Annotated in this window: 38 protein-coding genes; 28 read left to right on the forward strand and 10 right to left on the reverse strand. The window is 44.7% G+C overall.

Translation table 11 applies throughout. The annotated features are described in order from the left end of the window. Window positions 1-328: 328 nt before the first annotated feature. The 3 genes from KQI32_RS08790 to KQI32_RS08800 form a co-directional block, all read right to left on the reverse strand. A complete protein-coding gene (locus KQI32_RS08790; protein WP_177689798.1) occupies window positions 329-616 on the reverse strand; it encodes a helix-turn-helix domain-containing protein in 288 nt (95 codons plus the stop codon). Continuing rightward, on the reverse strand, window positions 613-969 hold the full coding sequence (locus KQI32_RS08795; RefSeq protein WP_308167049.1) for a type II toxin-antitoxin system RelE/ParE family toxin: 357 nt from the start codon (window positions 967-969) through the stop codon (window positions 613-615). The genes KQI32_RS08790 and KQI32_RS08795 overlap by 4 nt, the downstream gene beginning before the upstream one ends. A gap of 121 nt (window positions 970-1,090) precedes the next feature. Next, complete coding sequence (locus KQI32_RS08800) at window positions 1,091-1,303, reverse strand: helix-turn-helix transcriptional regulator (RefSeq protein WP_177689799.1); 213 nt, start codon at window positions 1,301-1,303, stop codon at window positions 1,091-1,093. Window positions 1,304-1,507: 204 nt separating this feature from the next. Between KQI32_RS08800 and KQI32_RS08805 the strand changes: the two genes are divergently transcribed. Next, on the forward strand, window positions 1,508-1,819 hold the full coding sequence (locus tag KQI32_RS08805; protein WP_216424736.1) for a hypothetical protein: 312 nt from the start codon (window positions 1,508-1,510) through the stop codon (window positions 1,817-1,819). A 63-nt stretch (window positions 1,820-1,882) separates the two neighbouring features. On the opposite strand, the gene KQI32_RS08810 is transcribed toward KQI32_RS08805, so the two are convergent. Together KQI32_RS08810 and KQI32_RS08815 are read right to left on the reverse strand one after the other, a co-directional pair. Continuing rightward, on the reverse strand, window positions 1,883-3,001 hold the full coding sequence (locus KQI32_RS08810) for an AI-2E family transporter (protein WP_216424737.1): 1,119 nt from the start codon (window positions 2,999-3,001) through the stop codon (window positions 1,883-1,885). Window positions 3,002-3,374: 373 nt separating this feature from the next. Then, entirely contained in the window at window positions 3,375-3,758 is a 384-nt protein-coding gene (locus KQI32_RS08815; protein ID WP_374197069.1) for a GNAT family N-acetyltransferase, read from the reverse strand. A gap of 355 nt (window positions 3,759-4,113) precedes the next feature. Between KQI32_RS08815 and rlmN the strand changes: the two genes are divergently transcribed. From rlmN to KQI32_RS08865, 10 genes are all read left to right on the forward strand, one after another. Further along, the gene (gene rlmN / locus KQI32_RS08820; protein WP_177689803.1) at window positions 4,114-5,133 is read left to right on the forward strand and encodes a 23S rRNA (adenine(2503)-C(2))-methyltransferase RlmN; all 1,020 of its coding nucleotides are present in this window, start codon (window positions 4,114-4,116) and stop codon (window positions 5,131-5,133) included. 15 nt (window positions 5,134-5,148) lie between these two features. Then, window positions 5,149-5,862, forward strand: a complete 714-nt coding sequence (locus KQI32_RS08825) for a Stp1/IreP family PP2C-type Ser/Thr phosphatase (RefSeq protein WP_177689804.1) — start codon at window positions 5,149-5,151, stop codon at window positions 5,860-5,862. A gap of 13 nt (window positions 5,863-5,875) precedes the next feature. Then, window positions 5,876-7,927, forward strand: coding sequence for a Stk1 family PASTA domain-containing Ser/Thr kinase (pknB, locus tag KQI32_RS08830; protein WP_177689806.1), 2,052 nt, complete (start codon window positions 5,876-5,878; stop codon window positions 7,925-7,927). Window positions 7,928-7,938: 11 nt separating this feature from the next. Beyond that, complete coding sequence (rsgA, locus tag KQI32_RS08835; RefSeq protein WP_177689807.1) at window positions 7,939-8,811, forward strand: ribosome small subunit-dependent GTPase A; 873 nt, start codon at window positions 7,939-7,941, stop codon at window positions 8,809-8,811. Beyond that, complete coding sequence (gene rpe, locus KQI32_RS08840) at window positions 8,808-9,461, forward strand: ribulose-phosphate 3-epimerase (RefSeq protein WP_216424738.1); 654 nt, start codon at window positions 8,808-8,810, stop codon at window positions 9,459-9,461. The genes rsgA and rpe overlap by 4 nt, the downstream gene beginning before the upstream one ends. Beyond that, window positions 9,458-10,081: a thiamine diphosphokinase gene (locus KQI32_RS08845; RefSeq protein WP_216424739.1), complete on the forward strand. Its 624-nt coding sequence runs from the start codon at window positions 9,458-9,460 to the stop codon at window positions 10,079-10,081. Before rpe ends, KQI32_RS08845 begins: the two co-directional genes overlap by 4 nt. Window positions 10,082-10,563: 482 nt before the next feature. Further along, window positions 10,564-11,580: a Gfo/Idh/MocA family protein gene (locus KQI32_RS08850; protein ID WP_216424740.1), complete on the forward strand. Its 1,017-nt coding sequence runs from the start codon at window positions 10,564-10,566 to the stop codon at window positions 11,578-11,580. After that, entirely contained in the window at window positions 11,567-11,707 is a 141-nt protein-coding gene (locus KQI32_RS08855) for a CPC_1213 family protein (RefSeq protein WP_177689812.1), read from the forward strand. Before KQI32_RS08850 ends, KQI32_RS08855 begins: the two co-directional genes overlap by 14 nt. After that, window positions 11,704-12,321 carry an HD domain-containing protein gene (locus KQI32_RS08860; protein ID WP_216424741.1) on the forward strand — a complete coding sequence of 206 codons (618 nt, stop codon included), beginning with the start codon at window positions 11,704-11,706 and terminating at the stop codon, window positions 12,319-12,321. Before KQI32_RS08855 ends, KQI32_RS08860 begins: the two co-directional genes overlap by 4 nt. Continuing rightward, window positions 12,314-13,201 carry a ribonuclease Z gene (locus tag KQI32_RS08865; protein WP_216424742.1) on the forward strand — a complete coding sequence of 296 codons (888 nt, stop codon included), beginning with the start codon at window positions 12,314-12,316 and terminating at the stop codon, window positions 13,199-13,201. Before KQI32_RS08860 ends, KQI32_RS08865 begins: the two co-directional genes overlap by 8 nt. Window positions 13,202-13,439: 238 nt before the next feature. Here KQI32_RS08865 and spoIVA read toward each other — a convergent pair whose 3' ends face one another. Beyond that, window positions 13,440-14,918, reverse strand: coding sequence for a stage IV sporulation protein A (gene spoIVA, locus KQI32_RS08870; RefSeq protein WP_216424743.1), 1,479 nt, complete (start codon window positions 14,916-14,918; stop codon window positions 13,440-13,442). Between the two features lie 161 nt (window positions 14,919-15,079). Here spoIVA and KQI32_RS08875 point away from each other — a divergent pair, with 161 nt between their 5' ends. The 4 genes from KQI32_RS08875 to hepB all read left to right on the forward strand — a co-directional run bounded on the left by KQI32_RS08875 (window position 15,080) and on the right by hepB (window position 23,113). Further along, window positions 15,080-15,898: an AraC family transcriptional regulator gene (locus KQI32_RS08875; RefSeq protein ID WP_177689817.1), complete on the forward strand. Its 819-nt coding sequence runs from the start codon at window positions 15,080-15,082 to the stop codon at window positions 15,896-15,898. A 241-nt stretch (window positions 15,899-16,139) separates the two neighbouring features. After that, entirely contained in the window at window positions 16,140-16,289 is a 150-nt protein-coding gene (locus KQI32_RS08880; protein WP_216424744.1) for a hypothetical protein, read from the forward strand. A gap of 41 nt (window positions 16,290-16,330) precedes the next feature. Then, the gene (locus tag KQI32_RS08885; RefSeq protein WP_216424745.1) at window positions 16,331-19,270 is read left to right on the forward strand and encodes a hypothetical protein; all 2,940 of its coding nucleotides are present in this window, start codon (window positions 16,331-16,333) and stop codon (window positions 19,268-19,270) included. Between the two features lie 24 nt (window positions 19,271-19,294). After that, window positions 19,295-23,113, forward strand: a complete 3,819-nt coding sequence (gene hepB, locus KQI32_RS08890; RefSeq protein ID WP_216424746.1) for a heparin/heparin-sulfate lyase HepB — start codon at window positions 19,295-19,297, stop codon at window positions 23,111-23,113. A gap of 144 nt (window positions 23,114-23,257) precedes the next feature. On the opposite strand, the gene nagA is transcribed toward hepB, so the two are convergent. Then, window positions 23,258-24,391 carry an N-acetylglucosamine-6-phosphate deacetylase gene (gene nagA, locus KQI32_RS08895; protein WP_216424747.1) on the reverse strand — a complete coding sequence of 378 codons (1,134 nt, stop codon included), beginning with the start codon at window positions 24,389-24,391 and terminating at the stop codon, window positions 23,258-23,260. Window positions 24,392-24,788: 397 nt separating this feature from the next. Between nagA and KQI32_RS08900 the strand changes: the two genes are divergently transcribed. From KQI32_RS08900 to hcp, 7 genes are all read left to right on the forward strand, one after another. Continuing rightward, a complete protein-coding gene (locus tag KQI32_RS08900; protein ID WP_177689822.1) occupies window positions 24,789-25,481 on the forward strand; it encodes a response regulator transcription factor in 693 nt (230 codons plus the stop codon). Then, window positions 25,450-27,576, forward strand: coding sequence for a sensor histidine kinase KdpD (locus tag KQI32_RS08905; RefSeq protein WP_216424748.1), 2,127 nt, complete (start codon window positions 25,450-25,452; stop codon window positions 27,574-27,576). Before KQI32_RS08900 ends, KQI32_RS08905 begins: the two co-directional genes overlap by 32 nt. A gap of 104 nt (window positions 27,577-27,680) precedes the next feature. Continuing rightward, the gene (locus KQI32_RS08910; protein WP_177689824.1) at window positions 27,681-28,214 is read left to right on the forward strand and encodes a hypothetical protein; all 534 of its coding nucleotides are present in this window, start codon (window positions 27,681-27,683) and stop codon (window positions 28,212-28,214) included. A gap of 470 nt (window positions 28,215-28,684) precedes the next feature. After that, a complete protein-coding gene (locus tag KQI32_RS08915; protein WP_253291131.1) occupies window positions 28,685-29,047 on the forward strand; it encodes a YmaF family protein in 363 nt (120 codons plus the stop codon). Window positions 29,048-29,739: 692 nt separating this feature from the next. After that, window positions 29,740-31,962 carry an EAL domain-containing protein gene (locus tag KQI32_RS08920; RefSeq protein WP_216424749.1) on the forward strand — a complete coding sequence of 741 codons (2,223 nt, stop codon included), beginning with the start codon at window positions 29,740-29,742 and terminating at the stop codon, window positions 31,960-31,962. A gap of 476 nt (window positions 31,963-32,438) precedes the next feature. Then, a complete protein-coding gene (putP, locus tag KQI32_RS08925) occupies window positions 32,439-33,995 on the forward strand; it encodes a sodium/proline symporter PutP (RefSeq protein WP_177689826.1) in 1,557 nt (518 codons plus the stop codon). A gap of 239 nt (window positions 33,996-34,234) precedes the next feature. After that, window positions 34,235-35,809 carry a hydroxylamine reductase gene (hcp, locus tag KQI32_RS08930; protein ID WP_216424750.1) on the forward strand — a complete coding sequence of 525 codons (1,575 nt, stop codon included), beginning with the start codon at window positions 34,235-34,237 and terminating at the stop codon, window positions 35,807-35,809. Window positions 35,810-36,253: 444 nt separating this feature from the next. Here hcp and metA read toward each other — a convergent pair whose 3' ends face one another. Continuing rightward, the gene (gene metA / locus KQI32_RS08935) at window positions 36,254-37,171 is read right to left on the reverse strand and encodes a homoserine O-succinyltransferase (RefSeq protein WP_177690539.1); all 918 of its coding nucleotides are present in this window, start codon (window positions 37,169-37,171) and stop codon (window positions 36,254-36,256) included. A gap of 237 nt (window positions 37,172-37,408) precedes the next feature. On the opposite strand from metA, the gene KQI32_RS08940 reads away from it, so the two are divergent. The 4 genes from KQI32_RS08940 (at window position 37,409) to tyrS (ending at window position 41,253) form a co-directional block, all read left to right on the forward strand. Continuing rightward, window positions 37,409-38,044, forward strand: coding sequence for an ATP-dependent Clp protease proteolytic subunit (locus KQI32_RS08940; RefSeq protein WP_177690545.1), 636 nt, complete (start codon window positions 37,409-37,411; stop codon window positions 38,042-38,044). 1 nt (window position 38,045) lies between these two features. Next, complete coding sequence (locus tag KQI32_RS08945) at window positions 38,046-38,258, forward strand: YlzJ-like family protein (RefSeq protein WP_177690537.1); 213 nt, start codon at window positions 38,046-38,048, stop codon at window positions 38,256-38,258. A 100-nt stretch (window positions 38,259-38,358) separates the two neighbouring features. Then, entirely contained in the window at window positions 38,359-39,537 is a 1,179-nt protein-coding gene (locus KQI32_RS08950; RefSeq protein ID WP_253291132.1) for a S1C family serine protease, read from the forward strand. 534 nt (window positions 39,538-40,071) lie between these two features. Beyond that, complete coding sequence (gene tyrS / locus KQI32_RS08955) at window positions 40,072-41,253, forward strand: tyrosine--tRNA ligase (RefSeq protein ID WP_253291133.1); 1,182 nt, start codon at window positions 40,072-40,074, stop codon at window positions 41,251-41,253. 94 nt (window positions 41,254-41,347) lie between these two features. Here tyrS and KQI32_RS08960 read toward each other — a convergent pair whose 3' ends face one another. Both KQI32_RS08960 and KQI32_RS08965 read right to left on the reverse strand, forming a co-directional pair. Continuing rightward, window positions 41,348-42,112 carry an exodeoxyribonuclease III gene (locus tag KQI32_RS08960; RefSeq protein ID WP_216424751.1) on the reverse strand — a complete coding sequence of 255 codons (765 nt, stop codon included), beginning with the start codon at window positions 42,110-42,112 and terminating at the stop codon, window positions 41,348-41,350. Between the two features lie 109 nt (window positions 42,113-42,221). After that, complete coding sequence (locus tag KQI32_RS08965; RefSeq protein WP_216424752.1) at window positions 42,222-42,539, reverse strand: helix-turn-helix domain-containing protein; 318 nt, start codon at window positions 42,537-42,539, stop codon at window positions 42,222-42,224. 162 nt (window positions 42,540-42,701) lie between these two features. Here KQI32_RS08965 and KQI32_RS08970 point away from each other — a divergent pair, with 162 nt between their 5' ends. Both KQI32_RS08970 and KQI32_RS08975 read left to right on the forward strand, forming a co-directional pair. Next, window positions 42,702-42,899, forward strand: a complete 198-nt coding sequence (locus tag KQI32_RS08970) for a hypothetical protein (protein WP_177690531.1) — start codon at window positions 42,702-42,704, stop codon at window positions 42,897-42,899. Window positions 42,900-43,102: 203 nt separating this feature from the next. Then, window positions 43,103-44,053 carry a radical SAM protein gene (locus KQI32_RS08975; RefSeq protein WP_216424753.1) on the forward strand — a complete coding sequence of 317 codons (951 nt, stop codon included), beginning with the start codon at window positions 43,103-43,105 and terminating at the stop codon, window positions 44,051-44,053. The last annotated feature ends 105 nt before the right edge of the window (window positions 44,054-44,158 follow it).

Raw genomic sequence — 44,158 nt, forward strand, 5'->3', positions numbered from 1 at the left:
GCTGGCCATGTGGAAGTGGCGGGATGGGAACCATGGCACGCTGCATCGGATACTCATGTTTTTATTCCCAATAGACACAAAAACGCGTGGATTCGCTTGATGGAATCCATGCGTTTTTCGACAGGCTGACCTATCGAAAATATATTTTCGATAGGTTTTTTTGTTCAAAATTCCGCGTTTTGCGTGGACTGCAGAGATTGAAACTTACTAAGGAATGATTCTGTATCAAACGTGTTTTGACAGATTTCATTGTATGATCAATAAAATTTTAGTCATAGAAAAAGGGCAGCCGATCAAATCGGCTACCCTTAAGATGAATAGATGCTGTTTATTCTTTTGGATTAAGCGGAACAATTGATATTGTATATCCGAGAGGGTTTAATATTTTGAATAAGGTGTCAATTTGCGGTGTTGCTTTCATGCTTTCAAGCCGTGCAATAGCAGGCTGTTTTACCCCGCTTATTTGAGCAAGCTCTCTTTGCGACAAGCCTTTTTCTTCTCTTGCTTCAATCATTTTTCCGATAAGTTCAATTTCAAAATTTATTTTCTCTTTCTCGGCAGGGGATACTCTTGTTTCATCATTCATATACTCGGAAAAAGTTTTGACTTGTTTCATACATTATCATTCCTTTCCATAAAATCTTTAAGGTTGCTTTTTGCTTTTGCGATCTCTTTCGGCGGTGTTTTCTGCGTCTTTTTCATAAAGTGATGTAAAAGCACAAATTTATTATCTTTCCAATAAAAGAAAAATATACGGTTTCCCAAAGGCCGAAGTTCCCATATTTCGCCGTCAATATGCTTTACATACGGTTTCCCTATCCTTGTTCCGAAGCGGGCAAGTGCACCGATGTATGCAAGGATTTTTTCACGGTTTATCCTGTCTGCTTTGCTTGTTTTGGATTTTGCTTGTAATTCATCAAGAAAATCAACTATTTGTGATTTTCCGCTTTTATCATAGTAAAATTCCACCTCATACAAAGATTGCACCCTCTTTCTATTATATGATAACATATTTGTTATCGACAATCAACATGTTTATAACATGTTTTATCGTTTAAAAAATGCCGAAGCGTATCGCTCGGCATTTGTCTTATATTTGTCTTCCAGTATCTCGATAGGTAAAAATGCCATCATAGTCACAGTTGAGAGCCTCAGCCATATCACGCAATTCTTTTTCTGAAAAATTATCGCGTGATAGTTTGTTGCTTAAATTATTTCCCGTTGTCCCGATTTTTTCAGCAAGTTCTTTTATTGTCATCCCACGTTCCAAGAGAATGGTTTTTATTTTCAAAGTCATTGCCATATTGTGTCTCCTCCTATTCCGATTATCAATGTAATTTTACACGATAATAAGTAATTATACACGAAATAGTGTTATTTATCAAGTATAAAAAAAGAACAACATTTTAAAGTGATAAATAATATTTGACAAAACAAACTTAATAGTGTAAAATAACATTTGAAAGAGCATTTAATCACTATAAAATGTGAAAGAGGAGAAAATTTTATGGATTACGTTGATGAAATTTTTGCGAGGTCAGATTTACAGCAAATCAGAGAGTTTCTTTTACACGGGACAGAGTGCATTAAAATAAGTCCGTTTTCTTATAAAGAGCGGATAGAGCATACCCTAAAAAAATTAATGGTACGTTTACATGAAGAATATCCCAATGAGCAGGAGTATGAGGAAATCACAGCTCTTGTTTTTGATTATGCGAGTGCGCTGGAAGAAGTGAATATGGAAATTGGTTTGCAGGTGGGCGCAGCGCTTTGCGGGCAGATGTATCAAAATTTTAAAAACGCTCTTGCGGGGGAATGAAAAGGAAAGGGGAAGATAGATTCCATTCTGCAATGGAAAAAATTTCTTTCCGATCATTTCATTCTATTTCCTTTTTGTTTTCTCCAGCCTTTGGTTCACGGCGGTTCCGACCAGCTTATAAAGAACTGCGAAGACAGGGATGCCGATCAACACCCCCATAAATCCAAACAGTCCTCCTCCCACGGTGATGGCAAAGATGACCCAAAGCCCGGACAGACCGATGGAGTTCCCCACAATTTTGGGGGCGATCAGGTTTCCCTCTATCTGCTGCAAAATGAAGATCAGAAGAAGAAACCAAAGGGCTTTGGAGGGTTGTGCCATTAAAACAATGAAAAAAGCCGGTACAGCGCCGATAAAAGGACCAAAAATAGGGATAATGTTGGTTATGCCGATAATGGTACTGTTTAGAAGCGGATAGGGCATTCGGAAAATCCACATTCCCAGAAAGGTAAGGCAGGCAATGATTAGCGAGTCAATCAGCTGCCCGCGGACAAAGGAGCTGAATACACAGTCCGTAAGCTGTACCATACAGGTCGCCTTGTGATGTATCTTCTGCGGAAGAAGCGCGCAGGACAATTTTTTCACCTGCAATTTCAGCCGTTCCTTCTCAGAGAGCAGATAGGCGGACACAATGATACCGATCAGCACGTTAAAAACGCTTGTGGCGAATGTTTTTGTCATTCCGTACACCTGGGGAAGGGAAGAAGAAAAAGATGCGTTGAGGCTCTCTGAGAGCTTTGTACCCCATTTTTCCAGATGTGCATAGATACCGGCATTGCTTTGCAGAAAACGGTGAAGCCTTCCTGTCATGGACTGTAAGGAATCCAGGTAGGAGGGGAGATTGTTCACAAGGGTTTGCATGCTCTCCATCAACTGAGGGATGATCAGATAAACGAAAAGACCGGCCGCCAGCAAAAGGATAAAATAGGTCATAAAAAGGGCGAGCGGTTTTTGGAGTTTTGACAGAAATTTTCGCTTGCAGAAGGAGGAGAGCAGCCGCTCCCGAATTCTTGTATACAGTCCGTCCAGCAGATAAGCAAAAAGAAACCCGATAAAAAAGGGGGTTAGAACAGAAAAAAGAATCCCAAGGGCCTGAAACAGTTTTGCGATATGCAGCAGCAAAAAGAAGAGAATGATAGAATAGGTTGCCGTAAGTAAATTGTTTTTCAGAGTGGCTGGCATAACAACGCCTCCTTCCGAAATAGTATGGACGAAATCAAAAGAAATATAACCTTGTTAAGATTTAAGCAGCTGGGCTTCTTCTTTCCAGCATATGACAAATAAATATCCTCCTTGCGGCGAGGCCGCTTTTTCACAATGAAAAACTTTTTTACAACATAGAAAATTGCGCGGAATCGTGCGCAATTGCATGTTTCAAAAAACAGCGTGCGAAGCGCGTCTGTGCTTTTCGAAAAACTTTTTATTTTATGATAGATGGAACTTTTTCTGTTGAAACACGGTCTAATGATACTGAAACATTAAAATAACACACAATCACAAAAAAACAGGATTTCCGAAAAAAGGTGGAAATCCTGTTTTTTCTGAAAATAGGAAGTTATGGATGAACCATTTCGATATGTATGATGCCATCCTCCAGATACTCGCCGGAATCCTGGACAAAACCGACGCTTTCATAAAAACCCTTTGCGTATTTTTGGGCGGAGATGCGAATACGTTCCTCCCCGAGGGTCGTCTTAATGAAATGGACCGCCTTTTCCATACACAGTTTGCCGAGACCCCTTCCGCGGTATTCCCGGGCGGTTATCACCCGCCCGATGCTGATTTCCGGAAATTTTTTCTCTTTATCCAGAATCCGCAGGCAGCCCGCCAACTGTCCATTGTCCCAGAGCAGCAGATGCCATGCGTCCTGATCTTTGTTATCACAGTCCTGATAAACACAGTTCTGCTCCACACAGAACACTTCGATGCGCAGTTGGATGAGCTGGTATAATTCTTTATTGGTAAGCTAAGAAAAGGGTTTGATTTGTAAATCCATTTGTGCTACCTCTCTGTTGTGAAAGCATTGGAGAGTTAAACCCCATATGCTTAAAGATTTCTTTTCATCATTGTAGCATATAAAATGTGATTCGCCAAGTATCCGCATAGAATTGCTTTCCACAGGCAAACTTTCCGCAGTTCTGCGGCAAAATGCCATACAATTGGGTGATAATCCGTCCAGATTATCTGTGCTTTTTCCTTGCAAAAGTGTTTTTATCTTGTTATAATAGTTCTGTTACTATGGGGGATTCTATCAAAGAAGAAGGTTTATGGATGGAAGCTATTGGAGAAAATAGATGAAGAAGAATATAAAAGACTTTACCCTGGAAGAGCTGCAGCAATGTTTTTTGGAGATGGGAGAAAAAAAGTTTCGTGCTCTGCAGTGCTTTGCATGGCTGCAGCAGGGAGTGGAATCGTTCCACGAAATGACAAACCTGTCAAAAGAGCTGCGCCAAAAGCTGGAGGACACATTTTTTGTGAGTGTTCCAAAAGTGAAAAAGAAGCAAATTGCCAGGGACGGAACCATAAAGTATCTTTTTGAGAACCATGACGGGACGTTGATTGAAACGGTTATCATGGAGTATAAGCACGGGATAAGCGCCTGTATTTCCACTCAGGTGGGGTGCAATATGGGCTGCCGTTTCTGTGCCTCCACCATCGGCGGCAAGGAGAGGGATCTGACAGCGGGGGAAATTTTGGATCAGCTGATCTTTGCGTCCAAGGATATGGGCCGAAGGATTTCCAATGTGGTGCTGATGGGAATCGGTGAACCGCTGGATAATTATGAGAATGTGATTCGTTTTTTGAAAAATGTCAATCAGAAAAGTGGATTGAATATTGGTTACCGGCACATATCCCTGTCTACCTGCGGTTTGGTGGATAAGATTGAGAAACTGGCCGGGGAGCAGATGCCCATCACACTATCCATCTCCCTGCACAGCACGAATAACGCGGACAGAAGCAGTATTATGCCGGTAAACCGGAAATATCCCATAGAGGTTCTTTTAAGGACCTGCCGGGAATATACTGCAAGGACAAAAAGAAGAATTTCATTTGAATATACATTGATCCGGGGCGTCAACGATGATAAGCCGCATGCGAGGGAACTGGCAGGACTTCTTCGCGGGATGCTCTGCCATGTCAACCTGATACCGGTCAACGCGGTGAAGGAAACCGGCCTGAAAAGGCCAACCCGGGAAGCGGTGGAGATGTTTCAGCAGGAACTGCTCAAAAACGGTATCAACGCCACTGTGCGCAGGGAACTTGGGACTGATATTGACGCGGCCTGCGGACAGCTTCGGAAAAACAATCAATAAAGCGAGGTGTTTTCATTGGAATTTGGTTACAAATCCGACAGAGGAAGAAAAAGGGAGTTAAATGAGGACAGCTATCTTCTGTTCGGCAATGACGACTATGTACTCTGCGCCATCGCAGATGGTATGGGCGGGCACAATGCCGGGGAGATCGCCAGTTCTATGGCGATCCGGAAGCTAAAGGAATTTGATGAGACAGAAGGATTCTTTACGGACACGGAGAACAAGCTCCGCAAATGTATTGCCGAAATCAATACATATGTATACAAACAATCGGTCAGTGCCAGTCAGTATGCGGGGATGGGTACAACCCTGACCGTTGCCGTGGTTACAAAACAGAGATTATATTTTGCCCATGTCGGCGACTCACGCGCGTACCTGATTGACGAGGGGATCCGTCAGGTGACAAAGGATCACTCCTATGTCTCCGAGCTGGTGGCCAGCGGCAGTATCACCGAGGAGGATGCAAAGACGCACCCTGACCGAAAGGGTATCACCAAAGCCATTGGTACGGAAAAAAACGTGGAGCCGGATATCTTTGTGATGGAAAGCGATATCCCCCGAACGATTTTTCTGTGCAGTGACGGGCTGACGGACTATTTGAGCAAAGAAGAGATTTATGAGATGATAAAAAGATCCCCATCCCTTCAGCTGGCGGTTGACAAATTGGTTGACATGGCCAATGAAGACGGGGGCAGCGACAATATTACCGTTGTCGCGGTGAGAATATGATGGGGGTGAAAAAATGAGTTTGGTAGGAAAGATACTGAGTAACCGCTATGAGATCATAGAGGAGATAGGAAACGGCGGAATGGCCGTTGTATATAAAGCCAGATGCAGACTGCTGAACCGGTATGTAGCGATCAAGGTGCTGCGGGATGAATATAAGGTGGACAAGGAATTTGTCAAACGGTTCAACCGGGAATCCCAGGCCGCGGCCAGCCTCTCCAACCCGCATATCGTTTCTGTTTACGACGTGGGGAACGACAACGGCATTTATTATATTGTAATGGAGCTGGTGGAGGGCGTAACCCTGAAGGATTATATCCAAAAAAACGGTATGCTGCCCTGGCGGCTGGCATTGAAATTTTCTCTGCAGATTTGTTCCGCTTTGGATCACGCGCATAAAAACGGGATCGTCCACAGGGATATCAAGCCGCAGAATATTATTATCACCCGGGATGGAACCATAAAGGTGACGGATTTCGGGATTGCCCGGATTTCCAATTCCTCCGAGACCAGAAAGATTGACGAGGGAATTATGGGCTCAGTGCATTATATCTCTCCGGAGGATGCAAAAGGTGTGCTGACCGACGCCAGAAGCGATCTTTACTCGCTGGGCGTCACCATGTATGAGATGCTGACCGGCAAGGTGCCCTACGACGGGGAGAGCGCGGTCTCCATCGCGATTATGCATCTTCAGTCCAACTATACGCCGATAAAAGAGCTCAATATCACGGTGCCTCTGGGTTTTGTCCAGATTGTTGAAAGAGCTATGCAGAAGGATATCAATTTGAGATACCAGACCGCCGGCGAGCTTTGGAAGGATCTGATGAGCCTTTCCCAGGATCCGGAGCTGTTTGAACCGGATAATGTCAATGCGGCGATTGCCGATCTGGGAGAAACAAAGCTGATCACCAAGGATGAACGGCAGGAGATCAAGAAACAGATAGACGATATGAAACAGCCGGAAGCGCCGGCGGAAAAATCGAAGAAGAAGGACGGCAAAAAAAAGAAAAAGAAATCGAGATTCCGGGACTTGTTCAAAGCGGAGACCAAGCAGGACAAGGTTGCGGTGACAGCCGCGATTGTGACATCGGTTATCCTGTTTGTTGCTATCCTTTCTATCGGGATCGGTATTTTGTTTCCGAATTTCAGTCTCGGCAACCTCTTTAAAAGGGAAGAATTCACAGTTCCTGATATTGTCGGGCAGAAGCTGGATGACGTGAAGGAACAGTATAAAGATAAGAAAATAGAATTTGTAGTGGAAGAGGAGCTCTTTGACGAGGAGCATGAAACAGGTACGATTCTGTCACAGAATCCCGAGAAGGATATGACCATCAAACTGCCTGGCAAGATCAAGATAACCGTCAGCAAAGGCGGAAAAGAGGTCACGGTACCCCGGTTTATTGACAAGGAATACCGGCAGGCTGTATTGGAAATCAACAATTTGGGTCTGAAAGCGGATACTAACTTTGTGGTGGACGACTCGGTTCCAGAGGGCTATGTCATATCCCAGACTCCTCAGCCGGACAGCAAAACGACCCAGGGAAGCACCGTGACTTTGACCATCTCCAAGGGGGCAGAGTCTGAACTGACCGAAGTGCCGAACCTGGTGGGGATGACCACCGCCCAGGCAAAGCGCGCTATCAGCACGGCAGGACTGGTGCTGGGAAGCATCATCCGCCAGGAAAGCGATCAGCCGGTGGATACGGTGATCAGCCAAACCATTAAGGAAAAGAGCGAAGTCAACAAAAAGACAGAGATCAGTATCACGGTCAGCAGCGGAAAAACAGCCACTGAGCCGCCAAAGACCCAGGCTCCGACGCATGAACCGACAAAACCGCCTACGACACAAGCGCCCTCCGGCCAGAAGAAGCAGACGATCAACATCGATCTGCCCACCGATCGGAATTCTGTGAGGGTTCGGATCGAGCAGGACGGCAAAACCGTTTACAATCAAACGGTCAACACAAGCCAGAAGACCTTGAGTGTTACACTGACCGGTGAGGGCAAAGCGGATATTCTCATCTACTTTGACGATGTTCTGGCCAGGACAAAAGTGATCAATTTCTAGCGGGGTGAAGTATGCAAGAAGGGCTGATTGTCAAGGGAATCGGAGGATTCTATTACGTCAAATGCGGTGAAAAGATCTACTCCTGCCGTGCGAGAGGGAAATTCCGGAAGGATATCAAAACACCCTTTGTGGGGGATCGAGTCAAAATACGCCTGATTGACGGCGAGGAAGGATATGTGGAGGAGATTGAACCGCGCAAAAACTGTTTAATCCGGCCTCCGGTCTCCAACATTGACCGGCTGATGATTGTAGCGGCGCTGAAGGATCCAAAACCGGATACCAATTTTATCGATAAGCTGCTTGTGATATGCGGTTTTCACGGAATTGAACCGGTATTGTGCTTCAACAAAGTGGATTTGAACGACGATTTGACGATTCCGGAGGTTTACCGTTCCATTGGCTATCCGGTACAGATTACCAGCACAAAGAAAAATTATGGAATGGAAGCCTTTAAAAATATGGTTTCTGACGGAATTACCGCTGTGGCCGGCTTTTCCGGTGTGGGAAAATCCAGCCTGCTGAATATGGTGGACGAGAGCTTCGGCTTAAAAACCGGCGGGGTCAGCGAAAAACTGCAGCGGGGAAAGCATACCACCCGCCATGTGGAGCTCTATGAACTGGAAAGCGGGGGATATCTGGCGGATACCCCGGGCTTTTCCAATCTGGATATCGACATGGTGCGGGCGGAAGAATTGAAAGAATTTTATCCGGAATTTGCCCCTTATACGGAAAGCTGCCGTTTTGCAGACTGCAGCCATACCAAAGAAAAGGGCTGTTCGGTTCTGGCGGCGGAAGCGGAGGGCAAGATTGCTTCTTTCCGTTTGGAAAGCTACCGGATGTTTTATGAACGGTTAAAAGAAATTAAGGAATGGGAACGAAAATGAAACATACAATCAAGATAGCGCCTTCTTTACTGTCAGCGGATTTCTCCTGTCTCAGCGCGGAATTAAAGACGGTGGAAAAAGCGGAGTTTCTTCATATTGATATCATGGATGGGCATTTTGTGCCAAACATCACTTTTGGTCCTCCGCTGGTAAAAGCCATCCGCAAGGAGAGCGGTTTGTTTTTTGACTGCCATCTGATGGTGACCAATCCCCTGAAATTTATTCCCGCTTTCGCGGAGGCGGGGGCAGATATCATTACGGTGCATGTGGAGGCGGAGGATGACACCGCAAAGTGCCTGCAGGCCATCAAAGCCTGCGGGAAAAAATGCGGGATTGTTTTAAATCCGGATACTCCCGCCGAGGCGGCGGAACCCTATCTGGACGATGTGGATATGGTGCTTTTGATGTCGGTCTATCCCGGCTTTGGAGGACAGAAATATATTCCTGCCGTAACCGCTAAAATCAAGGCCTTGAAGGAAAAAATCGGCGATCGGGAGATCGATTTGGAGATTGACGGCGGCATCAATCTGGAAACCATCCGGCAGGCAGCGGAGGCGGGAGCCAATGTGATTGTAGGTGGGACAGCCGTGTTCGGAGCGGAAAACCGTCCGGCTGCGATTCAGAAACTGCGGGAAGCCGCCGTGCTATGAGGTGTGTGATATTCGGTGCGGCGCCGATCACCGATTACGGATATTACCGCGACAAAATCAGCGATAAGGACTTTGTCATCTGTGCCGACGGCGGTCTGAAGTATGCGGAGGCTATTGGGAGAAATCCTGATTTGATTCTGGGGGATTTTGATTCTTACCGGGAAAAAGTGTCACACCAGGGAGTTGTTTTTTATCCCAGTGAGAAGGATGACACCGATATGGGACTTGCCGTCAAGTATGCGCTGACGCATGGAATGAAGGAGCTCTGCATTTTCGGCGGGCTGAACGGACGTCTGGATCATACCATCGCCAATATCCATCTGCTGAAATATGCCTTGGACTGCGGCGCGCGTGCGTATCTGATGGACGAAAACATGTTTGTCACTGTCTTTGAAGGGGAGTACACCATTCGCAGAAACGAGTATAAATATATCTCCGCTCTGCCCTTTGGCGGTAGCGTGACCGGAATCACCTATGAGGGCTTGAAATATCCCCTGAAAAACGCCGTGTTCGAAACAGGAGATCCCTATGGCGTGAGCAATGAAATGATTCTGGACACGGCAAAAATGACGATTCAGAGCGGCACCATGCTCTTGATTATGACAAAGGATATTGGATAGGAGTAATGTATATGCGCTTATTGCATGTAAGCCTTATGATTTTTGAACCACCACCGTTTTTTGTAATAATTGCAATGGCAGTGGTCGCAGTCACTATTGTCATTTGGCTTATTTGCCATTGGCTCACTTAGCACTCCTATAAAAAACGGTACAAATAATGTCTACTGAACAAAATGGTTTCGCAAAACGATTTGTTCAGCAGACATTAAAATATGGAAAACGGTGCAGCGCTTCTTATCAAAATTTGAGTGATAAGAGGCGCTTTTTGCTGTTCCGGAGAAATGCAATCTCCCGCTGAATCTTTGCATAACAGGACAAAATTCCTGTGAAAAATATTTTCCATAGCCGATGGATGCCGCAGAATGTCTTTTTACCGCAGCTTAACGGGCATACACTGCCGCTCAAAATAAAATTTATTTCAGAGAGTATTTCTTTCAAAAAGGCAGATACTATTTTCAGATTCAAAAAAGGAGAGAGAAAAAATGGCGGAAAAACTGAGATTAGGCGTTATTGGCATCGGGTTTGCCTGGGATAGACTGCATTACCCCGCATTCCGGGAACTTGCGGATAAATATGAAATTAAGGCAGTGTGCAATAAGACTGTTGACAAAGCGCAGGGGTTTGCAAAAGGGATCGGGCTGGGTGACGAGAATATCTACAGCGATTACAGGGAAATGATAAAAAGGGATGATCTGGACGTGATAGATGTTCTGGTTCCTATTTCCGAGAACTTCGAGGTGGCAAGGGACGTGCTCCAGGCAGGCAAAAACTTGATTGCTGAAAAGCCTTTTGCCTCCACGCCCGAGGCGGCGAAGGAATTGATTGCACTGAAAAACAACAAGCAGTTAAAAGTGATGGTTGCGGAAAATCTGCGCTATGATGAGGGCGCCGGTATGATAAAAGACATTCTGTCAAGCGGGCAGATTGGCGAAGTGATCCAGTTTGTTTATCAAAAAGGGGCCGATTTTGAGAAAGAAAAGACGAAGGATACGTTTGCGGCCAAAGAGTGGCGGCAGCATCCTGTTTTTTATGGAGGGATTTTTCTGGATGGCGGAATTCATGATATTTCCCTGATGAGGTTTTTGTTCGGGGATGCGGAAAGTGTCTGCAGTGTGGGGCGGCCGCAGCGGGAAGAGGACTGCCCCTATCAGGCCATCAGCAGTATTCTTCAGTTTCAGAATGGAGTGATTGGCAGTTTCTCTTATCTTTCCCAGCAAGCTGAATTCACAAAGCCTCCCGTCGGGCTTCGCATCTTTGGAACATTGGGGGATATCTATCTGGAGGATATCAAAAGCGGAACCCTTCAGATTCACTACAAAGACGGAAGGAAAGAGCAGAAAAGTTTTCGGCCGGGCAGAGGATATTATCATGAACTTTCAAATTTTTATGACGGAAATATCGTCTCAACTCCTGAAAAGGAACTGGGGGATATCCAGCTTGTGTTTGATATTCTGAAATCAATAGAGGACAGGGAGGTGAAAAGATATGTCGCACAATGAGAAGAGGAGTACCAGGAACCATAAGAAAGAGGATGGAACGTTCCGTTCCAAAAAAGTGAAGCATGACCCTCAGGCGGAGAGTGCAAGGGCTGTTTTCGGATTGCATGACCAGCCGGATAAAAAATGAAACGAGATTTGTTTTTTGCAATAGAACAGCATCTGATGAGGGATGAAAACCCCTCTGAATATCTTGAGACGCTTTTAGAGAATCCCGCGCTCCAGGAGCCCCCCTTTGACATGCTGTTCCAATTAAAAAGGATCCGGCAATCCCCTAAATACCATCCGGAGGGAAATGTCTGGATTCATACCATGATGGTTACTGACTGGGCCGCCCGCGTAAAAGAGCAGTCCTCCGATAAAACGGTGTTCCTGTGGGCGGCTTTACTGCATGACATCGGCAAGGGAAGAACGACAAGAATACGCAAGGGAAAGATTACCTCTTACGATCACGATAAAGTGGGTAAGGAAATGGCAAAGAAATTCTTTTCTCACTTTGAGGTGTCACCGATTTTCGTGGAGAAGGTTGCCGCGCTGGTGAGATGGCACATGCAGATTTTATATGTGGTAAAGGACCTGCGGTTTGCGGACATCCAATCTATGGAGGAACAGACCGATATCCGTGAGGTAGCTTTGCTGGGACTCTGTGACCGCATGGGAAGGGTGGGAACAGACTTAAAGAAGGAAGAGGAAAATATCCGTATTTTTTTGCAGAAATGCGGGAGGCAGATGCGGGATGGTTGAAGTTTTTCTGCCTGGCACAGGAGGGGTAATGCCCCTGAAAAACCGCCATTTAGCATGCTGCTGGATGGAACATAACGGACGTGCACTTTTGATTGACTGCGGCGAGGGCACGCAGGTTGCATTAAATAAATGCGGCCGCAGGCTAAGCCGGCTTAAAACGATCCTTTTCACTCATTTTCACGCCGATCATATTGCGGGACTGCCGGGACTTCTCCTGTCATTAGGAAACTGCGGAAAAACAGATGAGCTCATGGTTGCCGGACCTCCCGGACTCAGAGAGACGGTGAAAAGCCTGTTGGCAATTGCTCCTCAGCTTCCGTTTCCCATCCGGCTGATGGAACTGGAAGGGGCGGAGAAATTTGAATCTTGCGGCTATCAAATCTCCAGCCTGGTTTTACAGCACGGCATTCCCTGTCTGGCGTACTGCCTTATCCTGCGAAGAAAACCGGTTTTTAATCCCGAAAAGGCTCGAAAGCGGAATGTGCCGCGGGAATTTTTCAAATTGCTTCATGAGGGGGAGTGTGTCACAAACACAGAGGGAGAGCGGATAAGCCCTGATATGGTTTTGGATGGCATGAGGCCTCCAATCAAAATTTGTTATATCACGGATACAAGGCCGGTGAAGGAGATGGATGCCTTTGCCAAAGATGCAGATTTGCTCATCAGTGAGGGGATGTATGGTGTGGTAAATCCGGAGGACAAAAAACATATGTGTATACCGGAAAGTATTCGGCTTGCGGAGAATGCGCGGGTTGGAAAGCTTTGGGTGACACATTACAGCCCTTCCTTTCAGCAGCCAGAGAAATATATCCCAGCGGATAAAAAAACACTGGTCACGGCAGGATATGACGGGATAAGCTGTATTTTAAAAGGAAAATAATTATATGATAATGAAAAGAATAGGTTCTCCGGAGCTATAAGAGACTGGTGGATTTGCCAATAATCCTCATAGAGCCTTGAAACAAAGTTGATTACGGAGGCGGGACCCGCTTCCTATCTTCAGCAGAGTTGCAGTTTTTTGCTGAAACGCTGTATAGCAGGACAAAATTTCTTGCTGAGAAAGGGTATCCGCATGTATTTATACATGCGGATACCCTTTCATGGTTAAACGTCATTTTTCAGAGAATAATACAGATCAGTCCTCCGCTTCCCTCGTTGATGATCTTTTGCAGGGTTTCCTGCAGTTTGATTTGAGCGTCCTCCGGCATTCGATAGAGTTTGTTGTGCAGTCCTTCATTCACCAGCTCATGCAATGATTTTCCGAAGATGTTGGACTGCCAAATCTGTTTTGGATCGACTTCAAATTCCTGCAGCAGATAGTGTACCAGCTCTTCCGACTGTTTTTCTGTGCCGACGATAGGAGAGACCTCGGTTTCAATATCCGCACGAATCATGTGGATAGACGGTGCGCTGGCTTTCAGGCGCACACCGAAACGGTTGCCCTGCTTTACAATCTCGGGTTCTTCTAAAGAAAGCTCGTCGATGGTAGGCGATACAATGCCGTAGCCTTTACGCTTCACTTCACTGATAGCAACAGAAATTTTGTCATATTCTTTTTTTACTTCCGCCAACTCGGTCAGCAGGGACAGAAGCTGATCATCACTGGTGATGTCAAAACCGGAGGATTCGCTGACGATCTGATAAAACAGTTCCTCCTTGGTATCCAGTTTCACTCGCATTTTGCCTTCGCCCAGACTGATGTTAGAAACGTTCACATCCTTGGTAAAATCAAATTCCCTGAGTGCGCCAATGGAATTTTTTACTTCCCGCACATTGGTGGTTGTTTTCACAATATCCTTGATTGCTCCGAACACGGAAGACTTCAGCCAATGGTCTACCGAGAGGCCTTCCAGCCATTTGGGAACATCAAAGCCGATTTCTTTCAGCGGAAATTCATAAAGCACGTTTTCAATCACGGACAGAATTTCCTGACTGCTGACCTCCTGACAGTTCAGAGGCATAACGGGAACGTTGTATTCCGCTTCCATGGAGGCTTTGATTTCCAGCGTCTCATCGGCGCTGGGATGTCTGGAATTCAGGACGACGATAAAAGGCTTTTTCAGCTCCTTCAGTTCGTGAATCACCCGTTTCTCCGCCTCCACATAGTCGTCCCTTGGGATCTCAGAAATACTGCCGTCGGTGGTCACCACAAGGCCGATGGTGGAGTGTTCGTTGATGACTTTCTTGGTTCCAATCTCCGCCGCCTGCGCGAAGGGAATGGGCTGTTCAAACCAGGGAGTGCTGACCATCCGCGGCTGATCGTTTTCAATGTGCCCCAGAGCGCTGTCTACAATATAGCCCACACAGTCAATCAGTCGTACATTGAATTTGCTGTTTTCATTCAAGCTGATTTCCACTGCTTCATTGGGAATGAATTTCGGCTCTGTTGTCATAATTGTCCGGCCCTGTGCACTTTGAGGAAGCTCATCTTTCGCACGTTCTTTTTTGAATGCGTTGGAGATGTTTGGGATCACAAGCTGATCCATAAACTTTTTGATAAAAGTACTCTTTCCGGTTCGGACAGGTCCCACAACACCTATATAGATATCTCCCTGCGTCCTTTTGGCGATATCTTCCAAAACGTCATAGTTCTGCATTTTATTTCCTCCCTTAATGGTGATTCGATGATCTCGTTTGTAACATGTATATGTCGCTTTGATGGAAATATGACAGAACTTATCCAAAAAATTTCCGCAGGCAAAGATCCTGTTGACAGATGAAGAAAAGCTGATTATACTGAAAGCAAAAAAGGAAGGGAATGAATACCGTGACACAGGATGTCAGCAACCCGCTTTTTTATAAGGATGTCAATTTTTCCATTGTCGGCGAAATGATGGTGTTCCGTTCCCATCCGAACCGGATTGAATGGTATTATAAAAACAAAAGCGACAAAAAGAATTTTATTATATACATACTGGACAATTGGCTTTTTGCCACATACAATGGAGAGAAGCACTTTGTAAAAAAGGGGGATGTCTTTATCATCCCCAAGCTGACGGAGCAAACCGTTTACGAATCCATCGGCACCGACTGTATCCCGCAGTTTTTGGTTATTGAATTTTTTATTGAAGAAAAAGTGTTTCCATTTCCATATATCTATCATAATGTTTCAAAGAAAATATTTAATCTTATGTGCGAGATAGAGAAAAAATATTTTTCCAACAGCTTCTGCAGTAAGCTGGATCTCAAGTCTATGACCTATCAGCTTGTCAGGATGCTGGCGGAGGAATACTTTACGAGAAACTATTTCTCCAAGCAATATAACCGGATTAAGGAATCTATGCATTATATGGATGAAAATTACTTCCGGCATAATTTGAGCATCGAACAGATTGCCCAGACTTCATCCCTGAGCGTCAGCCATTTCCGCAAACTGTTTAAGGAAGTGACCGGACAGACACCCATTCAGTATTTGACCCAGTTAAAGCTCAAGCAAGCATTTGCGCTGCTGGGGCAGACAAATACTCCGGTTTCGGAGATTGCAGCTATGCTTGGATTTGAAAATCAATACTATTTCTCCAATTTTTTTAAAAAACATGCAGGGCTTAGTCCTCTGTCTTATCGCAATGGAAAATAGCTCCCATAAAATAAAATCTAAAAATATATTTTAATAGAGAAATCGAAAATGTGAAAAAAATAACATAAATCAGTTGTCATCCGTTCTCTGCTCTTATGCAGAGAACTATTTTTTGAACAAAATAATAAGCGAAAATTATAAAAAATAATGGGAATTTCTATTTTTCTTTCCAGATTGAAATGATATACTAAAATTAGATTTTTAGAATATGACAGATCAAGCAGGAAAGAGGTGAAATGATATGAAATATGAGAGGCCGGTCATCGGTATAAGGCCTTTTTACAGCGAGGAACCCATTGCGGCTGGCACATTGGAGGATTATCTTGCGGAACATTCGATTCAGTCACATGCTCCGATTGCTTCCTATGAAGTGACATCATTGGCTAATTAAAAATCTGTAAAGATATATAAATCATAACAAGGAGGGTAAATATGAAACAAAAAATTTCAATGTTGCTATGTGTGGTTCTTTTGCTGGGAAGCCTTTTGGTTGTCGGGAGCGCGGAAGAGATGATTCCTTCTGCTTCTCTGACGCAGAAAAGCATTGACGGTGCTGTTTGGTATGAGATTGCGTCCAGTGAAGACTTTTATGCAATTGCAACGGTCGGTACTGACAAAAATTATGCGCTGACCTCCGATACGGTTTCTCTGAGAACAGAGGAAGGGTATACGCCAATTGCGGACTTTGCAGGAAAACTGGTTGGATGCAATAAAGCGGCTTTTGATGCCGGAATACTGCAGGAAGAAATGAGGACCATCACGCTGGAACTCAGCGGAACGGCAGACAAGCTTGGTGTTTTTGAATCTGCCGGAACGGGTTTCTCCATACGCAATCTTCATCTGAATGGTACGGTCAGCAATACACAAACATACACCGGATCTCTGTTCGGCATCATTGCATGTGCAGGGGAACTAAAAAACTGCGTCAATGACTGTAAGATTAACGGAAAAAATTATACCGGCGGGCTGGTTGGCTCCTATGCGGCCACCAGCACGGTGACAGTCAATTTTGAAAATGTTGTCAATCACGGGGACATTTCCGGCGGAACCGGTGTGGGGGGAATTATGGGAAACATGAGCAGAGGTTCCGTTTCCAATGCAGCCAACTATGGTTCGGTTACCGGAAATCAGGCGGTCGGGGGTATTTTCGGAAACTGCCGGCACACGATTACGGTTGAAAAGGCTTTCAATGCGGGAACCATTCAGGCAACCGGCACGGACAGCAGCAAAAATCCGGGAGCCGGAGGGATCATCGGAGGTTTGAAACTGGGGTGGTCAAACCATGTTGTTTTAACTCTGAAAAATGCGTTTAATACAGCTTCGGTCACCAATGGCGCGGGGACTGCATATGCCGGCGCGCTGATTGGAAATCAAGCGAATGCGGAGAATCTGACGATCACAAACACCATTTCCAATTGTTATAATGCGGCGCAGGGAACCGCACTGTTTGGAACGGCGGTTGACGGGAGCAAAACAAATATTTATTATATCAGTGATATCACGGACTTACCCTCCGGAGGGCTGACGGAGAGCGAAATGAAAAAGGCGGAGAGCTTTAACGGCTTTGATTTTGAAACGGTCTGGGAGATGAACGCGGCCGGTTCGGATTATCCTTATCCGCAGCTGAAAGAAAATACATATATTTATACCGTTAGTTGGGGCACCGAGGAACATCCCTATGAAATTGATTCGTCTCAAAAATTTCAAGAGATGATTTCTGCCCATGGTACGGAGGGGGTATATTTTAAACTGACGCAGGATATCGCGCTTCCCGATACCTACACGCCTCTTCCGTTCTCTGGAAACTTCGACGGAAACGGAAAAACAATCACAGTAGACATGACTCTTCCGGATCAGGATAATGTTGGACTGTTTTCAGAGCTTTCCGGAAAGACCGTGATTGAAAATCTTACGGTTGACGGCACCATATCAGCGCGGGGAAATGTGGGGGGCTTTGCCGGAATAACCAATACAAGCACGCTTGACTCCGCATCTGTAATCCGAAATTGCGTGAACCGTGCCAATATCACGGGGACAAAGAATTATATCGGAGGAATTATCGGCAACAGCCCGCTGACAGGCAGCTGTACCATCACGGTTTCCAACTGTGAGAATCACGGCAACATTACGGCGGCAATCTTTGCCGGCGGGATTGCGGGATTGCTGTCACGGGCGGAGAACTGCCGGAATTTCGGAAAGGTTGAGTCTGTGACCTCAGCAGCCGGAGGAATCGCAGGGAATATCAGACAGTGCGTCACAAGCTATAACAAGGGCGAAATCCGCAGCAATACCAATTCAGCGGGAGGAATTGCAGGGTATCCAAGCAGCGGATCCGGTGTATTGCTTCGGGATTGCTACAATACAGGAGATATTTATCTGAATTCTGCAGAGGATAATCGGATCGGCGGGATTGTCGGAGAAATAAAATCGCTTACGAACAGCACGATCCAAAATTGTTATACCGTGGGAAACCTTTATAAAAACAATACATTGGTTTCCAATGCTGCGTTTCCAAGCAATTATGCTGCAGAGTTGAAGACAGCCGCCAACATTTATTTTCTGTCATCTGCTGAGGGCGGCATAACCTTGGCTCAGATGAGAGCAATGACCTCTGCCGAGCTTTCCGATTCCTTTTCCGTATCAGAGGACGGCGCATATCCATTCCCGGTTCTCCGTTCGAATCCAAATCAGGGGGGAGTGACAATCCATACCGTTAACCTGTCGGCTGATACGGCAAACGGAAGAATAACTCCTTCCGGCACTCTCTATCTGAAAGACGGAGACAGGTTGAAAATAGAACTGATGCCGGATGAAAATTATATGCTGAGCCAATTCCTGATTGACGGCACCGATCTCAAGGCCTTGGTCAGCAAGGAGGGGATATATACCACTCTGGTTCAGAATGACATGGTAATCTCGGCAGAGTTTGTTTTGGATGAGAGGGAGCCGGTGGTTTCTTCTCCGCTGGAAGCGTTTTCTGCTAATATTTCTGCCGTCTCCCTGTCCGGCAAGCTGTCTGAAACAGAACTGCAGGCAGTGATCGGCAAACCGGTTCTTCTGGCTTTTGCCGCGACAAGCGGTTCCAATGCGGCATACACTTTGATTGATTACGGAATGGTCATTTCAAAAACCGATGCGATGCCTGAGATGAATAAAGCGGGCTGTGTCACAGCCAGCATAAAAGATCATTTTGATGTGTTCCGGACACAGTACGGAATTCTGTTTTATGGCGATGGATTTATCGAAGACGGAACGGTTTACTATATTCGTCCCTATGCAGTGTATCAGAAAGGGAGCGAAACAGTAGTCATTTACGGAGAAAATGTGATGACTGCGAATCCCTTTTCCATTACAGAAGGAAGTGCGGAATAGAACCCGCCTAAGGAGGAATGCATAATGTTGAAAAAAGTGCTTGGCACCATTCTTGCGTGCAGTTTTTTGTTCTCCTGCTTTCCGGCACCGCCGGCTTCGGCGGCGGACGGACCATTTTCTGACTGGACAGAGATAAAGGGTTTAGGAAATTTAAATAATTCGGATCTATACTGGGAGACCGAGGACACTGCGGAAGGACTGACGATAAACAAGGGATACTTCACCAATATGACCTACGGATCCAATATTACCCAGATGCCCACTTTCCGGTGGTGCGTCGGAGGAACGCCGGAAGGCTATCCGGACAGCGATTTTACCGCGAATCCTCAGCTTGTCGAGATAGCTGAGGAGGAAGGGGAAAAGGCAGTCCATATAGATTCCCCGGTAAACGGCTACGGCATCACGCTTCAGTTTCCGGTGCTGGAGTTTGACGGGACATACACAAAGGATCATTATTACAAGATTACATACAAGGCGAAGAAAAAGGACGGCGGCATTGTGGAGGGCGGCAACAATCGTTTCTTCACTATGGTCGACTTCAAGGACAGTGCGAATAAAAGACTTTCTACAACGCGCTCCGTCTTTGTTAATCCCTCCGATTCCTTTCAGGAATACGAGATGTATGTGGCAAATATTCCGGAGACTGCCACCAAAATGACGGTGTTTTTCGCCCTGTCAGCGGCCAGTGCGGTGCGGGATGTCTATATCGCGGATGTGAAGGTATATGTGAAAGACGGCTCAAAACCCCTTGTCTTGTATGACATGCCGGCTTTTACGCCGCCGGCAAACCAGCATCCCCGGGTATACTTTACAAAGCAGGATATTCCGAACATTCTCGCCAATTATGATCATCCGCAGAATGCAAATGCAAAGGCGCAGTTTGAGGAGGATCTGAGCAAGCCGGTGGACGGGAACCTTTCCGGTGGGATGCTGAATTCCGCAACACTGGGACTGATTCAGAGCAGGGCTTTCCACTATGCAGTCTGGGGAAATCGGGAATCCGGCGAAATGGCCGTCAAAGCCATGCGGGATTTTGTCAACACGGTGAACTATGCCGCTTCGGAATACAACAATCAGGGCTTTCTGATTTTTACCATCGGTGCGGTGTACGACTGGTGCTTTCCTCTGCTGTCGGAAGAGGATAAAACGTTTTTCCAGAACAAGGCGGAGGACGTGATGCGGGTGTGGGAGGTTGGTTACCCGGTTCCGGCGCAAAGCGTCATCAATACACACTCCGCCGAGGCAATGCTGATGAGGGACCAGCTTGCGCTGGCGATCGCCATGTATGACGAGCGGCCGGATATCTATCAGAACATTGGCGGACGGTACTTTGCCGAAATGGTGGAAGCCCGCAAGTTTATGGCGCAGGCACAGATATTCGTGCAGAGCAGCTGTTATATGGGGATGCGCTTCCAGTGGGAGATTCTGTCTTCTATCATGATGGATAAGATAGGGATGCCAAATGTGTTCGGTGAGGATCTGCACAAGGTGCTGTACGGCTTTCTGTATGCACGGCGCGCAGACGGTCAGCTTCTGCGGTGGGGGGATTCCGATCAGAACAATACAAAGCCTGGTGTTTACGATACGGATGCAACACGCGCGTTGTTTTTGGCTGGAAATTATTACAAGGACCCCTATCTGAAAGGGCAGGCTCTGCTGCAAAATCCAGGGATTCAGGTTTCTCCTACAAGCGGAAATCAGACCATGACCTCGATTGAGGTTCTGCTTTTTAACGATCCGTCGGTGGAGGGAAAAGCGGTCAGCGATCTGCCGCTTTCCGCTTATTATCCTTCCCCCAGAGGCGGCATGATCGCCCGGACCGGATGGCAGGACGGGATAGATTCCCCTGCTGTGGTAGCGGATATGAAGGTGAATGAATATTGGACGATGAACCATCAGCATCTGGACGCCGGATCGTTTCAGATTTACTATAAGGGGGCGCTTGCCAACGATACCGGCTACTATCAGGCAGGCCGGAGCGGAGATCCCAAGAAGAACGAGGGAAACACGGTATACGGAACCGTCCATTTTCACAATTATGCCCGACGGACCATTGCCCACAACTGTATGCTGGTCTATGATCCCGACGAACTGGACATGTATTTCAACGGTTATGTGAACGATGGAGGCCAGCGGCTGCCAAACAATGACTGCTATCCAATGAACATAGAGGAATATCTGGAACTGGAGAAGGAATACCGCACCGGAACCGTGCTGGGACAGGAATTCGGCCCCGATCCCTATGTACCCGATTACACCTATCTGAAGGGGGATATTGCGGCTGCCTATTCCGATAAAGTATCCGAGTATGAGAGGAGCTTCCAGTTCCTCAATCTGAAGGATGAGGAGCATCCCGCGGCCATGCTGGTGTTTGACCGGGTGGTGTCCGCCGATCCGGCTTTTAAGAAAAGCTGGCTGCTGCACGGACTGGAGGAGCCGGAGATCACTGGAAATCAGACGGTATTCCGTGATACCCGGGAGGGATACAACGGCAAGCTGACGGTGGATACCCTCCTTCCCTTGCCGGACAATACCTCTATTGAAGCGGTGGGCGGCGAAGGCAAAGAATTTTTGGTGAATGGCACCAATTACTGGGCGGAAACGCTTAAGGGAGGAGTCAACGAGGGAGGAGGATACCGGATTGAGGTATCTCCAAAAAAAGCGGCCGCAGAGGATTATTTCCTGAATGTCCTGCAGGTGGGGGATAATGAACCGGATACCCCACCTCTGGAGGTCACGAAGCTGGAAACCGAAAAATTTGTCGGGGCGAAGCTGGCTGATCGGGTTGCACTGTTCGGAAAATTCCGCGACCGGACAGCGGAAAGCGTGAACTTCTCCTTTGAGGGAGAGGGGAGATATCAAATCACAGTGGCCGATCTGCAGTGCGGAACCTGGGCGGTTCAACGAAACGGAGAGACTCTTGCCGAGGTTTTTGCAACGCAGGAGGGCGGCATTGTCTCCTTTGAAGGGGAAGCAGGGGACTACCGGCTTACCTATGCGGGAGCCTGCGGAAGCAGAGAAGAACCGTCAGGACAGCCTCCGCAGCAGGATGAGGGAATCCGTATCAGAGTGAACAACCGGCTGATTTATTCCGATGTTGCTCCCGTCACTATCAATGACCGAACGATGGTACCCATGCGGGCCGTATTTCAGAACCTTCAGGCGGAAGTGGAATGGGATGAGGCAACCATGAGCGCCACCGCTGTGAAAGAGAATACCACCATCCGGATTACCGACGGTTCGGAAACGGCTTATGTCAATGGAGAAGCTGTGACACTCGATTCGCCGGCTGTGATACGGGACGGAAGATTTCTTGTTCCGGTACGGTTTGTCTCCGAGAGTTTCGGGGCCAGGGTTGTCTGGGAGGAATTCTCAAAAACGGTGGACATCACTTATAACGCCGGCGTTTCGGAGGAAAATTATCACAATATCACGGGATGGCTCCCTGTGGCTGCTATGGAGCAGAGCGGTGACGACGGGGCAGGCAATGTGATTGAACAGACAAGAGACGGAGCGTTCTCCACATCCTGGGGTGTTCAGGGGGTGGAAGGCTCCGACAGTGCATGGGGAATTTATGATTTTGGTCAAATCCGTGAGGTCGAAAAAGTTATGATTGCCTTTATCAAGGGGACAGAACGGATATATACCTTCACTCTGCAAACCTCTGAGGACGGGAAGTCCTGGAAAACGGTTTTGGATCAGGCGAAATCCAGCGGAACTTCCAATCAGTTTGAAACATTTGCCTTTGATAAAACCAAAGCCAGATATATGAAATATATCGGATATGGAAATTCAGTGAACTTATGGAGCAATATCAGCGAAATTGTATTTATAGGGAAATAAATACAAGGGCTGCAGCAGAAAGAAAATCTGCTGCAGCCCTGTTTTTTTCTCTTTTCAATTTTTCGATTATCATTGCGTCGAAATTTGCGAACTCATGAAAAGAGCACTGCGGATAAATAGCGCAGTGCTCTTGCTTTCAAAAAATTATTTAAATTTTTTGCCTTTTATGAAGACTTTCTCTACCTCTAAATCGTCATTTAAAACGACGATGCTTGCAATCTTACCGGTTTCCAGACTTCCGTAATCCTTATCAATACCGATGGCTCTCGCCGGATTTAAGCTGGCGCATTTCACCGCCTTTTCCAGCGGGATATCGAACTCATAAGCCTTTCTGACACAGCCCATCAGATTGGTTGCGGAGCCGGCCAGTGTGCCGTCCTTCAGCGTCGCGGTGTTGCCTTTTACATAGACGGTTTGACCGCCCAGATCATATTCGCCATCCGCCATCCCGGTAGCGCGCATAGAATCACTGATCAGAACCAATCTGTCCTCGCCGACCGCGCGGAACGTGTTGCGCACGATGACCGGATTGATATGGATTCCGTCACAGATAAGTTCGGTTGTGGCGTCACTGTCAATGATGGTGCCGACGACAGAGGGATCCCTGTGGGAAAAGCCTGGCATCCCGTTATAAAGATGTGTGCAGTGGGAAGCACCGTTGTCATAAGCCATCTTTGTGGACTCGTGGGTACCGTTGGTGTGACCGACGGAAACGGTGCAGAACTTGGAAGCTTCCTTGATGAACTCTTCGGCTCCTGGGAGTTCCGGAGCCAAGTCAACCAGGCGGATATTTTCTCCGCTGGCCTTGTACAGCCGTTTGAACATTTCGATGTCGGGCTCACGGATCCATTCGCCGTTCTGCGCGCCTTTTTTTGCCATGGAGAAGAAGGGACCTTCCATATTGATTCCCTGGACGGTGGCGCCTTCGGTCTGCTCCTCTTTAAATTCCTTTACCGTAGCCATAACTTTCATCAGATCTTCCTCCAGAATGGTCATGGTTGTCGGAAGAAAAGAGGTCACGCCGTTTTCCGCTTCATAGTTTGCAACGGCCTGCAAGCCCTCTTTGGTGTTGTCACAAGCGTCAAATCCTACTGCGCCATGGGTGTGAACGTCCACGAGGCCAGGGATTACTTTTTTGAAATGGACGTCGACCACTTCCTCGCCAGGGTTTGGTTCCAGTGTTTTGGCAATTTCAGAAATCCGTTCCTCCTCAATTCGGATATCACCGGAGGCAAAGATAAATTTGCTGTTTAGATAGTTACAGTTTTTTAATAGCATTTCAGCTCACTCCTTTTGTATAAAATACTGCGGAAATAGATTGCCGCAGTACGGTATTTCTATATCTTTTGATATTATACCACAATTTATTTTAAGCAAGTAAAATCCGGCAGCAGCCGGGTTTTGTGCAACAAAACAAATTGATGATTCAATAAAGACTCAGCCGTCGGAAGAGAATCTTCCGCTCACGTCGTGTCTTTATTATACCGCAATTGTTTCCAAAAATCAATCAAAGATGTATAATTAGTATGGTATGATTCACAACAATAAATAACGGCAAAAGAAAATTTCGTTGTAAGAAATTTGTAAGAATTTTATCCGACTGTTTGTAAAGTGCGCATTTTACAATGAATGCGTCAATCAAACAGGAGGACATTTCATAAAAGGGGAGAAAACAATGAACATTTTAGTGTGTGACGATGACAGAGAAATCGTGGACGCGATTGACATTTATTTATCCAATGAAGGATATCATATCCTGAAAGCTTACGATGGCATTCAGGCATTGAAAGCAGTGGAGGAAAATGAGATCCATTTGATTATCATGGATATTATGATGCCGAATCTGGACGGCAACCGCGCCACAAAAAAGATCCGGGAGGAATACAGCATTCCCATCATCATGCTGTCTGCAAAATCCGAGGATGTGGATAAGATTCTTGGGCTAAACATTGGTGCGGATGATTATATCACCAAGCCCTTTAATCCCTTGGAGCTGATTGCAAGAGTGAAATCAGCGCTTCGCAGATATACCAGCCTGGGCAGTATGGTGCAGAAAAGCAACACCTATGTATCGGGAGGGCTTGTGCTGGATGACGACTTAAAGACAGTCACACTGGACGGGGAGGATGTCAAGCTGACGCCGCTGGAATACAAAATCCTTCGTCTGCTGCTGAAAAATGCGGGCAAAGTTTTCTCCATTGAAGAAATTTATGAAACGGTCTGGAACGAGCCTTCCTTTTCTCCTGAAAACACCGTATCCGTTCATATTAGACGGATCCGTGAAAAGATTGAAATCAATCCGAGAGAACCAAAATATTTAAAGGTGGTGTGGGGAATTGGCTACAAAATCGAAAAATATCGGACATAATCCCTGGGTGAAAGCGGCGGCTGTCTTTCTTGTCATTGTGTTTGTGACAGCATTTGGCGTATCATTGATGTATATGGCGGAGAATGAACTGATGCTGTATGCGCCGAAAGAGGAAAGTTTTTTCGACTCTTATCAGTACGAGCACATGGTGCGCGATAAGGTCAACCTTCTGGAGAAGCTGATCTATGAGTATAAGAGCAGGGACAATGTCCAAAACGGAGGAACCGTTTCCAGTGAGGATTTGGAGGATAAAATACGAACGGAATTCAACAATTCCAGATCCAGATTTTCTGAAAATTTTTCGGATTACGACAGGCTCACCGAGTATCAGAGAGAAGAACTCTATGAAAAATTCAAGGCAGACCGTTCGGAGGAGATCCGGCAATCCATGATTCAGGCCGAATTGTTTCAATTTGAAAACATATTGCGAAGACTGAACGAAAAAGAAGGGTTGTACTATTACGCACATCTGGGAGAAAGCACCTTTTCCAACACGGATGACAGCAATGCGGAAACGTTCCGCGCCATGCCGGCCAGTTTTATCCGCAGAGGCTTTGAGGAGGTGATCAATCCGCCGTTTTCCGATGAAGAAGGCGTCACTTATGAAATTCGTATTTCATCCGGACCTTACAATTATAATTCGGAGGCACAAATTTATCTTGGATTTACCGAGGAATACTTTAGTCCCTTTATCGCTGAGTGGTCGGAGGGAAAGGATTTCACCGACAACATAATACCTCTGTGGATTCTTTGTGGTGTTGGAACCCTGCTTCTGCTTATCTATCTGACAATCTTTGCAGGCCGGAGGGAAAAGAATTCTCCGATCCATATGAATTATTTTGATCGCATTTATATGGATGTGAACGCTTGTTTGACGGCCGGCATTGCAGCACTTTGTATTATGGCGGCTTACGGACTCATCTTTGAACTTACCAATGCTGTATGGAGATATCCCGCCGCTGCGGCTGTTTTGGCTGTGGGGGTGCTGTATTTTCTGATGTTCTATCAGACCGTTGTAAAACGGCTGAAGACGCACAGCGTTCTCCGACATACCCTGATTGTTCAAGTTTTGTATTGGTTTGTGAAGAAATTCTGGGACATGATGAACCGCCTGTTCACAGGAAATGCCGCTCGGCTGAAGGTTGTACTTTTGACTTTGGCAGTCTTGGTGCTTACAGCGGTATCCGTTGTCTTCTTTCCGATCACGATACTGCTGATCATCGGCATTTTATATGTCATTGTCAAGATAACGGATGAGTATTTGGACATCAAAAAAGCGACGGAAGAGATCCGAGAGGGCAATGTGGACTATGAGATTGATCTGAAAAGGAAACACCTGTTTAAGCCGTTGGCAGAGGATATCAATTCGATGAAAAACGGATTGGAAAACGCTGTGAATGATATGCTGAAAAGTGAGAAAATGAAGACAGAGCTGGTGACCAATGTGTCCCACGACATCCGCACGCCGCTCACTTCCATTCTGAATTACAGTGACCTGTTGAGGAAAGAGGGCGTGCAGAGCGGGAACGCTGAGAAATACGTTGATATTATATACGGCAAAGCCCAGCGGCTGAAAGTGCTGACAGATGATCTGTTTGAGGTTTCCAAGGCTACCAGCGGAAATCTGACGGTTCATCTTGATAAAATAGAGGTCTTTTCTCTGATTGAACAAATGCTGGGGGAACATGACGACCGCATCAAAGAACACCATTTGGATTTTATCGTCAGCAAGGATGCAGAAAAATACTATGTTCAGGCAGATGGAAGGCATTTCTCCCGCGTGTTTGAAAATATTTTTTCCAATATCTTTAAATATGCGCTGGATCACTCGAGGGTTTACATCGATCTGAAAGAGCGGGAAGGGAAGACGATGATCGAGGTAAAGAATATTTCAAAATATCCTTTAAATATTGACGCAGATACCTTAATGCAGCGTTTTACCCGGGGTGACAGTGCAAGAAGCACCGAGGGCAGCGGTCTTGGTCTTGCGATTGCCTCCTCTCTGATGAAAATCCAGAAGGGAGAATTGCGGCTCAAAATAGACGGGGATCTATTTAAGGTAATCATAGAAATCGATTCTTACCGTGAAACATAGCGAACGCCCATTATTTTTCATTTTTCAACAGCAGCTTTTCCGCCGGATGGTGCGCAAGCCGTCCGTCCGGCAAGAGAAAAGCTGTACAGCGGGAGGAATACATTTTGAAAAAAATATATATATTGTTAACCCAAACACAAACCCGGTTTTCAAAATTTTTAAGGATTATGACGCACACGGAATACACCCATGTGTCCATTGCGTTTGACAGCAAATTGGAACAGCTTTACAGCTTTGGAAGGCGGAGTATGCTGTTTCCCTTTCTTGCGGGACTGGTGAAGGAAGATCCCCGCGGGGGGATTTTTCTGAAATTTAAGGATACCAAGTGTATGTTGTTTGAAGTGGAGATAAGCAATCAAAAATATGCTCAGCTAAGAAAGCTTTTGGGGGATTTTTTGCAGGAACAGCAGACTTATAAATATAATTTCCTGGGACTGGTGTTTATGAAATTGAATATTCCGCTGAGGCGGGAACGGAAATTTGTCTGTTCACAATTTGTGGGATATCTTCTGGAAAAGAGCGGAACAGCACAGTTTGAAAAAGAGTATACCCTGCTAAGACCGGAGGATTTTTTGAAACTGGAACAAAAAAGGCTGATTTACAGCGGTCCGCTTCAGGAATATGCCAATGTGGGTTAAGCATTAGAGAGTCGAACACAATATGGTTTCCACAGGCAAATTTTCCGCAATCCCGCGTCAAAATGCTTGTCAATCCGTCAGGATTATCTGCGCTTTTTCCTTGTTTTACGAAAAAATTTGCTCTGTGGAAACTCTGCGACCCTGCACATAGGAAAATTTTCGTTTTTTGGTGTGTAAGGGTGCAGCAAGGCTGACGCCTTGCAAGACCGACAATCCGAAAAGGCGGAAATTTAACAAGTGCAGGGCATATGGGGTCCAACTCCCTAATGCTTAAGCATACTTAAGAACACCGCAGAACATTTTGTGAAGTGCTCTCAAAAAGTGAGACGATATTTCAAAGAAAAAATTTGGTCATGTCAAGCAAAAGTGGACGCAAAGTTAGATTTTTGAATAAACGTTTCGGTAATCTTTGCATAGAATATTATAGGTTTTTAACCCTATGAATATTTATTATGTGAGGAGAAACAAAAATGTTTTCAGAGCAAGAAATGTGTTGCAACCAATGCCAGTGTAATGGGTGGGATCAGACACATGTGCATGAAGTTCTTGGAAGTCTGCAAATCGCCGAAAAAGATGATCCCCATAATCACCGCTTTGCGACAGTGACGGACGAAGTGATTCGCATCAACAATCAAGATCATGTGCACAACATCAAATTCCGTACAGATTTTTATGAAAATCATTTTCATGAATTTTGCGGTCAGACACTAGGCGCTATTCCAGTGGGCGATGGCCGGCATGTCCATTTTCTGGAATCTGTTACGGAACTGAGTGACGGGCATAGACATGAATTCAGAGTGGCAACCCTGATAAATGATCCGATTGGCGAATAAATTTTTATCTTTCATCCTATATAGATGAGGGAGCCCAGTTTGCCGAAAAGACGGCGTTTCTCTGCATGAGGAATGCTGCCGTTTCGTCTTATCGCCCTCTTTCAATTTTGTAAAAGTTTAGAATGAAAAACCAAGATGTCCACCACCTGAAGAGGTGGTGGACATCTTGGTTTTTCAGTGAAGTACAATCTCCGCCTGAATTGTTGCATTCTAAGAAAAAGCCCTTATCGAAAGCCGCTTTCGACTGTTTGATTGATAAAAAATCTTCGTTTATCAAAATTTCTGTCCCTTTCAAAGAAAACTGCTCTTAAAAGGACGCTGTATATTTTACAATACAATGAATCTGTAAATCTTTTTCCGTTTGATTCCTATCTTTGTTTGCACCAATATATCATATTGATTGTTCTATTTGACTTTTTCTTTCAAATCACAGAAAAATTTGGATAGAAGAGTCGGAAAAGTGTTAAAAACATCTTGGTGAAAATTCTTAACACAGTTGATTTTAAAGGATTTTTTTGTTATAATAAAAAATAAATTTTGATCTCTTGTTTTCGTCTGCAAGATTTGTCTGATTGAAAAAACGTTCATTTTTATGCCCGAGAGAACACAGAAAATTTATATTTTTTCATTGTATTTTTGTTAATCCGTAAAATTTGTTAAAAGATTAACAATAAATGGAAGTGATGAAAATTATGAAGGTTCGAACGTATACGAGAGAAAAACCGGTATTTCTCATTATCATATCTATTTTTATGATAATAGCCTCTGTCACAACAATTATAAGTGTAATCAAACTGCAAAACGTTATTGGAAATACAACAAAGCTATATATAAATGACATAGCTTATCAAATGGGACGAGAGATTGATTCCAGGTTACAGGATGTGACAGAAAATTTAGAAATATTAGAGGATACACTTGAAGAGCATGACAGTATAGAGGATCAAATACAATATTTAAACGACAAATTGGATTTCATGGGATTTAGCGCGTTCGGCATAGCAAATCTGGAGGGGGATATTCTTTTTACGGACGGGAAAACGCAGAATATAAAGCATCTCGACGCGTATACACAGGCTATAAACGGTATGCCCGGCGTTTCATTTTTGCAGGAACAAAGTATTTTATATACCGTACCAAACAAGAATGGGGATAAAATTATCGGGGTGTTAGCCGGGGTAATCAACAAAGAGAAAATGCAGCTTTTGCTGGAAAGCCATGCTTTTGGAGGGAACGGGGTATCCTGTATCATTGACAGCGACTATCATGTTATTATTTCTCCAAGGGATCTGAAGATTTTCATGGCGTTGGACGATGTGTTTCAGGAAAAAAAGGATCCGGTTCTGGTGAGAGAGATTGAGCAGTTAATGGAAAACATAAAAAAACGTCAGGATGGAAATCTTTCCTTTACAACTGTGAGTGGAGACAATGTATTAATGTCCTATAATGCATTGACAGTGTATAATTGGACGCTATTGACAATCATTCCGGCGGATTTTATTTCCGCAGAAACAGATAGTTACATGCTGATGGCTTTTGCTATTGCATTTCTGATTATTTTGATTTTTGTCATCATCCTTATTTTTATGATGATTAACTGGAGAAAACATAATCGTGACGTGGAGCGAATAGCATATACAGATCCTGTAACCGGTGACATAAATCTGAATCGCTTTTACCAGATGAGCAAGAAGCTGATTAACAATATGCCCCCCTGCTCTTATTATATGGTTTCGCTGAATGTGAAATCGTTTAAGTTAATAAACGAAAGATTTGGGTTTGAAGAGGGAAACAATACGATCCGTTATATTTTCAGAACAATAAAGAATAATATTTTTGACGATGAGTTGGCGATACATGCAGAGGCAGATAAATTTTTGCTGTGTGTCAGGGCAGAAAAGCCGGAAGCGCTTCGCAAGAGGCTGGCTCAACTTGTCACAGAGATTAACCGTTTCAATAACGACATCCAGATTCCATATTATTTAACAATATTACGGGGGGCATATTTAATCAATGACCCAAGCATGGATATAAAAGTTATTATTGAACGAGCAAATATAGCTTGCAGATATCAGCCTGAAGAAGATTCCGCTTGCTTTTTCTACAATGAAGCACTGATACAAAAACTTCAGATGGAGCAGGATTTACTCAATCTTATGGAGCCCTCTTTAGAAAATGGGGATTTTAAAATTTACTTACAGCCCAAAGTAAGGCTGTGCGATGGGAAAATAGGCGGGGCAGAGGCATTGATACGCTGGCAGCATCCGGGACGGGGCGTGATATATCCATCTGACTTTATACCTCTTTTTGAGAAGAATGGATCCATTTGCAGGCTTGATTTATTCGTTTTTGAACAGGTTTGCAATTTTATAAAACATAGGCTGGAAAGCGGAGAAGCTGTTTTTCCGATCTCTGTGAATTTATCCAGGCAGCAATTTAAAATTATGAACTTTTTATCACAGTTTGAAGCGATTAAAAACCAGTACCATATTCCTGACGGGCTGATTGAACTGGAACTTACAGAATCTGTGATTTTTGATAGTACGGAATTTTCTTTTGTGAAAAATGTGATTCATCAAATGCACAAGATAGGGTTTCAATGTTCTTTGGATGACTTTGGATTTGGCTATTCATCTTTGAGTCTTTTGAGTGTAATTGACGTTGATACCATAAAACTGGATCGAAGCTTTTTTAAAGATGAAACGGCAAAGCGTTCGGAATGGGTCGTGGAAACAATCGTAAATTTAAGCAAAAAACTGAATATACAAACCGTGGCAGAAGGAATTGAGTTTGATTCTCAGCTTGATTTTTTACGGGGCATCAAATGTGATATGGTTCAAGGATATATCTATTCAAAGCCGCTGCCTGTTGATGAGTTTGAACAGTGGATCAAAGAGAACACTGTGTCAGATTAGGGAAATAAGAGTGGTAAGATTCATTTAGAATATTGAGTGACAATTTCTGTTTTTGTTTTACAAATATTATAAATAACAGCATGGATTTTTAAGCTTTTTGCCAAAACTTTATGAAAAGATTCCGGTGAAAAACCCGCATATCCTAGAATATGCGGGTTTTTCAAATCAAATTTCTGATTTTTTTCGGCGATGAAATCATAGACGCACTCTTCCGCCACAAATTCGCTTCCAATCTGGACAAGGAATTGTGGCAAAAGAAAGACAAAAAAGAGTTTTTTGCTTAATTCTCTATTCAATTTGTTTGCCTATGCTATATTGCTTTTTTGTTAGTATTCGACATATCGGGAGAGAAAAAATAAATAATTTTATCATATCTGCGCAACTGCATTGAAAAACTTCTTATAATATGATATGATTTATGATATATGAAAGAAAGTATGCACCGGTTGGTGACACTGAAAAAGGGGAAAAATAGAATGAATGCAAGCACAGTACAAATTCTTATCGCCATGTGTATTTATATGGCTGTGGTCATCGGTATAGGGATTGCCTTTGCCAAACGTGCGAGTCAAAGCTCGGAAAATTATTTTCTTGGCGGACGAACTTTAGGGCCTTGGGTGGCAGCCATGAGCGCCGAGGCCTCGGATATGAGCGGATGGCTTCTTATGGGGTTGCCCGGAGTCGCTTATTGGTGTGGTCTTGCCGACGCGGCATGGACCGCTATCGGATTGGGAGTCGGTACATACATCAATTGGCTTTTGGTTTCCAAACGTCTGCGCCGGTACAGTGTAAAAGCTGGAAATTCCATTACGCTTCCTGAATTTTTTTCCAATCGTTTTCATGAGAAGAAAAAAATTATTATGACAATTTCAGCGATTTTTATCCTGATTTTTTTCACTGTCTATGCCGCCAGCTGCCTGGTGACCTGCGGAAAATTATTTTCCTCCCTGTTTGGCGCACCTTATGTGCCTATGATGATTTTGGGAGCGGTATTTGTTTTAATCTATACGATTCTTGGAGGATTTCTGGCGGAGAGCGCCTCTGATTTCATGCAGGCGATTGTTATGATTATCGCCTTGGTGTGTATCGTGGCGGTTAGCACCATATCTGCGGGAGGACCTTCCGCGGTATTGGAGAATGCAAGAAGTATTCCTGGATTTTTTGAATTCTTCGGGATTGCCACTCCGGTAACAGTGGACGGGGTGCAGCAAGCTGCAAATGGGGTTCCTTTGTTCGGAGAAGCGGGCAGCTATGGATTCATCACCATTTGCTCCACATTGGCATGGGGGCTCGGCTATTTTGGAATGCCTCAGGTATTGTTGCGCTTTATGGCGATCCGCGATGAGAGAGAGCTTGCTAGTTCCCGGCGGATAGCCACAATCTGGGTTGTCATATCCCTTACGGTTGCCGTGTTTATTGGAATTGTGGGACGGGCGCTTATGCCGACTGCACTAACGACAAGTGCAGCCGCTGAGAATATATTTATCGTTTTGTCTACAAAACTCTTGCCTCCGCTGCTTGCAGGCTTTGTGATGGCGGGAATTTTGGCTGCTACGATCAGTTCCTCGGACTCTTATCTGCTGATTGCTGCCTCGTCATTTGCAAAAAATTTGTTTCAGGGTATCTTTAAGAAAAATGCCAGTGATCGGCAAGTAATGATGGTTTCCCGTATCACACTTTTGGCTATTTCGGTTATTGCCATTATCATTGCCTTGGATGAAAACAGTGTTATCTTCACGATTGTGTCCTTTGCCTGGGCTGGGTTTGGCGCTACCTTTGGTCCTTTGGTATTGTTTTCTTTGTTCTGGAAACGAATCAATCAGGCTGGTGCGGTTGCCGGAATGATCGGCGGCGGTGTCATGGTCTTTTTCTGGAAGCTAGTGATGCGGCCTTTGGGCGGTGCGTTCAATATTTATGAATTGCTGCCAGCCTTTTTATTCTCCTGCCTGTGCATTGTGGTCGTTTCTTTGCTTACACCCGTTCCGCCGAAACAGGTTCAGCAGGAATTTGATGAGGTTCGGGCTGGAAATTAAATAAAAAGTTCCGATTCATAATTTTTTTGTGTTAGTTAAGAGTGCTCATATGAGCACTCTTGTTTTTTATGCAGCAAAATATGATGTGGGAATAATTAGGATATATTAGTGGTATGGCTGTCATTTTGGGAGGCAGTTTTTCTGTAAAATAGTATAAAATCTGCTGTTTTGGGAAACCTAGATCTCATAAAAATAAAAGGATTATGAGCTCTTGAACAGGAAAAATAGGAGGTAGATTTATGCCAGATATGTTTTGCTTTCAATGCCAGCAGACAGCTGGAAACAAAGGTTGTGTCCGCACAGGCGTCTGCGGCAAACAGCCGGAAACCGCAAATCTGCAGGACGAACTGGTATGTGAACTGATTCGCCTTGCCGAGGCTGTGACAGAGAAGCAGTATCGAACCAAAGAATCGGATCGTCTTGTAATAGACGGACTGTTTACAACGCTTACCAACGTGAATTTTGACAATATGTCCATCCGTAGCTTTATCAAACGCATTGTCTCTGAAACGAAAGCTATCGGCGGCTTCAAAGAGCGGCCAGTTGTGGAATTGTTTCATGGTGAAACGGATATTGTCTCCTTGCGTTCGACGCTGCTCTTCGGGATGAAGGGAATGGCGGCTTATGCGCATCACAGCATGAATCTGGGATATGAGTACGATGAGGTAACCGCTTGGTTTTATAAAGGATTGACTGCAATAAACACGGAGCATACCATTGAGGAATGGCTTGCGCTTATCATGGAGTTTGGACAGGTCAATTTAAAATGTATGGAGATGCTGGATCGCGCAAACACAGAATCTTTTGGTATGCCGGTGCCCACAAGAGTAAACACCGATATCAAAAAGGGCCCGTTTATCGTCGTGTCAGGACATGACCTGAGGGACTTATCACTGTTGCTGGAACAGACCAAAGATAAGGGAATCAATGTTTATACCCACAGTGAAATGCTCCCCGCCCATGGCTATCCAGAACTGAAGAAGTATTCCCATCTGGCAGGCAATTTCGGGACAGCATGGCAGAGTCAGCAAAAAGAGTTTGAAAATATTCCGGCTCCTGTTTTGTTTACCACCAATTGTCTTATGCCGCAGCGTCCGAGCTATCAGGATCGCATATATACCACTTCGGTTGTGGGATACGAAGGGCTGACGCATATCACAGCCGATGAGCATGGAAATAAGGATTTTACGCCCTTAATGGAACAAGCGCTGGAACTGGGCGGCTATGAACACGATCACAGCATGAGCGGCATCAATGGCGGACATATCCTGACAACGGGTTTTGCGCATGGAACGGTACTGGCTAATGCGGATAAGGTTATCCGTGCCATAAAGGATGGAGCCGTTAAGCATATCTTCCTTGTAGGGGGGTGTGACGGCGCACATCCCGGCCGAAATTATTATACGGAATTTGTGAAACAGACACCCATGGATACGCTGGTATTGACGCTTGCCTGCGGAAAATACCGGTTTAATGATCTGGATTTGGGCGAGATTGACGGACTTCCCCGGATTTTGGATATGGGACAGTGCAATGACGCTTACAGTGCCATAAAAGTAGCCTTGGCTTTGGCGGATGCGTTCGAATGTACGGTAAACGATTTGCCGTTGACATTGGTGCTGTCATGGTATGAACAGAAAGCGGTTTGTATCCTGCTGACCCTTTTGTCCCTGGGAATTAAAAATATGTATTTGGGGCCAACGCTTCCCGCATTTCTATCCGAAAGCGTTGTAAAGGTGTTAGTAGATACCTATGGGCTGCAGCCCATTACAGCGCCGGAGCAGGATATGGATGCTATTCTAAAAAGAGGTTGATAAATGCTTTCAGTTCTTGATTCGTAGAAGAGGGTATAAATGTTCAGAAACGCTTTTTCCGAAAGCCCTGAACAATTGAAAAGAATTGAATTTGAAAGGAAAAGGCTCAAATTGTATCCGCAAGAGAAGATGCGTTAGTGACAAAAAGATAACCTTTTTATATCCTCCATTTTCATCGGAAAAGCTAATATTTTTTCGATAGTAATGAAAAGCAAGATATCTTTGGGAATATCATTTTCTGATGGATCATTCAATGACAAGGTGATCCTCCTTTATAAAAAAGTTTTCATTCCGAAAAACGCAGCCGTGCTTCGCACGCTGTTTTTTGAAACATGCAATTGCGCACGATTCCGCGCAATTTCCTATGTTATAAAAAAAGAGTTCCAGGCGATTATAAAATGCCTGGAACTCTTTGTATGTGAATCAAAACAATTTGTTTTATGATTACTTAATTTTGGTCACATCATAAGGTGTTGTCTGGTAAACATAATAATTCAGCCAATTGGAGTACAGCAGACTGGCATGCGCGCGCCAGGTGACTACCGGCTTGTTTTTGGGGTTGTCGCCGGGATAATAGTTGACAGGAACGGCAATCTTCAGTCCTTTTTGGACGTCTCTTTCATATTCCAGTGCCAGTGTATTCGCATCGTATTCCGAATGACCTGTCACAAAGATTTGCCGTCCGTCCTTGGAAGCGGCTATATAAACGCCGGCCTCCTTGGAATAAGCCAAAATTTCAAGTTTTTTTATTTTTTTGATATCTTCTGTGCGCACTTCCGAGTGACGGGAATGGGGTGCATAGAAATAATCGTTAAAGCCTCTCATCAGCTTGGAGGTAGGTTTGTTGACCTTGTGGGAGAAAATGCCGAACATCTTCTCTGGAAGCGGATACTTTGGAATACCATAATGGTAATACAGCCCTGCCTGGGCTCCCCAGCAAATATGGAAAGTGGAGTAGACATGCGTCTTGGACCATTCCATGATTTCACAGATTTCATCCCAGTAATCCACCTCTTCATATTCGAGATTTTCGACCGGTGCACCAGTGATAATCAAACCATCAAATTTTTGTTCCCTGAATGCGTCAAAGGTTTCATAAAAATTGACCAGATGTTCATGCGGGGTGTTTTTTGAGGTGTAGGACTTGGTGGTCATAAAGTGAACCTCTACCTGCAAAGGAGTATTGCCCAGAAGACGCAGAATTTGCGTTTCCGTGACGATTTTTGTCGGCATCAGGTTGAGCAGTATAATGCGAAGCGGACGGATATCCTGCTTGGCAGCTTTCTTATCCGTCATGACAAATATATTTTCGGATTCCAGCGTTTTTTTGGCCGGAAGTTCATTGGGTATCTTAATTGGCATACTTATCACTCTCTCGTTATTCTTATTTTTTTATTTTATCAAAATTCGGAGTATTAATCAATCATAATCACACAAAATAATAGTAAGTATATAAAATATTTGAATAGAACCTCGCTTTGCGAGGTTGAAACGTTTTTACAGTGGATTTTTTGCAAGGCAAAAGTGTTATCATCTTATTAAGACGGAGGGATTTTGTTGTCAGATAAAAAATCAAAAGAAAAGAAGCAGCAGGAAATCATGGAAACAGGCTCTACAGATATCACTACAAAAAAAGGAAAGGTACATTGCCTTTCGATCATTGGGCAGGTTGAAGGGCATATTATATTGCCGCCGCAAACGAAGACAACCAAGTATGAGCATGTGATTCCTCAGCTGGTTGCGATCGAGGAGGCGGAGGATATCAAAGGACTGCTTATTATTCTGAACACCGTGGGTGGTGATGTGGAGGCAGGGCTGGCTATCGCTGAGATGATCTCCACCATGCGAAAGCCGACGGTTTCCCTTGTTCTCGGCGGCGGACATAGCATTGGAGTTCCATTGGCCGTTTCAGCGGATTATTCTTTTATTGCCCCGTCTGCAACGATGACCATTCATCCTGTACGGATGAACGGGGTGATTATTGGTGTGTCCCAAACCTTTCAGTATTTCGATAAAATGCAGGAGCGGATCGCCTCTTTTGTAGCGAACAATTCCAGAATCACTAAGGAAAAGTTTACCTCCCTGATGCTGAAAACGGGGGAGATTGCCAATGATGTGGGCTCTATTCTCTTTGGGCAGGACGCTGTACGGGAAGGAGTCATTGATGAGTTGGGGGGAATCTCCAACGCATTGGACAAACTTTATGAACTCATTGACAGGGACGGAGGAAAATAGAATGCTTTATTCAATCTATGACTACAATGCGCTCAGCGGCCTTTCCTATTCGGTGGAAAGACAACCCGAAATGTCTATCAATGGCGGAAAGCTTTTTCTCAAGAAAGACAGAAAGGGAGATCTGGTGATCGATGGCATGTTCAGCACGGATCCCAGTGATTATTTGAAAGAAGAATATGAAACCGGAAGAAAGTGTGATGGCTTCAGAATTTGAGGGAAATCATCCAATTTTCATATTTTTTTCACATCTGCTTCAAACTTTTTTCACTTTTTTAGAGTATGATAAAAATATCAAAAGAAGGAGGTCCTGAAAAATGTATGATATGATTCCACAAAATAATAATGAATCTTGGAAACCGAACTGTAATCCGAAAAAGGAAACGGTTTTTTTGAGCAAAAAAATGGCAGCCTGCCTGCTTGCTATGTGCGTGCTAATTTCCTCAGCTGTCGGATTTGGGGGCGGATATCTGGCGGCAAATTTAAATGAAAAGACGCAAAATGTTACCCAGACGGCCTCGGCATCATCCGCTCTCGTGAATACTGCCCTGTTCACTGGAAGCAATTTGAGCGTGGCTCAGATCGCCGAAATGAACCGGGACACTGTGGTAGAGATCACCACAGAAACAGTGCAAACAAATCAGATGATGCGTCAAGTAATCCAGAGCGGTGCGGGAAGCGGTGTGATTGTATCCACCGATGGTTATATTGCCACCAATCATCATGTTATTGAAAATGCAAGCAAAATTACAGTGCGCCTCCACAATGGGGAGAGCTATGAGGCTACCCTAGTGGGAACCGATGCGAAAACGGATATCGCGGTGATCAAGATCAAGGAAAATAACCTGAAGGCGGCAACCATCGGATCTTCTGCTGATTTGCAGGTGGGAGAACTGGCGGTAGCTATCGGAAACCCGCTGGGGCAACTGGGCGGAACAGTAACCGATGGTATCATCAGTGCACTTGATCGGCAAATCACAATTGACGATACTACCATGACCCTGCTGCAGACCAATGCGGCGATCAATCCGGGTAATTCCGGCGGTGGTTTGTTCAATGGAAAAGGCGAACTGATCGGAATTGTCAATGCGAAATCTTCGGGTGAAGGTGTAGAAGGTCTTGGATTTGCCATTCCGATTGACACGGCGAAAGAAATTATTCAGCAGCTGACCCAATACGGTTATGTCAAAGGCAGGGTAGATCTGGGCATGAGTTTAGTGGATGTATCGAACATTCAGATGGCCTGGATTTATAGAGTAGGAACACCCGGCCTCTATGTGCAGAATGTGGAACAGGGTTCCAATGCCCAGAAGGCGGGATTCCAGTCTGGCGACCGTATCATCGCAATTGATGGGACGGAAGTTTCCAGCAGTTCCGCTCTGAAGCAAAAACTGGATGGTTATCAGGTAGGGGACAATGTCACTTTCACAATATCCAGAAACGGTCAAACCGCAAAACTCAGTATGAAACTTGCAGAATATACACCATCAAAGTAACTCTGCAAAGTCATTCCTTCGGAATGACTGACAGCAGTTTATATAGATGAGAGCTGCCGTTCTGGCAGCTCTCAGTCTGTCGAAAAACTCGGTCTACCGCAAGGGATAACAGAGAAAAGATAAAAAGAAACAGATTGCATGCATTTCACTATGCAAAATGCCAATGGCTCCATCGAGAAACCATTGGCATTGCTTGTTTTTCGCAGCCTGCTCTTTTTCTCAATATAGAAAGTTGTGTGAATTTCTCTGACACAGAATTTTTTGTGAAATGTCGTAAAATCTTCTCTGAAGGGAAAGCTTGACAATGAAAAGATACTTGTGTTATACTCTGTGGTATATGAATTTATCTCTCCGAAAAGGATGTAGTTTCCGATGAATGATATACTGTTAAAAGTTATCTATTACTATCTGCCTGTTTATCCGAACAGGCCTGGATTGCTGCGTCCGTTTTCAAGGGGATAAGCGGAAAAAACACAGACAGTCCAAGGCTTTTCAGAGTCTTGGACTTTTTTATTTGTAAAAAAGGAGAAGAAAATGAGAGAAATGAATGCAAAGGAAGTTATGGAGAGAATTCGGAGAGATGCCGTTTCTATCTATTCAGAAGATAGCCTTCAAAAGAAGCTGGAAAGCGGCAGGAAACTTAGAATCAAATTGGGCGCGGATCCATCACGGCCCGATCTTCATCTTGGGCATTCCGTTGTTCTGCGAAAACTTCGTCTTCTGCAGAAACTAGGGCATGAGATCATCTTTGTTATCGGAGATTTTACCGGTATGATCGGTGATCCATCCGGAAGAAGCAAAACCCGTCAGCCTTTGACCTTTGAACAGACGAGAGAAAACGGGGAAACCTATTTAAAGCAGGTCACAAAAATTTTAGATGCGGATAAAACCAAAATTACATATAACTCCCAGTGGCTTTGTGAAATGACTTTTTCCGATGTGATTCAGCTGGCAGGAAAATATACATTGGCCCGTATTATGGAACGGGATGATTTTGAGAAGCGTTACCGGGAGAACGCCCCCATCGGGCTTCATGAAATTTTTTATCCCTTGATGCAGGGATATGACTCAGTTGCCCTGCATGCGGATATTGAGGTGGGAGGAAGCGATCAGACCTTTAATCTGCTGGTAGGAAGGGAACTGCAGAAGGACTATGGGCAGGAACCCCAGGATGTGCTCACCTTTCCTCTTCTGCCCGGACTGGACGGCGTGGAAAAGATGAGTAAATCATTGGACAATTATATTGGAATTGATGAAGCATCGGAAATTATGTTTGAAAAGGCAATGAAGGTACCCGACTCCATTCTGGAGGATTACTTCCGTCTGACAACAGACTTTGCGGAGGAAGAATTCCAGCCGCTGCTAAGGGAGGATATACGCAAGGCACATTTCCTGTATGCGGAAGAGATCGTCTCGATGTATCACAGTAAACAGGCGGCACAGGAAGCAAAAATAAGGTATGAGAAGGTGGCCGCAGGAAAAGTTCCCGAACAGATGAATACCTTTGAAACGTCAGCTTCCAACAACGGCATCATTGAACTTTTGAAGCTTGCAGGTTTTGCCTCATCGAATTCGGAAGCCAGAAGGCTGATTCAGGGAAATGGGATCAAAGTTGACAATAAGCCGATAACCGACGTCAACTTTTTAGTGGAGGGAAAGTCGGAAGTTGTCTTGAAAAAAGGGAAAGCCGGATTTGCCAGAATTCGTTTTCAATAAAAACTTTGTTTTTGCACGAAATATGTTTCAGAAGAATGATTGTGTTTTTGAAAAAAAGCCCGCCTTTAAAAAAGAGGCGGGCATCCTTTATCTGTTATTCCTGCTTCATATTGAGTTTAAGAGAGACAGGGCAGTGATCGCTTCCCATAATCTCAGTGTGAACAGCGGTCTCCTCGATGCGGTCTTTCAGCCGCTCGGATACAATAAAATAGTCAATACGCCAACCCGCATTCTTGGCGCGGGCACTGAAACGATAGGACCACCAAGAATAAATTCCTTCCGCCTCCGGGTAAAGCAAACGGAAGGTGTCGATAAAGCCGCTGTTTAAAAGCTCCGTCATCTTTCCGCGCTCCTCGTCCGAAAAACCGGCATTTCCACGGTTCGGTTTGGGGTTCTTCAAATCGATTTCCTTGTGGGCTACATTCATATCGCCGCAGAGAATGACCGGCTTTTTTTGATCCAGCCCTTTTAAATAGGCGCGCAGATCATCCTCCCACTTCATGCGGTAATCCAGCCGCTTTAAGCCTTCCTGTGCATTGGGGACATATACATTTACAAGAAAAAAAGACTCAAATTCCAGTGTAATTGCCCGGCCTTCCTGATTGTGTTCCTCCTGAGGAAGTCCATACATCACATTGATAGGCTTTTTCTTGGTAAATACAGCAGTGCCGGAGTAACCTTTTTTTCCCGCACTGTTCCAATACGGAAGGTAATCCGGAAGTTCGACTTGTGCTTGTCCCTGCTGCATTTTTGTTTCTTGCAGACAGATAATATCCGCATGCAGTGACACCACTGATTCCAAAAAGCCTTTCTGGAGACAGGCACGCAAACCATTTACATTCCATGAGATCAGTTTCATTGTTTTCACTCCTTTTCTATAAATGATAAATATCATAGCCCAGTATAGTACCTGTCGTATTCAGAATGAAATCGACCATTTCACTTACACCTGTGGCTAGAGATTCCTTTCAGAAGTCCTCTATCTGAAGAATACGGCGGACCGCTTTCTGCATATCTTCCTGTCTGCGGAACGCTTCGATCAAATTCCATTCATTCTCTGTCAGAACAGGATCGGATACTTCGTTTTCTTTAAACCCCTGAAGCACTGCAATGGAAATCTGAAGCCCCCTGCATATCTTTATCACATTGTCCACCGACGCGCCGCCCACCGATGTATTTAAAATCGAGAGCAGTGTGCTGTACGGCATCTCAATCTTTTTGGCAAAGTCTTTTAAGGTGATTCCCCTCTGTTTGATGAGCGACTTTAAATAGTCTTCTCTGGTCATGTAAAACCACTCCTTTTTCTCATCATATCATGTTCAGCTTTCTTCTTCAACAAAATAAAACGAAATCTTATTGCAGAATAACGAAAATAATTTGACAATAATATTATTTCGTGTTATTATACTTTCTATAAAACGATATTTCGTGTTGAGAGGTGGGATAAGATGTATCCTCAGCTGGAAGCGAGCCTTTGGAAGATAGGAAAATCAAAATACGAATTTGCCAAAGATTTGGGCATCAGCTATCATAGCTTTCTTAGAAAGCTGAAGGGCTATAGTTATTTTACACTGGATGAGGCACTGGCTATTCAACAATTTCTCAATGACGGAAAAAGTGTGGAAGAATTATTTCAGAAGAGATGAGGGTTATTTGGATGATTATAGCGAAAAGCAAGATGTTCGCCGCTCTTTCCGGCGGCGGGAACTACTTTCTTTTTTCGGCGGGGGAGAAGTATCCCGCTAAATCGTTGCATTCCGGGGCATTACCCCTTATGAAGCAAGACAGGTGTTTTTGCGAGGCAAAAGCTATTAAAAAGGCAGTTCAGCCTTGCCAAGCAGGGAATATCTTGTCACTTAAAGAGGCGGAGAGCGTATTCGGCAAGGTTATACTGGTTGCGTTTTATAATCAAAATGCCATAGGGGTGCGCTATTTGGAAAAAGCGCTCCAGCGGGCGGGCTATCAAGTCAAACTTATTTTTTTCAAATCCTATCACAGCACAAAGCCGTCTCTGCCTACAGAAAAAGAGCTGGCTCTGCTAAGCCATATGGTACGGGAAGAAAAACCTCTGTTTGTCGGCCTCAGCGTCATGAGCACCTTATATCTGGAAGCGGTTTCTCTTGTCAGCCGCAGACTGCGGTGCGGAAAATCACTGGTCGTGTGGGGAGGCGTATATCCAACCATGTTCCCGGAGCGGGCGCTTAAGGAAGCAGATTTTGTGATACGAGGCGAGGGAGAGCAGGCTATCGTGGAACTCTGCAGAGCATTGGAGGGAAAATTGGATTTTTCGGAGGTGGGAAATCTCGTATACCGAAGAGAAGATCAAGTTATGAAAAATTCTCTTTATCCGCTGACAGAAAATCTGGATGTTTTATCCTATCCTAGTATCGGCGGGCGAAACAAGATAACCATTGATAAGGACAAGATTTCTGCCGGTGATCCGGCTGTCCGGGGCTTGGGGTATGAAACAGCTGCTTCGAGGGGCTGTCCGTATGTTTGCTCTTACTGCTGTGCAGTCAGCTTAAAGCGGATCTACAAAGGAAAGTATGTTCGTCTGCGCAGTGTGGATCATGTCATTGAGGAACTCCTAACGGCAAAAGAGAGAATGAAACATTTTTATTATATTCATTTCTGGGATGAAATTTTTTCTGAGGACTTGGATTGGGTTCGGGAATTTTCTGAAAAATACAGAAGGAAGATAGGGCTTCCCTTTATCATATGGGCGCATCCGCTGAAGGTAAATCAGGAAGCGCTTTCGATTTTGGTAAATGCCGGACTTTATGAGGTGACTAACTATTAAAAGTCAAGACATTTTTAAAAAAATTAAGTAATTGAAAAATAGGCGCACTTAAACAAGCCCTATGTTTCAAGGACTAAAAAAATATTAGATAAAGATTATCTCAAA

The sequence above is a fragment of the Acetivibrio sp. MSJd-27 genome (assembly GCF_018918095.1).
Classification (GTDB): Bacteria; Bacillota; Clostridia; order UMGS1840; family HGM11507; genus HGM11507.

Coding starts and splice junctions, on each gene's coding strand:
- hepB (WP_216424746.1), top strand. CDS start 19,295: ATGTTGAAAAAAGTGCTTGGCACCATTCTTGCGTGCAGTTTTTTGTTC.
- KQI32_RS08880 (WP_216424744.1), top strand. CDS start 16,140: ATGAAATATGAGAGGCCGGTCATCGGTATAAGGCCTTTTTACAGCGAG.
- KQI32_RS08850 (WP_216424740.1), top strand. CDS start 10,564: ATGGCGGAAAAACTGAGATTAGGCGTTATTGGCATCGGGTTTGCCTGG.
- KQI32_RS08845 (WP_216424739.1), top strand. CDS start 9,458: ATGAGGTGTGTGATATTCGGTGCGGCGCCGATCACCGATTACGGATAT.
- KQI32_RS08900 (WP_177689822.1), top strand. CDS start 24,789: ATGAACATTTTAGTGTGTGACGATGACAGAGAAATCGTGGACGCGATT.
- KQI32_RS08970 (WP_177690531.1), top strand. CDS start 42,702: ATGTATCCTCAGCTGGAAGCGAGCCTTTGGAAGATAGGAAAATCAAAA.
- KQI32_RS08915 (WP_253291131.1), top strand. CDS start 28,685: ATGTTTTCAGAGCAAGAAATGTGTTGCAACCAATGCCAGTGTAATGGG.
- KQI32_RS08950 (WP_253291132.1), top strand. CDS start 38,359: ATGTATGATATGATTCCACAAAATAATAATGAATCTTGGAAACCGAAC.
- KQI32_RS08965 (WP_216424752.1), bottom strand. CDS start 42,539: ATGACCAGAGAAGACTATTTAAAGTCGCTCATCAAACAGAGGGGAATC.
- KQI32_RS08800 (WP_177689799.1), bottom strand. CDS start 1,303: ATGGCAATGACTTTGAAAATAAAAACCATTCTCTTGGAACGTGGGATG.
- rlmN (WP_177689803.1), top strand. CDS start 4,114: ATGAAGAAGAATATAAAAGACTTTACCCTGGAAGAGCTGCAGCAATGT.
- spoIVA (WP_216424743.1), bottom strand. CDS start 14,918: ATGCAGAACTATGACGTTTTGGAAGATATCGCCAAAAGGACGCAGGGA.
- pknB (WP_177689806.1), top strand. CDS start 5,876: ATGAGTTTGGTAGGAAAGATACTGAGTAACCGCTATGAGATCATAGAG.
- KQI32_RS08875 (WP_177689817.1), top strand. CDS start 15,080: ATGAATACCGTGACACAGGATGTCAGCAACCCGCTTTTTTATAAGGAT.
- rsgA (WP_177689807.1), top strand. CDS start 7,939: ATGCAAGAAGGGCTGATTGTCAAGGGAATCGGAGGATTCTATTACGTC.
- nagA (WP_216424747.1), bottom strand. CDS start 24,391: ATGCTATTAAAAAACTGTAACTATCTAAACAGCAAATTTATCTTTGCC.
- KQI32_RS08920 (WP_216424749.1), top strand. CDS start 29,740: ATGAAGGTTCGAACGTATACGAGAGAAAAACCGGTATTTCTCATTATC.
- KQI32_RS08885 (WP_216424745.1), top strand. CDS start 16,331: ATGAAACAAAAAATTTCAATGTTGCTATGTGTGGTTCTTTTGCTGGGA.
- KQI32_RS08960 (WP_216424751.1), bottom strand. CDS start 42,112: ATGAAACTGATCTCATGGAATGTAAATGGTTTGCGTGCCTGTCTCCAG.
- KQI32_RS08855 (WP_177689812.1), top strand. CDS start 11,567: ATGTCGCACAATGAGAAGAGGAGTACCAGGAACCATAAGAAAGAGGAT.
- KQI32_RS08805 (WP_216424736.1), top strand. CDS start 1,508: ATGGATTACGTTGATGAAATTTTTGCGAGGTCAGATTTACAGCAAATC.
- metA (WP_177690539.1), bottom strand. CDS start 37,171: ATGCCAATTAAGATACCCAATGAACTTCCGGCCAAAAAAACGCTGGAA.
- tyrS (WP_253291133.1), top strand. CDS start 40,072: ATGAGAGAAATGAATGCAAAGGAAGTTATGGAGAGAATTCGGAGAGAT.
- KQI32_RS08860 (WP_216424741.1), top strand. CDS start 11,704: ATGAAACGAGATTTGTTTTTTGCAATAGAACAGCATCTGATGAGGGAT.
- hcp (WP_216424750.1), top strand. CDS start 34,235: ATGCCAGATATGTTTTGCTTTCAATGCCAGCAGACAGCTGGAAACAAA.
- KQI32_RS08940 (WP_177690545.1), top strand. CDS start 37,409: ATGGAAACAGGCTCTACAGATATCACTACAAAAAAAGGAAAGGTACAT.
- putP (WP_177689826.1), top strand. CDS start 32,439: ATGAATGCAAGCACAGTACAAATTCTTATCGCCATGTGTATTTATATG.
- KQI32_RS08790 (WP_177689798.1), bottom strand. CDS start 616: ATGAAACAAGTCAAAACTTTTTCCGAGTATATGAATGATGAAACAAGA.
- rpe (WP_216424738.1), top strand. CDS start 8,808: ATGAAACATACAATCAAGATAGCGCCTTCTTTACTGTCAGCGGATTTC.
- KQI32_RS08865 (WP_216424742.1), top strand. CDS start 12,314: ATGGTTGAAGTTTTTCTGCCTGGCACAGGAGGGGTAATGCCCCTGAAA.
- KQI32_RS08810 (WP_216424737.1), bottom strand. CDS start 3,001: ATGCCAGCCACTCTGAAAAACAATTTACTTACGGCAACCTATTCTATC.
- KQI32_RS08945 (WP_177690537.1), top strand. CDS start 38,046: ATGCTTTATTCAATCTATGACTACAATGCGCTCAGCGGCCTTTCCTAT.